Here is a 57,671-nt window from a genome sequence, read left to right as displayed (position 1 = left end):
CGGAGAGACATTACCCGCAGGATCGACAACCACGATAGTTACGTCGGTATCCCCTTCATGGACAGGGTTAGGCTGGATACTCCAGTCACCATTTTCATCAACTACAACCGTGGTGGTTTCACCGGTACTGCCATCGGAAATAACCACAGTTGAACCAGGTTCTGCTTTACCTGAGATTTGTTCATCATCATTGCTATTTATAACCGCCGCTTCTGGCGAAGAGGTGTCAGTAAACTCTTCAGTCAGGCTACCGCTATTGCCCGCACTATCAGTTACCGTAACAGTGACGGTGCCATTTGGTTGTGAAGTCGGTGCTTCCACATACCAGTTACCTTCACTGTCCGTCTGGGTCGTGATCTGGGTGCCATCAGGCAGTTGAATGACAACCTGTGAGTCAGGGCTATTCGATGTTCCGGAAAACTCTGGACGACCATCATTATCACTGTCCGCAACAGGATCAAGTGTCACCGATACACTCTTAGCGGAAGAGTCATGGCCACTGCTACCACGCCCGGACGCACCAATAGCAACGCCGCCTGCCGCGCCGCCCAGCAGCATAAAGGGCAACCAACCAAAATTGTTGTCACTGGCAGTCAGCGGATCGGCACTGGCATATCCTTCACCACCTAATACCTGTTCACCGCTCTGACCTTCAGTTAAAGCTGGCGGGTATTCAGCCACATCGCCGGAAGTCGGCACATATTCATAAAATTGACCGTTTTCGCCCAGCCCAATCAGATGAACGTTTTCATTATCATAATAATCTTCCAGCACAATATCAGGATGCTGAGAATCATCCTGGCTAAAGAAAAGCTGCAGATTATTGCCAACGCGCCTGGTTACAACCATTTGCGGAGCATGTCCTGTAGCGCTATCGATCACTTCTATATTTAATGCACCCTGATGCGGAACTTTGATCGTTGTAGGATTTTCAGATTTTGTATCAACAGTGTATGAAGAGATAATACCCTTCACACCACGCAAGTTCACTTTCAACATAACAACCTTCTTAATTAACGAGGATTGATTAAATTCAATAGAAATAAAGCTTTCACAAACCCTTAATCTCTATATTCATATACTTCGAATAACCGTGATTTTATGACGAGATAATCTGCAATCCTGACATTGCTTCCAGCACAACTCTTGATTCTGGAGTCAGTGAACGGCATTATCAGAACTGATTAATAAAAAATATGGTGCCAGATTGCATCAATGCAGTGAGTATGCAGCGCCCTGAGCTTTACTGCTTTTATCAGCTATCTTCATAGCATTGCTCTGAGCATGACTACTGTCAGAATTTAATAGTGAAGAAGCCACCGGGTGATTCAATAGTTTTGACTCGCCCGCTTCAGAACAAGAACGTTCATTTACTACACGCGATAACGTACGTGATTGTGCTTTGAGACTGGTTAAAACAGATTCAGCTTCCTTTGCAGGCACCAGACGCGCCGTGATTTTCTGCTGATCATTTACCGCTAACTGATAGTAATAGCGCTCACCTGATTTCAGCGCTGGTGTGGATACTTCAATTTTTGCTGGCTGGACAAAATCATGCTGGCTGAACATGACGTCCAGTTTTTTCTGGCCAGGGCACACACTAATTTCAGTCCCTCTATCACCTGACATTACGCTCGTATAGTATTGATTATTAATAAATACGTTAACTAGGCGTTTTGATACGGCAGGATTTTTTTCATCAATACGGTAGACAATAATGTGCGCACGCGGGTCGCGTATCTGCTCCGGCGCCTTGTCAGTGTTGACCTCTTTAAACAACGATGGCGCAGGAGCGTTCTGCGATGGCGCCGCCTCAACATAATTGCAGTACAGGTAGCCTGTAAGTAATAAAACCATACTCAGCATTGCTCCCTGCATAAATTTAAAGGGACTATTCGATGCTTTGCATGTTAAACGTGAATTATTTTCCATATAACTCTCCTTAAGGTGCTTAACCTTTATATTTAAAACACCTTATATCCGATGTTGAACAGGAGCTGACAACTCCTTAAAAAATAAAAAATGGGAAATTTAAACAGCGCAGAAGGGTGAGCCTACGCCTCTGGATAACGTTAAATCTCATTTACATTGATAACTCCTTTGTAAAGTTCAAGCAACGAGACATCATTGATAAATGCATTAAATTCTTTATCTCCTTTCAGAGCGAACTTTCTCATCACATTATATTTATGTGCATAGATTGTTTTAACTGACAAATCTAACCTTTTTGCTGTCTGGATTACACTGTATCCTTTCTTCAAAAAACTAAGCACCTGAAGTTGCACCACGGTGATACGTGCAAATTCGCACCGTAAACAGTCTGAAGGCAGATATCCCATAACTCTTCCCTGAGTGTTTAACCAGGCCTTGGTTATTTTCTCAGTGATTAAACGTACCGAATCCCTTTTTGACACTTCAAGCAAAGATTGATAACAAAATGGTAACGGGTTTTTAATTTTCTCTCCGAAATCATCGGTAAATACCAATATGATACTGCCAGGCTTTCGCTCGCGATAAGCGGGTTGACACATATAAAGACGCCATTGCGAAACATTGATCAGGATGAAGTCAGCCTGCCGCAGGTTATGACTATCAAAACCTGATAAAAATTTTACTTCTGCATCAGATAGCAGTGCCTCCTCAATTACCTTTGATATGCCCAGTCTGAAGAAGTAATTGTCATCCGTACAAACCACATTAACATCCATTTTTTCCCTTCAGCATCACAAAATTCACGATGACAAATATTATATTCAGGTGAACTTACCGTTAATCAGTACCAATTCGCCTTTCTCTTTTAGTTCCTTGAGCACTCTGCAAATGGAACTTTTTGATAAATGAGAACTATTTTCAATAAGATATAGTGCTGAAAATCGTTTCTTTAAATGAGTCGGCAGTTTTTTCCATCTTTCAATCAAAGAAAGAACTTCATCATATGAGTTACTTTTTGGTAACTGAATGTAATTCATCAGATCAGAATACTGTCCTGATAAAATAGACATTGCGTCATTAAAAAGATCTTTCTCAAAAACCAATCGCCAGAACACGTCATAGTCAATGAAACTGACTTTTCCATAATCGACTCGTTCCAGATAGACTGGCGGCTCGTCTAAAGCTGGAGTGACGCCGACAACAAACGGAGCGGATAAGATATTCAAAACCTTATTCTCGCCTTTAAGTTTAAGTAAAAAATCGCCGTCAAGAATGAACATAACGCGACGTACATTATCTTTAGTCAAATGATAACGGCGCTTGCCTCTTGAAATTTCATCTGGATTAGCAATCTGCGTAAATCCTGCTAATGCATCGATGATCCGTTCATGATTTTCAGTCACTCTATACATATTAATTAACTCAATCTAACTGACGTATTGGTCAGTGATTAGCAACAATTCGTAAAATCAGTTTTTTATAGTCTCTTTCTCTTTCGCCTGGTGTACTCGCTTACCTGAGCTCGCCTCCATAACTCGGGCAGTTAAAAATAGTCTTTATCGGTTCCACTATAATAAAACCGTCCCAACAAAATTCAAAACCGCAAATACAAACAAATAAAGACACTCAGGCTAATAAAAGAAACAATAACCAGATCTTACACCATTTAAATGCTGTTTAGTTAGCACATAAATCTACTTTGTGGCACCTTACAGGCAGTGTTATAACTTTTTTCCTAAAAAAAGAATTTCCCATTACCATTTGAAAGATGATGTTATGAGCATGCTATTTTAAAAGCCCGTATTTAAACACCTCTCTCAATTTTCCAGCATGGCTGAAAAGAAACAAATCAAATTGGCATCAATGTTAATGCTCCTTACTAAAGTTACGCTGTCAGGCAGCATTGCATGGAAGGAATTAAACCACGGCACCCATCGAACAGATACTTAAATTGATTATCTTTATATATTTAGTTTTTTATCCTGATAAATATAATTTAATTAGCTTAAAGCACCAGAAACTGGCAAATGGGATTTTTCCCTTTTTAATTCCACTTCTCAAATGACTTCACATTCAGGCAAGTGAAATCATTAACTCATGACTTTATTCACAAGCTTATTCATAGATGAATCAGTTTCACTGAACCGCGTTCATGGCATGCGCTTTCCGGATGCCAGATAATTTTAAGCATCAGGCATAAGCAGTGCTGTTAATGGTTAAATCACGCATAAGAATAATGTACGCTCAAAAAATCCCAGAATACTAACAGCAGTTAATATTATGTAAAAATATAATAGCCATATCCTTGCTTACGATAACAAAAGAAGAATTATGGATGTTTTACTATTTCATTTTTTATGACCACCCATTCTAATAGCGCCGTTCGCTAGAAGCGGCATAAATAATAATATTGAACAAATGATACATGGAGATATCGATGAGAGAGTTAACATCTTTTGAAATGCAAAACGTTTCAGGAGCAGGTTTTTTTGACTTTATTGGTGCTGTAGTTGTCGGTGCCGTTACGGGTATTAGTTCTTTTGGTCTTAAATGGGGAATGAGTGGCGGAAGCACCGGTGGCGTGTTAGGCGTTGGTATTGTCTCTGCCGGTGTAGGTCTGATTGTCGGCGCAGTCCTTGGTCTTGTTGATGGTGCTTTATATGGTGCTATGAATGGCTGGGATAGCACGGCAGGCTGGTTTAACGCGGTCGTTGAAAACCAGTTTGATCCTAATGCATCTGTAATTACAGCTTAAGGAAACAACATGCGTGAATTGAACAATAAAGAAATCGAAGGCGTTAGCGGTGGTTCATTAACTTCGGTGATCCTGGATTTCTTTAAGCAGCTAGGCGCAAGCTCAGTAGAGAAAACTGAATGGACGCGCCCAGACTCCATTCCAGCAGCGAACCCGGTTAGTGGGTCTGCCTTTGGCATGGGTATTGTTGGTGTCGCAGCAGCAGTCGTATTTGGATTGCTGATTTTCTAATTCTCTTGTGAGGAATGAATCCTCCAGGGAAGTGAACGATTATTAAATCGTTCATTAATTGATGTTATTAATTATTTTATACAAAGGAAAGTATATGAAAAAGTTATCTATGGTTGCTCTTGGTCTGATGCTGGCTGCTGCTCACGTTAATGCTGCTGAAGCTTCAGATGGCACCATTAACTTCACAGGAAATATTGCGTCTCAGACTTGTACTGTAAGCGTAAACGGCGGCGGCAGCACTGCAACCGTTACACTGCCTAAAGTAGCAAGTAGTATTTTAAGCACATCTGGTCAGACTGCAGGTAACACTCGCTTCACTATGGCGCTGAGCAATTGCTCAGCTACGACTGGTGACGTGTACGCTTACTTTGAACAAGGTGCCAACGTCAATGCTGATGGTCGTTTGACCAATACTGGTACTGCAACGAATGTTGACCTGCAGCTGCTGGATAGCGGAAATGGCGTGTTGAACGCGGGTAGCACTGAGCAGACCACCTCTCCAAAAACTGTCGCTCTGACTGCTGGTGCAGGTACTCTGACCTATTCTGCTCAGTACTATGCAACTGGTGCAGCTACTGCTGGTACCGTCTTATCAGCTGTGAACTATTCAATCAATTACCTGTAATTGATTATGGTGGGAGCATCTGTTCCCACCTCTCTTCCTCTATCATCATTTCTGTCAAAATCATGAAAAAAAAAAGTTTTAAATTTTTGATCTCCTGTCTGCTGGCTTTTACGGTGACCTCATCGGCTTTTGCCAGCGTGACGATTATCGGCACCCGGGTAATCTACCCCGCAACAGAAAAAGAAGTCACAGTCCGCTTAGATAACCATGGCAATCAACCTGCGCTGGTACAGGCCTGGATTGACAATGGAAATCCTGATGAAGCACTGGATAAAATAAACGTACCGTTTGTCTTGCTACCGCCTGTTTTCCGTATGGAGGCTAACAAAGGACAGACATTACGTATCGTTTATACCGGTTCAAACCTGCCCAAAGATAAAGAGTCGGTATTCTGGCTTAACGTACTCGACATCCCTCCTCGCGATAAAAGCCTTGCGAATCAAAATCAGTTGCAAATGGCTATTCGTAGTCGCATCAAAATTTTCTTTCGCCCAGCCCGGTTCGATGCGATGCAAGCCACAGAAGCAGCGTCGGGTCTTATCTGGCATCAAGGGGAGAAAGCGAATCAGCTGACAGCAACCAATAACTCTTCGTTTTACGTCAACGTTTCACAGATCAATGCCGAGGATAACGCGGGGCGAAAAGTAGTCAGTGAAAAGGGAGATATGCTTGCACCAGGCGAAACAAAAAGCTTCTCCCTAAAAGGGTTGAACGCAAATCAAATAAAAACAAACTTTCATTATCAATATCTGGATGATTATGGCGCTGCACGCAATGTAGACGCCAAAATTAGTCAGTAACTTTGGTAACTCATCAGGGGTAATAATGATGGCAAGGATGATTAAAAATAATAAACCAACGGGAAAAATATTTTACCGATCTTTTCTGGCGCTTTTTTTAACTGCATCAACAGGCGCCGCATTTGCAGAAAATTCGTATGATTTTGACGAATCATTTGTGAAGAATTTACCGGGCGTTAAAGTTGATGTGGCCCGCTATGCAACCGGTAACCCTATTGATCCTGGTACTTATACGCTAGATATTTTCCTGAATGGTCGTCAGATTGGTCGGGAAAATGTTCAGGTCATTCGTGAAGGGGCGGGAACCAAAGCGTGCCTTTCCTATGATCTGGTCAAAAGCTTGTCACTTAAGGACACAGTTTTTAGCCCGGGACAAGCTGAAGATTTGCGCTCTGGTAAACAGTGTATGGCGCTGGAGGAGGTAGTTAAAGAGAGTCATGCAGCTATCAATTCTGCCGATATGCAGATGGATATCTCAATTCCGCAAATTTATCTGTTGCGATCTGCGCGCGGCTACGTTGCGCCAGAATTCTGGGATAAGGGTGAAACAGCACTTACGCTAACCTATAACACTAACTATTATCGCTCTGTAAATCACGGTCAGGCATATGACTCATTTTATGGCCGTGCGCTGGCGGGCTTTAATCTTGGCGGATGGATGTTCCGTCACGATGGTTCTCTCAGCTGGCAACGTCAAAAAAACAACGAGTATCATCATTACGATGCAATTAATACCTATGTCCAGCGTGATATTCCGCAAATAAAATCACGGCTGTTATTAGGTGAAGGCAATACCAGTGGCGAAATTTTCGATACGCTTTCTTTTCGTGGTGCGCAAATATCTACAGTTGACCAGATGTGGCCAGACTCTCAGCGAGGCTATGCACCAGAAATCCGCGGCGTAGCCCGAACCAACGCTCAGGTAACTGTATCGCAAAATGGCAACAAAATTTATGAAACGACGGTCTCACCAGGCCCTTTTAATATCACCGATCTCTATCCTACAGGCTACGGTGGTGATTTAGACGTGACCGTGAAAGAAGCTGACGGCGGTGAGACCCGTTTCTCAGTTCCTTACGCAGCGATGACGCGTCTGAAACGTCCGGGCATGACTTTTTATAGTCTGACCGGCGGTGTATCCCGAAAAGACAATATGGTTTATACACCTTCGGTCTATCAGGGCACTATTCAGCATGGTTTTAGCAATAGTCTCACCGGTTACTCAGGTATTCTGGGATCAGATAACTACACCTCTGTGCTGTTGGGAGGTGCATTTGGTTTACCTGTTGGTGCGATCTCACTGGATATTACTGGCGCTCAGACAAAATATGGTGATGAGAAAAAGCAAGGTGTAAGTTATCGGGCAACTTATAGTAAGAAGGTTTCTCAGACTAACACGAATTTTACTCTGGCGGCTTACCGCTTCTCATCATCCGGTTATTACAGTTTTGATAATGCATTACAAATCAATAACTATTATAAAAAAAATCATAAAAACAGTTCGTCAAATTATCTTTCGCGCCCCAAACAACGTTTTTCTATGACGGCAAGCCAAAATTTTGGGGAGTCATATGGGAATATCTATCTTACTGGTTTCGTTCAGAATTACTGGGATTCTGCCGGAACGAATACGCAATTTCAGCTGGGTTACAATAATACAATTGGTCGGGTCTCCTATACTTTATCAGCAAACCGATTATTATATTCAACCGGCGGGCATGACACTCAACTGTCACTCGACTTCTCGGTGCCAATTGGCAGCGATAGTCAAAGTTATGTAACCGGAAGTGCGACACATAATAAACAAGGTGTGAATGCACAAACAGCAGTTAATGGTGTTCTGGGTGAACATGACCAATATAACTATAACGTTGGAATAGCGCGCGATACTGATAATGAGAAGTCCGGTTCAGTTAGTGGGCAGTACCGTTCGCCCTACAGTATGCTGACGGCGTCTTATACTAAAGGGGAAAACTATTATTCTGCCTCGGGTGGTATCAGCGGTGCGGTAGTCGCTTTACCTGATAGCATTAATTTCAGCGCTTATCAGTCTACGACTTATGCTGTTGTTACCGCAGAAGATGCAGAGGGCGCGCGTGTACTTGGATATCCCAATATTGTGTTAAACGGCAGCGGCAAAGCTATTGTGCCAAACCTTAACCCGTACCGGATAAACGAACTGGCCATCGACCCAAAAGGAATTCCACTGGATGTTGAGCTTGAATCAACTCAGCAGCGCGTTATTCCTGTTGAGGGTGCAGTCGTCAGACTTGATTATAAAACCAGCAAAGGAAAGCCACTGTTAATTCGGGCTAATCAGCCGAACGGAAATGCCTTGCCATTTGGTGCAACGGTTAATGATGAAGACGGTAACCTTATCACCACTGTTTCACAGGGTGGTCAGATTTATGTGAGGTTAAATAAAGATATCAGCCGCCTGCATATTTCCTGGGGTAAAGCAGCCAGTGATAAGTGTCTGGTTAACCTGGAGTCCGGTATTGTTAATTCCAGTGAAAACAACACCCTTGCAAGGCTCACAACAACATGCAGCAGCGATCAATCAAAACCTGTTCGCTACGTGTCTAACGGCGAAATGAACAAAGATAATCAGGGTTAATCGGGTGACATTATGATGTTTATTAACTTTAGAAGGACACTGACCAGAATAGTCAGCATCATGATTATGGTATCTGGTTTCGTCATGCTAGCACCAATTAATGCGAACGCGGCAGATGATGTCACACTGACGTGCAAAAAATCTCTTTCTGATGCGGTATTAGATTTCCGCTCACTGGGGATAAATATTTCGGCAGCTGTTCCGGTGGGCACGGTCGTTTATAGTGGCAATTTAACAGTCACGTTCAAATGTGCCCTGGATAATCTGCAACAGTTTTTTGATGGTTTAACGGGAGAAGTGTACTTAAAGCGTAAAACAATTGCTGAAGATGCACTCGGTTATGGCTTAACCATTTATACCGGTTACGGTGGTGAAATGTCCACCGACGCTGCCAATATTCCTACCGGCAACAAGATCGCTACTTACGCGTTAACCAGTGGCGGTACAGTCGGTGCTTATACTGATGTCACATTGAATGTGCCTTTTCAGATTGTGCGGACGTCAAACTCGATGGCTGGCCCCAATTTGCTTCCGGACTATGTCAACGTATTTGATGTAGGCTCATTGGTACCAGGAAATGACCTGAAACTTTATGTCAGATATATTAAAAGCGGCATCACTGTGAGGGATCAAACCTGCTCAGCAGCAGGCGATGTTAACCCGAGGGTGTCATTAGGGAGTTACACAGCGAATACCAGCAGTGGGTTGGGTTCCGGTATTGGACAAACCAGCCCATCTACCGCTTTTAATCTTCAGCTTAACTGTGAGGCACTTCTTTCAGGTACCTTTGACGTTATGATGCAGTTGGATGGGGATGCGGCTGATGGGCTATCGGATGTCGGCGTAGTTTCTCTGAACTCGACCTCAACTGCCAGCGGAGTGGGTGTTCAGATTCTGAATGAAAGTCAGCAACCTGTTGCACTGGCAGCACCATACAGAGTTGCAGCTTATCCACTGTCGTCAGCATTGATAACAGTGCCCTTATATGCACGTTATTACCAGACTGCTGCCACAATAACCCCTGGTAGTGCTAACGCAGTTGCTACCTATACCATTAGTTATCAGTAACCATATGGGCTCTTCGGAGCCCTTTACCAGACTTTATAAACTGAGAAAGGATTTTATCAGTGGATAGGCCATTAAAAGGAAGGAGGTTTAAAGTTGGTGTCTCTGATGAGAGTCCTTTTATTTTTTATTCAATACAAAAAATACTCTCAACCGGATTTCACAACCTGGACATTGCAGCATACCCGGTAGAAGCAGAAAATCTTTTTGTAAAACTGAATAGCGATCCTCCTGATATATTAATTACTGATTTTTGCTTTAACTTTGAACGTAATGATTTGAACGGCGTTAGAAAGCTAGAAGAAATTTACAACCATAATGCTAACCTTAAAATCATTATCTTTACGGCACAGAATAGCCCGGCCATTTTGAAAAGAATATTGCAAATTCCGGTAAATGCAATAGTGAGCAAACGTGATGATATACGGGATCTGGTAGAAGCTTTGCACTGGGTTTGCTCATCGAATTCTGAAATATTTTATTCAGAAAAGATGAAAGATCTGGCGCATTCTGCTTCAGAGGAGCCCGCACAGACTCTTTTATCACCCGCAGAAGTTGAAGTAATCAGACTTTTTGCTATCGGGTACAGTTTAATGGAGATAGCTAAAGCACGTAAACGTAGTATCAGTACGGTTGCAACGCAGAAATATAACGCCATGCGTAAACTTCAGCTGCAGTCTAATACTGATTTGATTAAATATGTCTTTGCCCAGCAACTCATTTAATTTCGGGCTTAATTTTTAAGAAACAGCGAGCATCATGAAATTTTATAATTTTAAAATTGCATTTATTTTACTGTCCTGCGTGCCATTTGGATCTTATGCGACCAGCTTACAACAGGCTGCCCGAGCCGCATTAACCTATGACTCTGCATTGCAATCCAGCCAGATGACCAGTGAAGCCGATCAGCAAAAATACTGGCAGGGTATGGCCGGAATGTTGCCCACATTGACGCTCGAAGGAAACTGGGATCGTCAGGAACAGCCGGATAAAAAATATCAAAGTGGTGTAACAAATCACAGTTACGATCTCAGTGTCAGACAACCCCTGTTTGATATGAGTAAATATGCTGGCTGGCGTAAAGGCGTTGCTATTGCCAATACCGCTGAAGCCCAGTCAAAAAAAGCTGAAGAAAAGTTATTAAATGCGATCAGTAATGCCTACTTTTCGGTGCTCTATCAGCAGGAAGTTTTACAGGCTGCGAAAGCTGCCAGTCACAACTTCAAACAACAGCAGCAAAAACTGCAGGCCGGTATTCTGAATGGACAAAACACTCGTACAGAGCTGGATGAAGCTAAGGCCAATTACGCTCTTGCTCAGGCCAAAGAAATAGAGGCGAGTAGTCAGTTATTGCTGGCTGGAGAAGCATTTCGTCGCTTATCGGGTGTCAGCCCGGACACTGTCGAGCCGGTAAACTTTCAGTGCCTTAACGCTTCGCCCTACGCTTCTTTAACTGATGCGATTAATGCCAGCCAGCAACGTAACACTGAAATCAAAATTGCCCTGTTTCAGAATGATCAGGCCGATGCTGATGTATTGGCTGCAGATGGCGCACATATGCCTGTCGTGTCACTTTACGCCAGATATGGCAAAAACTGGAGCCGTAACGATAACGACGATAATTTACTTTATGATGCTATTTTTGGCACTAACTCTAAAAGTAATAATCTGCAGTATGGCGTTAACGTTTCTATTCCATTATTCGCGGGTGGCAGCCAGATTTCACAATCTTATGAAGCAGCCTATCGCCGTCAGGCAGCGAAATATTCCACCATGGAAGCACAACGCAAAGCGGCTACAGATACACGTTCAGCATGGCTTAGTCTTACGAATGGAAAAGCGTTAATCAACGCGCAGAAAAATGCCGTCGAGTCTTCACGCGAAAAAGTGGTGTCTGTTCAATATGGCCGGGAAATGGGTTTCCGTACGGTAAATGATGAGCTTGATGCCCAGCAAAAATATTTTAGTGCGCTTAAAGATCAGGCTGAAGCTCGCTTCAATTACCTGAACGCCCTCATTAATCTGGCACAAAGTACCGGATCACTATCAATCGACATGCTGAATTTTTTTCAGTGCCGTTAATCCCTTACTCATGATGATTATATAAATGGAACAGTCACTATTCCGTCAGGAGGCACTTGATGCAGCCAACCGTGGAAACCTGGGCATTGTGGCACTCTATTGCCCACCTTATCGCTGGTTAGTTATTTCCGTTGTAGTGCTGATCACTGCCGCGACAGCGCTGTTTTTTATATTTGGCAGTTATACAAAATATGAATCCTCTACCGGAGAACTGCTGCCTAAAAATGGCATGCTGATCATTCCGCCCCCCGTAAGCGCTACGGTGGTCGATATTCCGGTAAAAGAGGGCCAGCATGTTGAAAAAGACGATGTGCTTATGGTGTTGTCATCAGAGGTTTCAACACAGTTAGGTCAGACTCGTCAGGTTATTGCCGAGAATCTGAAAGGCCAGCGTGAAAGGCTTCAGCAGGATCTGGTGACGCTTGAAAAGCTTCATCAGGTTGAAATGAAGGGCCTGACCGACGCTATCGCCAGTCTGAAACTGCAGCAGGAGCAGTTGAAGCTGCAACTGACACACCGTCGGAAACAGGTTTCCCTGGCGAAAATGCAGTTGGACAAGCTGGAAGCCATGCACAACGAAGGGTATGCCTCAAGCCGTCAGATGGAAGAGCAGGAGTCTAATCTGCTCGATAGCCAGGCGCGCTACCAGGAATATCAACGTCAGCTGTTGGACATCTCGCAAAAAATTGTTCAGACCGAGCAACAGCTGCATGAAAAACCGCTGGATGACGAGAAAAAGCGTAACGATATCGAGCGCCAATTGGCTGATAACCGTCAGTCGATGGCTGAAAATGAAGCGCGCCGCTCGTTTGAATTACGTGCGCCTAAAAGCGGGTATGTCGGCATGATTATGGTCAAAAATGGACAGATGCTCACCGCCGGTCAGTCAGCCATAGCAGTTTTGCCAAGCAATACTGAACTGGTCGCCCGCATCATGGTAAACACGCAGTCCATTGGTTTTATCCAACCGGGACAGCGGGTGGTGCTGCGCTATAAAGCGTTTCCTTATCAAAAGTTTGGTCAACAGTATGGAAAAGTTATCGAGGTTTCACGCACCGCTCTGTCTCCTCAGGAAGTCACTACGTTAACCGGCAAAAACAATATTCAGGAACAGCAGTACCGCGTGCTGGTCTCCCTGGACAAACAATCAATTACTGCTTATGCGCAGAATGAAAAACTCAAGCCGGGTATGGCGCTGGATGCCGATTTTATCGTCGACAAACGTCGTCTTTATGAATGGGTGCTGGAGCCAATTTTTGCGCTTGGACACAAAATCTCTCTCTGATTAAAAGGTCTGTTCTGTGTTGTTATTAGAGAAACTCAATTTTAAATGGTTTAACCGCCTGCCGATGATTCGTCAGTCACAGGCGACGGAATGTGGTCTTGCTTGTCTGGGGATGATTGCCAATTATCACGGTCATGAAATCGACATGATCACCCTGCGTCGCAGGTTCGCAACGTCGCTTAAGGGTGCAACTCTTAGTGATGTCATTGCCATGGCACAACAACTCAATATGAGTTCCCGTGCGTTACGCGTTGATATGGAAGAGCTGTCTAAATTACGCATGCCCTGCATTCTGCACTGGGAATTGAACCATTTCGTTGTGCTAAAAAAAGTGCGTGGCAATAAGATCACGCTTCACGATCCTGCACGCGGCATTCGGGAACTGACATTTAAAGAAGCATCACCGGCGTTCACCGGCGTTGCACTGGAGCTGGTTCCCTCCTCCACTTTTGAGGTCAAAAAAGAAAAAGAAAGCATCTCGATGATGAAGCTGGTGGGCAGTGTGACAGGGGTGAAATCTGCCTTTGCCCAGGTGCTTATCCTGTCCATCGCTCTGGAGCTTTTCGGCGTACTCTCCCCCTTCTTTATGCAGTGGGTGATGGATATGGTGCTGGTCTCCGCAGATTACTCGCTACTCTCCTTGCTCGGGATCGGCTTTATCATGATTGCGTTGTTTCAGACCATGATTACAGCGCTGCGCTCATGGGTGATGAGCTGGTTCTCAAGCCAGCTCAGCGTGCAGTGGACGGTCAATGTCTGTCACCATATGTTAAAGCTGCCACTTGAATGGTTCGAATCCCGTCACGTTGGTGACATTCTGTCCCGCTATGGCTCGCTAAACACCATCCAAAGTACGCTGACCAGCCGCTTCATTAGTACTGTGCTGGATGGGGTAATGTCGATCGTGACAGTAGTGATGCTGTTTATCTATAACGCTAAGCTTGCCTGGCTGGTAATTGGCCTTTTTGTCGCCTATGCACTGTTACGCTTCATGGCTTATGATCCTGTTCGCCGCGCCAATGAAGAGCAAATCATCAGTTCAGCCCGCACGCAATCTTCATTACTGGAAACGCTTCGCGGTATCCAGGCAGTAAAAACCAATAACAAGCAGGTGCCTCGTCTCTCCGCCTATATGAATTTCCTGGTGGATACGACCAACAAAGGCATTGTGATTCAGAAGCTTAACATTTTGTTTGGTTCCGCCCAGGGATTGCTCACTTCTGTAGGCAGGGTCGTACTGGTCTGGCTGGCTGCGCTGCAGGTACTGGATGGCAACTTCTCTGCAGGTATGCTTACCGCCTTTATTAGCTTCTCCGATCAGTTTATGAGCCGCGGTGCAGGTCTGATCAACGCCGTAATCGACTTCAGAATGCTGCGTATGCATGGTGAACGACTGGCCGATATCGTGTTGTCAGAAACTGAAGTCAGCTCAGAAGCCAGTCCGGTACTGGTGAGTAAAGATACGCATGATGAGACAGAAACGTCGCAGGATATCAAACTAACGGATATCCGCTTCCGCTATGCACCTACCGAACCCTGGGTAGTAAATGGTGCCAGTCTGGAAATTAAGGCTGGCGAAAGCGTTGCGATTGTCGGCCCTTCAGGTCAGGGAAAGACCACCATGGCCAAAATCATTCTGGGTCTGCTGCACCCGGAAGGTGGAACAATCACCGTGGGCGGAATGGACATTACCCAGACAGGACTTGAACACCATCGTAACCGCATCGGCTGTGTTATGCAGGATGACATCCTGTTCTCAGGCTCGATCAGTGAAAATATTAGCTTCTTTGATAATAATCCTGACCACGCAAAAATTACCCGTGTAGCACGCCTGGCGCAAATTCACGGCGATATCATGAAAATGCCGATGAACTATCAAAGCCTTGTCGGTGATATGGGATCGTTTCTCTCTGGCGGGCAGCTGCAGCGTATTCTGCTAGCTCGCGCCCTCTACCGCGAACCAAAAATACTGGTACTGGACGAAGCAACCAGTCATCTGGATATCTATAACGAAGCACAGATCAACAATGCAATAAAGCAAATGAAAATCACCCGAATCATGATTGCACATCGCCCGGAAACCATAAGAAGTGCAGATAAAATCGTCCTGTTAAATAACGGTACGCTCAGTGAAGTTACCGCAGAGCAGTTATTTGGCCAGACAGAAAAAACTAAAGAAATGGAGATTACACATGGATAAAAATATTTGCCGGTTTAGCGAAGGTATGATTACTTTACCGGAAGGCTACTGCGAGCGAACCCTGAACACGCTGGCGGATCCCCGTTCAGCGATGCCACCCGTCACTATTTCTCGTGATAAACTGGCCAATCACAACAATCCAGAAGAATATATCAGCAGTCAGCTTGCTATTCTGCAGAGACAAATGAAAGACTGGCAGCAGCAGGCAAATCAACCCGTGGTGTTGGGCGATAATCTGAGCACAGGCATCATGATTACTTATGATTTTCTGCGCCCGGATAATATCCGGCTTTATCAAAAGCAGGCGATTTTCACCTTAAACCTGGAGGATGTATTAATTTTCTCTTTGTCAAAGGCTGCCCCCCTGACCGATGAAGAAATTCAGCTGTTTAATAATATCCTGAAGAGTTTCCAGAGCTGGCCCTGATACTTTTCCTCAGCAAAGCCTGACGACATAACGTTAAAAGAAAAACCGGGCAGGATAAACCCTTCCCGGTTTCATGCATTCTGAACACCGCTAAATTAGCCGTTTACAGAGCTTAGTAACGCTGGCAGGTAAAGAGATAGGAGATCGGCCCACCGATAATATAGGTATTTTTATCAATCTTATCGACATCCAACTGCAGATGCGTTGGATCCAGCGTGATCTCTGCTAACAACTTATTAAAGATGACATCAGGGGTAGTATCAGTATTCGAAGTGACAACTTTGCTGATCTGATACCGGTAAGTATCATCGGAAATTTTAGCGCCATTGATTAATGCAACCCTTCTGTTAAGAATAGTAACACCGTCATTGCTCGTTGCCTGCCCATTCAGCAACAGATAGCCTGAATCCTTTTTATCAAAACGTAAATCCTGGGCAACAGCGAACTCAATTCGTTTATCATCATTACGACTGAGATCGTAACGGCTAAACGCTGAGCATCGAAAAGGAAAATCTTTGGCCTGATGTGTTAAGTAATAAACCCCTGCAAAAGTCACCATTAATAGCGCAGCCAGCATGAAGATAATATTAATACCAATGCTCCGCTTCATCCCATTCTCCAGTCAAGATAATAAAAATTGTCGCATGAGATGATATGACCATCGCTATTAATTTTACACGATGAAAGAATTGTTCTTCCGAAATTCTTAGTAGTAAAAGAGGTGTTTTTATCAAAAATAATCCGGTGACCCGCATCGCAGGTTTGATTATTTTCCCTTAGAATTTGCACTATTTGCTTACCCAATGCCTGTCGTTCAACCTCATCCAGACCCTGCAATAATACTGCTTCGCAGCCACCTTCAAGTTTTATTGAACTCATTGGAATAATTTGCTCGTCAGGACGCGATACCGTGAAATACCAGAGCACCATGCCCAGCACTATCAGAGCAACAGAAGCAAACCAGTATCGCCGGGTGACGTTAACGGACGTAGCTGGCAGCTGATTACCGGGCGGAGTGGCAGGCAGGACAACGTTTTCAGCAGACCCTTCAGTTATACTTCCTTCCGATATGTCATCAGTTAAAACTTCCGTCACCCCCATGACCGGGGCTGATTGACGTTCAATTTTAATATCGGTATTCAGGCGTATACCAATTTTCGGGATGGTGATAATCAGATTTTCACAGCCATAAGCCGCGAGTGCCCTGCGCACAATACTCAGATATTGATTCAGATTACTATTCGATCCACGCAGGCCATATTTATCCCAGACCTCGGTCAGCAACGTATCACGCGCCAGTATTTCTCCCCCGGAATTCAGTAACTGCTCAAAAAGCCGACCTGAAGAAATACTGAGGCTCAGCGACTCCTGAGTAGGAATGTGGCTAAGCGTGCAGTCATCAGAATTGTAAGAAACCTGATCATCGATTATGTAAATCATTAAGAAATCACTGAATTTCCGCTCATTTATCGACAGTATAATTCAGCTTATATGAAGAAGCACTACAGACGCGTTAATCAGGCGATTAAGGAAATTTTTACAGATTAGCCAGCAAAACAGGCCGGGCAGAGTGCGTCACTGCCCGGCAGCTGGCTAATAATTTAAGAAACGACGAAGAATCATAAAGTTAGCGGCAATTTTTATGGCTGATTAGCGGCAGCAAACTCCGCATAATTACTTTGAGTAATGGTTTTATAGGGGATCCAGTTCAGTGATTCGAATTTCTGTTTATCCAGTAACGCTTTCACGACTTTCACAGCGCCCGTCGCCTGCCCTTTCGCATCCTGGAAGATAGTCAGCGTCATCTTTCCATTTTTGACGAACTGCTGACCATCTGGCGTGCCATCGATCCCGGCAACCAGAATGTGGCTGTTTTTCGCCTGATTCAGCGCCATAATCGCCCCGATAGCCATTTCATCATTATTGGCGGCGATTGCATCGATCGGTCGCTGATTAAGCAGCCAGCCCGAAACTACGTCTACCGCTTCATTACGCTGCCAGCGTGCAGTCTGTTTTTCGATTACCGCCATTTGCTTATATTTAGCGATCACCGCTTCAACAGCACGCGTCCGTTCCCGCGCTTCTTCATTTGATAATGCGCCCATTAAAATGGCGACATTGCCCCGATAGTTCATCTGTTTTGCCAGCGCTTCCATCTGCATCTCACCCCCCAGGGCAGAGTCAGAACCGACATAGGCCATGCTGGACGGTAATTTCACTTCCGGTTTACGGTTAACAAACACCAGCGGAATGCCCGCCGCTTCTGCCGCTTTCACCATCGGCAGTACGCCCTGTGTATCGACCGGGTTGAGAATAATGGCATCCACGCCCTGATTGATAAAGTCTTCAACCTGCTGTACCTGAAGAGCTACATCCCCTTTGGCATCGACGAACTGCCCATCCATTTTCAGCGCTTTTATCTCACCCACCATCTGCGTCCGCAGAATCGATACGAAGTTAAGATCGAAATTAGCCAGTGCGACACCGATTTTAGGTGTTTTAGCCCAGGCGGTAACGCTGATCATCAGGCTGAGCAGCAGTGCTAACATTTTGGTTTTCATCGCGTAATCCTGTAGGGTTTATTATTGATAGAACCGCCGGGCAACAGGCAAATACCCGGCGGCAGAGCTCACAACGTAAAGTGATCGCGGAACTGTGCCAGGGCTGTTTCGCTGTCGCCTTCGGCCCAGCCCTCCAGCGCAACGACGCCGCAATAGCCGACCTGCTCCAGCGCACGGGCAATGGCGCGATAGTTAATTTCCCCGGTGCCAGGCTGCATGCGCCCCGGCACATCAGCCACCTGGATTTCACCGATAGCGGGGCCGCAGCGTCGTATCAGCTCTATCAGGTTGCCCTCTCCAATCTGGGCGTGATAGAGGTCCAGATTCATCTTCAGTGCCGGGCTGTTGACCGCTTCGACCAGCGCCAGCGTATCGGCAGCCCGTGCGAACGGCGTACCCGGATGATCAACTGCCAGATTCAGGTTTTCGAGAGTAAATACCCGCCCGGCCTGCTCGCCGAGCGCAGCGACACGCCGCAGGGTGTCGGCCGCTTTAAGCCACATCTCACCGGTAACCACCTCAACCGGACGAACCGCCTGGCCGTGAGCATCCAGCCCGGTGCCATGCAGATTCAGGCTCGGGCAGTTCAGACGATCTGCAATCGCCAGTGAGGTTTCTGCGCTATGCAGCAACTCTGCAATCTCATCATCATCAGTCAGGTTACCGTTGAGGTAGCCGGTCATGGAGGTAAAACGCGCACCTGTCGCCACCAACGCGTCGATATCTTTGTTGGCCCAGTTCCAGATCTCCACGCCAAATCCCAGCGCATGAATCCGCTCAACACGCGCGATAAAAGGCAGTTCGAGAAACACCATCTCCGCACAGACTGAAAGCTGATAACCGGCCATTAGCGTTCTCCCAACAGAATGGGTTTGCGTTGCTGCACCGATTCAATACAGGCCAGCGCAATTTCCAGCGCGTTACGCGCATCAGTGCCAGTAGCGCGCGGCGTGTCACCGTGCAGAATCGCGCGGGCGAATTCTGCCATTTCAGCAACATAGGCCTCACGCAGCAGATCGGTATCCATTCGAGACGTTGCGATGGCAATACCCTCGGCGTGATAACGCACACAGTTGTCCTGATTGATGTTGCCCGCCTGCAGCATACCTTTACTGCCAAACACCTCACCGCGAACGTCATAACCGTAAACTGCCTGGAAGTTGGCTTCCGCAGTGGCAATGGCACCGTTATCAAAGCGGATGGTCACCACCGCGGTATCAAGTAATCCCTTATCTTTAAAATCGGGACGCACCAGCGCATCAGCCAGCGCATAGACCTCAACCGGCCGGGAACCCGGATTGAAGTGCAGAAGGGTGTCGAAGTCATGGATTAAGGTTTCAAGGAAGATGGTCCACTGCGGGATCGGGGCCGGATCGCGCAGGCCAGGGTCGCGTGTCACCGAACGGCTTAGCTGGGTGGTGCCATTGGTGCCTGCTCTGACAGCTTCAATAGCTGCGGCGAAGCCTGCATTGAATCGACGATTGAAGCCGACCTGCAACACAACGCCCGCATCCTGTGCGGCCGCGATCGCCCGATCTGCCTCATCCAGCGTTACCGCCATCGGTTTTTCGCAAAACACGTGCTTGCCAGCCCGGGCTGCAGCGATCACCAGTTCGGCGTGAGTGCGAGCCGGCGTAGCAATAGCAACGGCATCGATTTCGCTGTCATTGAGTAACGCCTGGATATCGGTATAGGCTTTCTCCACCCCCAGCCGGTCTGCCAGTTTCTGCGCTGCGCCGGGTTGCAGGTCGGCGACCGCTGTCAGCCGTGCCCCAGGCACCCGCAGCGCCAGATTCTCTGCATGAAAACTGCCCATGCGGCCAGCACCGATCAATCCCACTCGTACTGTTTTAAGGTTCATAACTGCTCCTGTTTTTTGTTGTCAGCCCAGTCAGGCTGAATAGGGTGTCCGGATGTCGCCTGCGCTTTGGCGGCAAAACGACGGGATTTTGAAAGCATCAGCGGCTCGATGTGCTCCAGTGAGATGCCTCGGGTTTCAGGCAGAAAACGTTTTACAAACCAGAAGGCCACCAGGCAGCCAGCGGCGCAGAGCATCAGTGGAAAAGCACCATGGAAGTGATCCATCAGCAAACGGCTACGGTTCATCATCGGGAAAGTCTGAGTAACGATGAAATTGGCGAGATACATCGAAGAAAAGGCGTAGCCCATCGCGACGGCACGAATCCGGTTGGGAAATATTTCAGAGATCAGTAGCCAGGCACCCAGACTCCATGACATACCAAAAATCAGTACGAACGCCACCAGGCCCACAACCGGCAGCAGGCCACCGATCTGCGCTATAAAGGCCCAGGCGGTAATCAACAGGCTGACAGCGCAACCCAGCGCTCCCCAGCGCAGCAGACGCGTCCGTCCCCAGCGATCCACTGCGTTCAGACAAAACGCTACTCCGACCAGCAGCGCCAGTCCGAGGAAAATGCTGTGATAGAGGGAGGTCTGTGTATCCGGTGAGATGTTCTGCAGCAGCGACGGTGCGTAATACAGCAGGATGTTGATGCCCGAAACCTGCTGCAGAATTGCAATCGCGCAGCCGATCAACAGGATGTAACGCATTCTGGCGTCGCGGAGCAGACGGGTTCCCTGCTGACGGGTAACAGAATCCGCGTCCGGCGCACTTATTTCTGCCAGCAGACGCCGCGCATGTTCAGGCGTCGAAAGCCGGGTCAGCACTGCCAGCGCGCGTTCACGCTTGCCGTTTAACGCCAGCCAGCGTGGTGATTCCGGCATAAAGGGCACCAGTGCCAGAAACAGCAGGCAAGGCACCACACCCGACGCCAGCATCCAGCGCCAGCCTTCACTGACTATCCAGGCATGGGGCATACCGCGTGCAATCAGGTAATTCACCACATAGACCGTGACCTGACCGCCAACCATCAGCATCTGCTGCAGCCCAAGCATGCGCCCTCGCCAGTCCTTAGGTGAGACCTCTGCGATATAGAGCGGCGTAATTGCCGACGCCATCCCGACCGCCAGGCCACCCACCAGCCGGTAAATCACAAACCCGGTTAGTGAATCTGCCAGCGCAGAACCCACCGCAGACACGGCAAACAACAGCGCGGTGATCACCAGTGTAGGTTTACGCCCGATCCGATCTGAGATCGCGCCGACACAGCCAGCGCCGACGATACAGCCGAGAATGACATTTGAAACAGCCCATCCACTTTGCCACGGCGTTAGCGCAAGGTGTTCCGTTAATGGCTCAATAACGCCGGAAATCACTGAGGCGTCATAACCGAGGATCACCCCGCTCAATGAGGCGATGGAACAGATGAACAGCAACAACTTCAGATTATGTTTACGCATAACACCTTAACTTTCCCATTGTTTTTGACAGGTGAGAGTTAATGTCAGCGTTGCAAAGTGGATGCCAGTTTTAAAGCGGGCTTTTATGTGAACGCGCTCGCAGATGGCGCGTCCTGATTGAAAATAAAATTTACATGTCAACTTAACATGTCATTAAAATGGACATTCCATCGACCACGGGAGAGTGAAATGCAATCTCTGCATGATTTGCTGCCTAATAAAGAAGAGAGCGATGCCATATTCAGCCTGCCGGAAGGCGGTGATGCGGCACAGTGGGAAGCTCGGTTTGCCCGGGGCTGGCAGGCATTTAGCCAGGGTGAACAGCCGCGCTGGATCCGCCGCAGTATTTTGCAGTCATGGAACCGCTCGCACGAACATGGCATCGATCCGGTATCTTTTGAGTACAGTGCCTCCGATCCAACGGAGCTGGCCGCCGTTCTGCGTCATAACAGTGAGCTGATTACTGTGGCGCATAGCGTGATGGAGAACCTGCTGGCTTACAATCCCGATGGTCATATCAATCTCACAGATGCGCAAGGCATCGTACTGAGTTTTTGCGGCAGCGACCTGACTCCGGTCGGCAGCATCCTGCGTGAGGAGGTGCTCGGCACCAACTGCACCGCGCGCTGCCTGCGAGAGCAGCGGCTGGTCTATGTACTCAGCGGAGAAAACTGGAAAATCGCGCTGCGTGAACGTAACCGGCAGTGCGCCGCAGCTCCTATCCGTGATGCCAGCGGTCGTATGACCGGCGTACTGACGCTGACCGCCACGCCTGACAATTTCAGTGCCCATACGCTGGGCACCGTGCAGGCTGCCGCAGAGGCAATTGGCCAGCAACTCACCTTACGCCGTCTGCTGGCCGAGCAGCAGTCGATACTGGAGACCCTGAATGAGGGCGTTGTGGTCTGCGACCGCGACGGGCGCATCAAAACCCTGAACCGCTACGCTCGTCAGATCTTTGCCGGTATTGATACCGACAACGCCCTGATCGATCAGGTGCTGCAGCCCCAGTCCGGTTCATTGCTCACACTGCCCTGCTGTAATGACCGCGAGATGGTGTTCCGCCCCGATGGCAGACCCAGTGTTTCATGCCTGGTCTCGCTGATGCCGGCACCGGACGGCGGTCGCATCCTGTCGCTGCGGGAAAATCAGCGCATCCGTGCCATTACCCGTCGTGTGCTCGGCGTCAGCGCCAGCTATACCTTTGAGATGATTCGTGGTCAGGCACCCACGCTGCAGAAGGCTCTTCAGGATGCCCGCGCCAGCAGTCGCAGTGACAGTACCGTTCTGCTGACCGGTGAAAGCGGAACCGGTAAAGAGCTGTTTGCTCAGGCGATCCACAATGCCAGCAGCCGGGCGCATGAGTCCTTTGTCGCGGTTAACTGCGGCGCACTGCCGCGTGACCTGGTGCAGAGTGAGCTATTCGGCTACGTCGATGGCGCGTTCACCGGCTCACGGCGCGGCGGTTCGGCAGGTAAATTTGAGCTGGCCGACGGTGGCACGCTGTTTCTGGATGAGATTGGCGAAATGCCACTGGAGGCACAGACCAGCCTGCTACGCGTGCTGCAGGAGAGTGAGGTGCTGCGCATCGGAGCGGCGCATCCGCTGAAAGTGGATGTCCGCATCGTGGCGGCAACCCATTGCGATCTGCTCAGTGCAGTGGAACAGGGTGCTTTCCGCCGTGACCTGTTCTATCGCCTCAATGTTATCTCCCTGACCATCCCTGCCCTGCGTGAACGCCAGAGCGACATTCCTGATCTGGTGAATACCTTCATTCACGCCCTGTGTCAGCGGCTGAATAAAACGCCTCCGCAGGTGAGCATTGAAGCAATGAACGCCCTGCAGGCATGGCACTGGCCCGGCAACGTGCGCGAGCTGGAAAATCTGGTCGAGCGGATCGTTAATCTTTGCCAGAGCAGCATCATCGACCTTGCCGATTTGCCGCCAGCGATGGTGACGCGCGCAGCCGAAAACAGACCAGCGGCCAGCAGCCTGTTGCAGGATAATGAACGAGCCTGCATCCTGCAGACCCTTCGCGCGCAGGGGGGTAATCTGCGGCAGTCCGCTAAGCTGCTGGGCATTTCTCGCACGGCGCTCTATAACAAGCTCAATCACTGGAATATCTCTATAGATACGCTGCGCCAATAACCGGCTGGTGGCACTCAGCAACACCAGCATACATTCAGCCCGTTCAAAATATGGCTTTTGATCGCAACAGGGCCTAAAATGTGACCACCCTTAACAGTGGTCACTGAATTTTTTCACCCACCTTTGATCTGCCAGGTTCTGACAATGACTCAATCCGTAACGGAAAATGGCACACGCGGCCCGGCCGGGCACAATGTGCGTGACCAGATTGTCGATGCTGCCATGCAGCACTTCGCGCATTATGGTTACGAAAAAACCACCGTCTCCGATCTCGCCCGTGCTATCGGCTTTTCCAAAGCGTATATCTACAAATTTTTTGAATCAAAACAGGCGATTGGCGAAGTGATCTGCTCCACCCGGCTGGCGATGATTATGCAGCACGTCGAAGTCGCTATCGCCGATGCGCCTGGAGCATCGGAACAACTGCGGCGACTGTTCCGCACGCTTTCCGTCACCGGCACTGAACTCTTTTTTCACGAACGTAAACTCTATGATATTGCTGCCGTCGCGTCGCGTGACCGCTGGCCGTCGGCGATGGCGCATGAAGAACGACTGCTCAGCCTGATTCAGCAGATCCTGCGCCGAGGGCGTGAAGCAGGTGAGTTTGAGCGTAAAACCCCGGCTGACGAAGCGGCGGAGGCAATCTATCGGGTGATCAAACCCTACGCCAGTCCGGTACTGCTGCAGTACAGCCTTGATGACGCTGAAGAAGCCTCTGCACAACTGGCAGCGCTGGTGTTACGTAGCCTTGCGCCCTGAACAATGCGCATGAAGTGACTATTGACTTATTTAGTCACAAGAGCAACGATAGCACTCTGTCTGGTTATCGCTCAGGATTCTGATGCTGCTAAGCTTATCTCTCTCTGCTCTATTCCATCCCTGCGTTCGTCCATCGCACCATTCTACGCAGGGTCTCACCTTCCGCGCTCAAGGCGTGTATCCATTGTCTGCGGCAGCATTTCAATCACTGTCCGGACTCTCTACGGGAGTAATCCAATGAGTCACTTAGCCTCATCACAACGCATTGTCATTACCGGCGCGGGCATCGTTTCGCCACTGGGTTGTGGCGTTGAAACCGTCTGGCGGCGATTAACGGCTGGAGAATCAGGTATACGTACCCTTCCCGATACGCTTACTGCTGGCACCGGTATTTCAGTAGGTGGCAGCGTGCCGGGCATCGATGAAGATCCGCTGGCAGGTTACGACCCCGAAGCGTTCATTGCGCCGAAAGAGCGTAAAAAGATGTCGCGCTTTATAGAATTCGCGCTGCTGGCAGCAGAAGAAGCGCTGAATCAGGCAGCCTGGCATCCTGAAGATGAGGCGACGCGTGAACGTACCGCGACGATTATTGCTTCAGGCGTCGGCGGCTTTGGTGCCATTGCCGACGCGGTGCGCACCACCGATGCACGCGGGCCGCGCAGGCTCTCACCCTTTACAGCACCTTCGTTTCTGGCCAACATGGCCGCGGGTCATGTCTCGATCAAACACGGCTTCACCGGCCCGCTGGGTGCGCCCGTTACCGCCTGTGCGGCGGGAGTTCAGGCAATTGGTGATGCAGCCAGGTTGATCAGAAGCGGTGAAGCGGACATTGCTATTTGTGGCGGCACAGAAGCGGCGCTTGATCGCGTCACGCTGGGCTGTTTCGCGGCTGCACGTGCGCTATGTGTGGGCTATGAAGATCAGCCGCACCATGCCTCACGTCCGTTTGATCGTGACAGAAACGGCTTTGTGATGGCCGAAGGTGCAGGCCTGCTGGTGATTGAGTCACTGGCCCATGCCGAAGCACGCGGCGCGACACCGCTGGCGGAGATTGTCGGCTATGGCACCAGCGCCGATGCATACCATTTAACCGCGGGTCCGGAGGATGGCAGCGGGGCTGCACGGGCGATGAGAACCGCCCTGCGTCAGGCGGGCATTAGCCCGGAAGACGTGCAGCATATCAACGCACACGCAACCTCAACTCAGGTTGGCGATCACGGTGAGCTGGCGGCTATTCGTGCAGTGTTTGGCGATGATTCGCAGGTCGCGATCGCCTCAACGAAATCCGCCACCGGCCATCTGCTGGGTGCGGCAGGCGGCGTTGAGGCGATATTCACCTTGATGGCGCTGCGGCAGCAGCTTATTCCGCCGACGCTGAACCTCCATCATCCCGATGAAGCCGCAGGCAATCTGGACCTGGTGGCGCTCAATGCACGTCCCACGGCGCTGACTTATGCCATGTCGAACGGTTTTGGTTTTGGCGGCGTCAACGCCAGTCTCCTGTTGCGTAAGTGGCAATGACTGCAGTGTGACGATTAAGCCCGCGCTGCCAGACACCCTCTTAGCGCGGGTAATACATCGGACGTCCTGAAAAATCATGCACAGCTGTTCCCTGTGTGCCGGGGTTTATCAAAACACCCTCTGTACAACACTCGCTTTATAAATCTGTACCTTTCCTGACAAAATTGCCTCCGCCAGCCCTCCTGCCCTTTTTCTTTCAGCACTACAATTAATCGGATGAAAACAACCTCAGAGAACGTTAATGAAGATTGCAGCTTTCGATATTGGTGGTACCTCTTTAAAAATGGGCGTGATTGATGAGCAGGGAAATATTCTGACCAGTGAGAGTGCTGATATTTCCCATAATTCACGCGACAAAATACTTTATGAGATCCTGGCCTGGCTGGAGAAAAATCCCGGCTGTGCTGGCATCGCCGTCAGCACGCCCGGTTATATTGATGCAGAAGCTGGATATATCGCCATGGGTGGCACCATTCGGGACTTCGACCAGTTTCATCTGAGCCAGTGGCTGACGGAAAAAACCTCACTGCCTGCCACGGTCGAAAATGACGCCCACTGCGCCTTACTGGCTGAACAGTGGCTGGGCAAAGCAAAAAAACTCAGTGATTTTCTGATGTTAACTATCGGCACAGGATTAGGCGGAGCGGCCTTCTGCAACGGCGCGCTGATCCGGGGCGGTCGTAATCGCGCGGGCGAGTTTGGTTGCCTGCTGACTTCGCGCCCCACCAGCAGCAATATTGAACGCCACACCATGAGCCAGAGCTGTACCATGACGGCGCTTCGGGAGAATTACAGCCAGCTCATCGAAAAATCTTCCGACGACGTCACAGGTAAAGATGTCTTTGACGCATACGATCGCAAAGAAGAAGCCGCGCAGCAGGTGGTGAATAAATTCTACCAGGATCTTGCAGCCTGCTTATATAACCTCTTCAGCGTGTTCGATCCGCAGATGATATTTATCGGTGGTGGAATTACCGAGCGGGAACCGTTCCTCGAGGAACTGGCAGAGCAACTGGCAAAATATGATCTTGATATCCGCATTGATACCGCGACCTACGGCAACGACTCCGGCATGTTGGGCGCAACCTGGAATTTCCTGCAGCGTCAGCCAGACAAATAATGGCTTGTAGTTCAGGACGTATGCAGGTTACACCTTTCTGATAATTATGATGATTTATCTGGTGCGGTATTCAAAACGATAACCCGGTCATGACCGGGTTTACTCTTGTTTATATTAGTGTCGTATTTGCGCCAGATCGTCTGACGTCAGGCCGGTCATTTCTATGACAGTTTTACGATCAAGGCCGTTTTGTAGCATAGTGCGCGCAATTTTCAGGGTAGCTTCACGCTGCCCTTCAGTACGACCTTTCTCAATACCACGCCGTTCACCAAGCTCGATACCTTCTGCGCGACCTTTTTCGATCCCTTTTTGTTCAAGCTGCTGTGCGATGGTCATCAGTGCGTCTCCGTGTTGTGGCACCCGCTGTGCCAGTTCGCGAACGAAAGCTTCGTAGTCAGCTGACTCACCAGCCTGCAGTAAATAGTGTATCAGCGTCATCACCTGGGGTGAAGAAAGATAATCGGCCATGAGTAGCGTGACCAGATGGTCAGTCAGGCTTGCAATGTCGCGTTGATGAATATGTTTCTGCAAAAGCGTCAGGGCGGCCATACTGCGATGAGTCATGATCTCATCATCCGGGATGACCGTAATGTCCACCAGCGGGAAGGCGCCTCTATAAAGGCTTTCCGCCACTACCGGATCATCAAATTCGTCGAACCAGCGGGTCGACCACGGATAGGGAGTGCGCTTACCGGTATAGAACAGTACAGGTATGACTAAAGGCAGCTTTTTATGGCCAGCTTCAAGGTGGCGCTGCATAGCGGCTACCGCATAACGTATCAGGCGGAATGCCATATGCCTGTAAGGGGTGGATTGGTGTTCAATCAGAACATGAATATATCCGTCACCGGTTGAGGTTCTGAGACTATACAAAACGTCACTGAAGTATTGACGCAAATCGTCTTCAACAAATGATCCGGACTCAAGCTTCAGTGTGGTGAGATCGCAGATTTTAAGCAATTTCTCCGGAAGGTGGATCTGCATAAAATCTCTGGCAACATCCGGATGCTTAAGAAACTGTCGAAAAGTAGCATCATGAGGTGTAGCACTTTTTTTATTTTTCATCAGTTCAGCCCCTGTAAATTCCATGCGCTGCTACCACAGCGAAGAGGCTATCTTAATGGAACAGATTTTAATTTATAATATTTAAACCTTGCCCAGTCCATATAGATTAACCACACCAATGCTCTTTTAAAAAATTTATTAGCAAGATGCATTATGACGCAATCTAAATTAACCACCTTAATCAATTTATATAGCGATAATTAAAACCTCCGGATGTACCCGAAACTTCTAACGCTGACCATTAATGTCTGAACCGCTTTACGAAAAGTTAATTTTCTATTTAAGTCACGGCATAACCAGCCCGATCACGCTGTTTATACCGCTCGCTCCCTATCCCCGTCCCGGCGCATCCAACAGGCTAAGCGCCACGCCTGTCAGGGTATAGACCACTACATACAACAGAATCAGTGCCGCAAGCAAAAGACGGTGGCTGCGCATCTCACTTTTCTTCATGGTGCCATTCAGAAGGTGTAGCTCAATGCCAGGGTGGCCGATGCGCCGTTGTGCCGTGCAACGATGGGGCTATCTGAAGCATGCTTATCCAGCCAGCTGTAGTCACCGATCACACTGGCCGCCCAGGCGGGTGTGAACTGATGGCTCCAGGTCAGGCTGGTGTCGGTGCCATAAAATCCACCCGCGGCGTCATAGCGTTCAAAACCACTGCGCGCACTTTGCTTGCGGTTAACGCCATACCAGGTATTCATATAACGCCCGTCGCCAAACAGTCCCGCCACCTGCAGTGCCACGGTATCGTCACTGGTCTGCCAGGGGATCAGGGTTACGGAAGTCCGGTACTGCACACCCTGACTATCACTTAATGGCAGCGTCGCTTTGCCCTCCAGCACCAGCCACGGCGTTACCGACCATCCCAGCGCCAGCGCGGTGTTCATCGTTGCGTCGATGTTCCCCATGCCTCTGAGCCGGTCATCCCCGTCACGCCAGGATGAATTCTGGTCAGAACGGCCCAGCCCGTAGCACAGCGTATGTTCCAGATACAGTCCATTATCTGCCTGCAGGTCATAGCCAATGCCTTTCTGTGAGTCTAAAAAGAAGGCCCCGTCGCGTGCCTGGATCACCGGCATCAGCTGCCAGTGCTGCTTATCTGCGCCGCTATAGCGTGGTGCATTGATACCTGCAATGCCCAGCGTGACGCTGGGCGGCGGCGTGGTACTCTCATCAGCCATGGCAGTCGCGGCACTGAATCCCAGCGAAAAACAGACCATGTGCAGCGTTATTTTTCCGGTTATCATCACGTTTCCTCATTATCACATCAGGTGCGGAGCTGAGGGGTTCAGAGCCGCGTCAATGGCCGGAGTATGCGAGGCGAGTGTCAATTAACGACCAGGGATTTATGAAGAAACAGTCAAGGTGATCCGAAAATGCAGTCAAAACGTGTACTGATAATTGAAGATGATGCTGATGCGGCGGGCGTACTTGAGGCCTACCTGAAACGTGAAAATTATGAGGTCATGATTGCCGGTGATGGGCCAGGCGGGCTGGATGCCGCCAGACGCTGGCAGCCCGATCTGATCCTGCTGGATATCATGCTGCCCGGCATGAACGGCACTGAAGTGCTGGCAGCGCTGCGACGTCGTGACGATACCCCGGTGATCATGGTAACCGCGATGGGTGATGCGCCGGACCGCATCGGCGCACTGCGCTATGGCGCGGATGACTACGTGGTCAAACCCTATCATCCGGGCGAAGTGGTGGCGCGCGTTCAGGCAGTACTGCGCCGTAGCCAGCAGAGTCAGGTACCCGCTGCAGAAACCCTGCGCTGGGCAGGTTTAGTGGTGGACCCGGTGGCACTCACCGCAGTGGTCGATAGTGACAGTGCTTCACCGCGCCGCCTCGATCTGACACCGACCGAATTTTCCCTGCTGGTCACCCTGATGCGCGCTCCGACGCGTCCGTTTACCCGCCTGTTTCTGCTGGAGCACTGTCTGCCGGAAAGCGATGCGCTTGAGCGGGTGGTCGATACCCACGTCTATAACCTGCGTCGCAAACTGGAAGCCGCGGGCATCTCTGATGTCTTACCGGCAGTGCGCAGCGTCGGTTACCGGTTCAGACAGCCATGAAGAACGATACGCATACCTCACTGTGGCGCTGGATCTGCATCCGGGTGCTGTTTCTGGCGATTGGCAGCGTGGTGCTCATTGCCATCTGTATGTGGCTGCGCTTCGCAGTGCAAGCGTACTGGGTCTATTACCGGATGCCGCCCGCGCTGCTGGATGAGTTCACCCGGTTGCGCCACCACCCTGCCAGCGATCCTGTGCGCTTTCATCAGATTATGGACCAGTGGTGGGGCATCAACTTCTCCGATCCGTCGCTGGCCTCGTCGGACTGGCTTACCGTGATCGTGCTGGTCGTGGTAACGATTCCGTTTATGGTGCTGATGGCGCTGCGTTTCGCCCGTCCGCTGTCGGCGCAGTTCAGCCAGCTGGCTACCGCGGCGCGAGCGGTTTCAAAAGGCGAATTTGGCCGATCGGCGGTAATCGTAAAAGAAGCCCCACAGGAGCTGGTGCGCTTTACCGAAGATTTTAATCAGATGACGCAGCAGCTGGCGCGTTACGAGCGTGAGCTGCGCACCTCGCATGTGGCGATGGCGCATGAGCTTCGCTCGCCACTGACGGCCGCAATGGGCCGCCTGCAGGGCATTCTGGATGGCGTCTTTCCTGCCGAACCGCAACAGCTGGCGATGATCATGAAGCAACTGACGCAGCTCAATCGCCTGACAGACGAACTGCATCTCTTGTCACTGGCGGATGCCGGGCAGCTTACCCTGAACCGCGAGTGGTTTAATCTCAGCGAGTTACTGCGCGAGCGCTCCGGCTGGCTTCTGCCGCAGGCAGAACAGGCGGGGATTGCCATCAGCGTGACATCACCCAACGATCTGCGGCTGTATGCCGATACCTTCCGGCTGGGCCAGGTAGTGACCATCATCTGTGAGAATGCAATGCGCTACGCTGCCGACGGTGGCGCGTTGCTGATCACGGCCAGCCAGAACGATCAGGCGATCATAATGACCTTCCGCGATTATGGTCAGGGTGTGGAGCCGGACTTCCTGCCGCAATTGTTTGACCGCTTTACCCGCGCTGACTCCTCACGCGCCCGCCACTCCGGCGGCAGCGGTCTGGGACTGTCGATTGCCAAAGCGATTGTCGAGGCGCACGGCGGGTCGCTTCACGCCACACTGCCCGCCGACGGCGGTCTGCTGATCGGGATAACGCTGCCGACGAGATAAATTGTTCTGGCTTGACCATTTCTTGATGGTTCATGGAACGTTTCTGGACACATGCCGGGTTCAATGAGCACAACTCATTAAAGGAACCCGGTTATGACAGACTTCTTATCGGATGCTGCCCGCCAGGTGTGGCGTCATCTCTTCGGTATTCACATCTTTGCGCCGATCATCTTCGTGCTGCTCGGGGTATTCATCATGACCGGTTGCCGGGACAATAGTTCTGCTCCGCCTGCCGCCCCGCTCCGCCCGGTTAAATCGGTGATTGCTCCACCGCTCAGCAGTGATGCATCGCTGGTGCTGACTGGCGAAATCCGCGCTCATGAAGAGGTCGCGCTAGCCTTCAGACTGGATGGCCGGGTGGTGAGCCGTGCGGTTGAGCTGGGCGATCGCGTCAGCGCCGGGCAATCGCTGGCAGCGCTGGAAAATGATCAGTCACGCAATCAGCTAAGCAGCGCACGGGCCGATCTCGACAGCGCACGCGCCGCCGAACGGGTCGCCGCGCTTAACCTGCATCGGATGCGGCTGCTGATGCCCGGAGGGGCCATCGCCCGCAGCCAGCTGGACAGCGCCCAGGCGGACTGGCAGAGCGCACAGTCCCGCCGTCTCAGCAGCGAAGCGGCTCTGAAAAATGCCCAGGATAACCTCAGCTGGACTCAGCTGACTGCGCCTGCAGCAGGCCGGATCACCGCCATCACGGTTCAGCCAGGTCAGGTGGTCAGCGCCGGACAAAATGTGATGACGCTGGCAGCAGGGGATGCACGCGATGCGGTGTTTGACCTGACAACGCCTGCGCTGCTGCATCCTGATGATCGGACACCGCTGAAAGTGACGCTGCTCGCCGATCCCGGCGTGCAGGCCAGTGGCACAGTGCGTGACATCAGCCCGCAGGCCGATCCACAGACCCGCACATGGCGGCTGCGCATCTCACTGAATCAGCCGCCTGAGGCGATGGCACCCGGTGCCACAGTCATTGTCACCCTTCCCGATGCGCAGCCGCCGGTCATCGCCCTGCCCGCCAGCGCCCTGACCCGCTCCGCAGACAAACCCGCGCTGCTGGTCGTTGATGCGGCGTCACGCCTGCAGCTTCGTCCGGTAGTGCTGGCCCGCTTTAACGCGCAGCAAATCTTCGTCACTGCCGGGATCAAGCCGGGAGAGCGCGTCGTCACCGCCGGAGTCAGCACCCTGCAACCTGGCGAAAAAGTGGCGCTTTCGCAGGAGGCTCCATGAAAAAAACGTCTGGCTTTAACCTCTCCGGCTGGGCGCTGGCGCATCAGCAACTGGTGATCTTTTTCATGCTGCTGGTCATGGCGGCGGGTGTGCTGAGCTATGAACATCTGTCACGCAATGAAGACCCGGCGTTTACTATCAAAACCGCCGTAATATCAGCCCAATGGCCAGGCGCTGATGTGAACACCACGGTGCAACTGCTCACTGACGTACTGGAACAGAAAGTGCAGGAGATCCCGTCGCTGGATGCGGTTGAGAGCGAAACCCGCGCCGGACAAACCGTCATCTATGTCAACCTGCGCGATGACACGCCGCCCTCTCAGGTGGCCGGCATCTGGTACCAGCTGCGTAAAAAGATGCAGGATGTTGCCCCTTCACTGCCGCAAGGCGTGCAGGGTCCGGCCGTTAACGACGAATTTGATGACACCTTCGGCACCATTTATGGCTTCACGGCGGAGGGTTTTACCGCCAGAGAGCTACGCGACCGGGTCGATAACCTGCGTCGCAATCTGGCCAGTCTGCCCGACATCGGTAAAACCAGCCTGCTAGGTGTACAGGAGCAGCAGGTGGTTATCGCCTTTTCGCCGCGCAAGCTGAACGGCATGGGGCTCGATTTACAGCAGGTCAGCGACGCCATTAAAGCTCAGAACGATGTCGTCCCGGCGGGCAGCCTGCGTACCGACCGCGAGAATATTGCGCTGCGGGTCAGCGGCACCCTGACTTCGGTTGAAAATCTGCGGGCGATTACCCTGCATATCGGTGAGCGTTTTATTCCGCTGACCGATCTGGCCACCATCAGCCTGCAACCTGCCGAACCACCAGTCCCGACGTTTCGGGTTAACGGCGTTCCGGCTATCGGGCTGGCGATCTCCATGGCCGGCAGCGGCAACATGCTCGATTTCGGTCAGCAACTCAGTCAGCGCATGCAGATGCTGGCCAGTCAGTTACCGCACGGTATTACTATGACCCGCGTGGCCGACCAGTCTTCCGTGGTGAAAAACGCGGTCAGCGGCTTTGTCCGGATACTGGGCGAAGCAGTCGTCATCGTGTTAGCCGTCTCCTTTGTCTCACTGGGACTGCGTGCCGGTCTGGTCGTTGCGGCGGCGATCCCGCTGGTACTGGCAATGACCTTTACCGGCATGTTAATGGCAGGCATCGGACTCCAGCGCATCTCGCTTGGCGCACTAATCATCGCGCTGGGGCTGCTGGTGGATGATGCCATGATCACCGTCGAGGCAATGGTGGCGCGACTGGAAGCGGGCGACAGCAAGTGGCAGGCCGCCACCTATGCGTTTAAAACCACCGCATTTCCGATGCTGACCGGTACGCTGGTAATGATCGCCGGGTTCATTCCGGTCGGGTTCGCCGCCTCCAGTGCCGGAGAATATTGCTACTCATTGTTTGTGGTGATTACCCTGGCGCTGCTCTGCTCGTGGGTCGTCGCGGTCATCTTCTCTCCGCTCACCGGCTGCTGGCTGCTGTCGGCCAGGCACATCAAGGCCGATAAGCCGCCGGGCGTGCTGACGCGCAGCTATCACCGGCTGCTGGAGATGATTCTGCGTCACCGGCTGGTGACGATTGGCACAGCGATGGCGGTGCTGCTGGTCAGCCTTTACGCCACCACTTTTATGCAGGGTGAGTTTTTCCCTGCGTCGGATCGGCCCGAGCTGCTGGTCAGCCTGACGCTTCCCGCCAGTGCAGCCCAGGCTGAAACCACCCGCCGAACCGCACAGCTGGAACAGATGCTGCGCAACGATCGGGATGTGGCGAACTACACCAGCTACGTTGGCTCGGGCGCGATACGCTTTTATCTGCCGATGGATGTGCTGCTGGATAATGAAAACATCGCGCAGCTGGTGGTGGTGGCGAAAGATCTGGCGGCACGCGATCGGCTGCGCAGCAGGCTGGAGCAGAAGCTGGCGGTGGATTTCAGTGATATCACTACCCGGGTATCGCCGCTGGAGCTGGGGCCACCGGTCGGCTGGCCGCTGAAATATCGCATCACCGGCCCGGATAATGCCAGGGTGCGGCAGGCGGCCGATCGGCTGGCGGCGCTGATCGCCCGCTCACCGCTGACTCGCGAGGTCAATCTTACCGCCGGAGAGCCAGAACGGGTCATGACGCTGGCGGTGAACCAGACCGCAGCCCGCGCAGCCGGACTCTCTTCCGAGACGATAGCCACCGCACTGAATACTCTGATGTCCGGCAGCGTGGTGACCACCCTGCGCGATCGTAACCGTCTGATCGACGTCGTGCTGCGCAGCAATGACCCGGAGCGGCAGGACACTGACACACTGGCAGGATTGATGATCACCAATGCCAGCGGACAGAAAATCCCATTGCGACAGGTAGCAACCCTGAACTGGGGAGTGGATGACCCGGTAATATGGCGACGTCAGCGGCTGGCTTACATCACCGTACAGACCGATATTGCGCCCGGTCAGCGGGCTGAACAGGTCTCGCAGCAGCTCGCACCAGCCGTCGCCGCCCTGCGCGCCTCGCTGCCGGCCGGATACGGTATTGAAGAAGGTGGCGTGGCAGCCGAATCGGATAAAGGCAACGGTTCAGTGTTTGCTCTGCTGCCGGTGACGATCTGCGTCATGCTGGTCTTGCTGATGATTCAGCTGCAACGTTTCTCCGGCATGCTGCTGGCACTGAGCATGGCACCGTTTGGCCTGCCCGGCATCGTATCCGCAATGCTGCCGGCTGTCACACCGCTGGGGTTCGTGGCGCTGCTGGGGATTATTGCCCTGGCGGGGATCATCATCCGCAACGCGGTGATCATGATCAGTGAAGTCGATGCGAATAGCCGGGCCGGACTGTCCGCGGGTGAGGCAATCCGGCAGGCTGCCCATCACCGTGCACGTCCCATTCTGCTGACCGCCTGTGCGGCAATACTCGGCATGATCCCCATCGCCCATCAGGTTTTCTGGGGGCCCATGGCACTGGCGATTATTGGCGGTCTGATCAGCGGTACGCTGGTAACGCTCACGGTGCTGCCCGCCGCGTTAAGTCTGTTGATGCAGCGCGGCTCACGTTAAAACAACACCCGGCGATCCCGTGCTGAGAACGGCGGGATCGCCGGAAAGGATCAGTTCATCACCTCGACCAGAATCAGCGGGCACTTTCTGACTTTGCAGGCCTGACTGTAGGCTAGCGAGCAGACCGAGCAGAGATCGCGCACGTCAGACTGGTACTCATACTCCATGAAATAGCGGAACTGGCCGCCCGCAGAATCTGTTCTCCAGAATCGCTGCGGCTCCAGAATTTCATCCAGTTGCCTGAATGTCAGGGCTGACGGGTTGTGAAACCCGACTCTTACGCGGTATGTAGTCATGCACCGATTATTGGCATCCCGGTCCCTGGCCGCCAGTTGGTTATTGTTTTCAGTTCAATAGCTGGCGCTTATCAACCCGCTTCGCCTGGTGCGGCAGGCTGTTCTGCCAGCAGCGCCAGCAGGTGCAGTACTGCTTTTGACGGGTGAAGCCGACGCCAGGCAAAGGCAACATCCGTAAATAGCGTGTTGTTTTCGATATCGCAGAAGCTGACCCCGGGGTTATCGACGCAGCGCATCGACTCCGGCACCAGCGCAATCCCGCAGCCCGCCGCCACCATGCCCAGCGACGTAGTGATCTGCGGAGCCTGCTGAAAAGTGTGGCGCGACAAGCCCGCCCGCAGACAGGCAGTGACAATCAACTCATACAGGCTGGGCGAGACGTCGCGCGGGAAGATCACCAGGGTTTCTCCCGCCAGCGCGGATAGTGCCACGGTGGGTGTGCCGCTGAGGGGATGGCAGCGCGGCAGCGCAATCAGCATCTTTTCGGTGGAGATGACACGCAGATTAAACGCCTTGCTGCTTTCACACGGCAGCCGGATAAAAGCGGCATCCAGCAATCCTTCCTGTAAATCCTGCATCAGCAAAGACATATTCTCTTCGCGGGTCAGCAGCTCCATCGCCGGATAACGTTCTTTAAACTGGCGGATCAGGGTGAAGATGCGTGGATTAAACGCCACCGAGCTGGCAAAGCCCAGCGACAGCTGACCACTGATCCCCCGCGCAATACCGCGTGCGTTCTCCAGCGCCTGATCGGCCAGTTGCACAATCTGCCGGGCATCCGCCAGAAACGCTTCGCCCGCTTCGGTGAGTTCCACTCCGCGCGTCAGGCGCTTCAGCAACGGTGTGCCAATTTCCTGCTCCAGCCGCAGTATCTGCTGACTCAGCGGCGGCTGCGATATGCCCAGTATCTCGGCGGCACGAGTGAAGTGAAGCGTCTCGGCTACGGCAACAAAATAACGCAGGTGGCGAAGTTCCATATCAAAAACGTCTCAAAGTTAACAGGTTTCGCTATTGGACCCACCGACTGAATCGGTTCACCATTAGGTTAACACGGCTTAACGGTTAATCGATGAGGCATCAAATGAGCAATTGTGTAACTGATTGTTCCTGTGAGGATCAACTAAAACATACTGTCCTGACGCTTTCACAGGATGCACCAGAAAGCGTTATCTATCAGACCTCTTTAATGAGTGCGCTGCTGAGCGGCGTTTACGACGGCAATGTCCGTATTGCCGACCTGCTGCGTAAAGGGGATTTCGGCCTGGGTACCTTTAACCGGCTGGATGGCGAAATGATCGCGTTTGATAGCAAGGTCTATCAGCTGCACGCCGACGGCAGCGCGCACCCGGCCGATCCGGCGCAGAAAACTCCGTTCGCCGTGATGACCTTTTTTAAACCGCAGCATCTGTATGAATTTGACCGGCCGATGTCGCGTGAGGCGATCCATCAGGTGATCGACAACGAAATCACCTCCGATAACCAGTTCTGCGCGCTGCGCATCAGCGGTCGTTTCAGTCGCGTCGAGACCCGCACCGTGCCATGCCAGTGTCGTCCCTATCGCTCAATGCCGGAAGTGCTGGGCGATCAGCCGACCTTTGCCTTCAGCCAGCGCGCGGGCGAACTGATCGGATTCCGTACACCGCAATATATGCAGGGCATTAACGTTGCGGGCTATCACGAACATTTTATTACCGACGACCGCGAAGGCGGCGGCCACATTCTCGATTATGCGCTGGAACAGGGCACCCTGACCTTTGGTGCCATCAGCAAGCTGGTCGTAGATTTGCCGCAGGACAGCGATTTTCTCAATGCCGACCTGAACCCCGCCAATCTTGACGCCGCGATTCGTGCGGTAGAAAGCTAATCAGAGGAATGACGATGAAAACTCCAACCGATACCACACTCTGGACTTGTGGCGCTGACCTGGTGGTGGCGCAACTTGAGGCACAGGGCGTCCGCCACGTCTTTGGCATTCCTGGCGCAAAAATTGATAAAGTCTTCGACTCACTGCTGGATTCCTCCATCCAGACCATCCCGGTTCGCCACGAAGCTAACGCCGCATTTATGGCCGCCGCAGTGGGCCGCCTTACCGGCAATGCGGGCGTGGCGCTGGTCACCTCCGGGCCGGGCTGCTCCAACCTGATCACCGGCATGGCCACCGCCACCAGCGAAGGCGATCCGGTGGTGGCTATCGGCGGTCAGGTGAAGCGCTCCGACAGCGCCAAGCAGGTTCATCAGAGCATGGACACGGTTTCAATGTTTCGCCCAATCACTAAATATGCGGTTGAGGTCACCGACCCCGCTGCACTTTCTGAATGCCTGTCGAATGCGTTTCGCCACGCCGAACATGGCCGGGGCGGCGGTGCCTTTATCAGCCTGCCACAGGATATTGTCGATCAGCCGGTTACCGGCAAAGCGTTGAGCAGCAAAGGCCGCCCGGTACTGGGCGCCGCACCTGACTCAATGATCGACGCCGTCAGCGAGGCCATCGCCGGGGCTAAAAATCCGGTCATCCTGCTGGGATTAATGGCGAGCCAGACAGAGAACAGCGAAGCGATTCATGAGCTGCTGACACGCAGTCACATTCCGGTTACCAGCACCTATCAGGCAGCAGGAGCGGTCAGACAGGATCACTTCTCACGCTTCGCCGGGCGCGTCGGGCTGTTTAACAACCAGGCGGGCGACAGGCTGCTGCAACAGGCTGACCTGATCGTCACCATCGGCTACAGCCCGGTGGAATATGAACCGGCGATGTGGAACAGCGGTAACGCCACCCTGATTCATATCGACGTAATACCCGCTGAGACCGACAACCGCTATCTGCCGGATGCAGAACTGGTGGGTGATATCGCCGCCACGGTGCGTAAACTCGCCGCGCGCATCACTGCCCCACTCCAGCTGACCCCGGAAGCCGCCACCATCCTTGAGGATCGTCAGCAGCAGCGCAAATTGCTGGCGATGCAGGGTGCCAGCCTCAATCAGTTTGCTCTGCATCCGCTGCGCATTGTGCGCGCCATGCAGGACATCATTAACAGTGACGTCAGCCTTACCGTCGATATGGGCAGCTTCCACATCTGGATCGCCCGCTATCTCTACAGCTTCCGGGCCCGTCAGATCATGATCTCCAACGGTCAGCAGACGATGGGTGTGGCCCTGCCGTGGGCGATTGGTGCCTGGCTGGTCGAGCCACAGCGCAAAGTGGTTTCAGTTTCCGGCGATGGTGGTTTCCTGCAATCCAGCATGGAGCTGGAAACTGCCGTTCGCTTAAAAGCCAACATTCTGCACATCGTCTGGGTCGATAACGCCTACAACATGGTGGCGATGCAGGAAGAGAAAAAATATCACCGCGTCTCGGGCGTCAATTTTGGGCCGGTCGATTTCAAAGCCTACGCCGAAGCGTTTGGGGCAGCGGGCTTTGCGGTGACCAGTGCGGCAGAGCTGGAGCCGACGCTGCGTAAAGCGATGGATGTTCAGGGACCCGCCGTGGTCGCGGTGCCGGTCGATTACACCGACAACCCGCTGCTGATGGGTCAGCTGCATCTGAGCCAGCTTCTTTAATTTCTCAAAAAGGAAATCATGATGAAAAACAGAGTGGCATTTGTGACCGGCGCAGGCCAGGGCATTGGTGAAGCGATCGCCCTGCGTCTGGCGAAAGATGGACTGGCGGTTGCAGTAGCCGATTTTAATCAGGAGACCGCACGCCAGGTCGCGGAGAAGATCATTAAGCAGGGTGGCAAAGCGATTGCGCTGAAAGTCGATGTCTCGCAGCGTGATCAGGTGATGGAAGCGGTAGAAGAGGCGCGCCGCACGCTGGGCGGCTTTGACGTCATCGTCAATAATGCCGGTATTGCGCCCTCCACGCCGATTGCTGAGATCACCGAAGCGGTGGTCGACAAGGTCTACAACGTCAATGTCAAAGGGGTGATCTGGGGCATGCAGGCCGCGATTAAAGCGTTTGCTGCAGAAGGTCACGGCGGCAAAATCATCAACGCCTGTTCTCAGGCGGGTCATGTCGGTAATCCGGAGCTGGCGGTTTACAGTTCCAGTAAGTTTGCCGTGCGCGGCCTGACGCAGACCGCCGCGCGTGATCTGGCACCTGCCGGCATCACGGTTAACGCCTTCTGCCCTGGCATTGTCAGAACACCGATGTGGGAAGAGATCGACCGCCAGATCTCTGAAGCAGCCGGCAAGCCCGCCGGCTACGGCACCGAGGAATTTGCGAAACGCATTACGCTGGGACGTCTTTCTGAACCGGAAGATGTGGCTGCCTGCGTCGCCTACCTGGCCAGTCCCGATTCCGATTACATGACCGGTCAGTCGCTGTTGATTGATGGCGGCATGGTGTTTAACTGATCTTCGTTCGCCTGCTGCGTCATCGCGTGGCAGGCGTTTTTCCTGACCGGGTTGAACCGTTAATTTTTTTTATCTGAAAAGCGGTTAACCATCAGCCTCTTGACCGTCTGCCCCCGTATTTCCTGCCTTTTTGTCGCCACAGAGATTAAAGCTGCTTATCACCCTGCCGATAAAACAGAGACTCCTCTCCCTGTTCGAAGCGACCATGTTAACGATCAACCATAACGAAACCGCCGCGATTACGAACAAAACGCGGTACAGCACTGACTCTGTTCTGGGACGAACGGTTGAACGGTTATCATCAGGGATGAGAATTAACAGTGCCAAAGATGACGCGGCAGGTCAGGCGATTGCCAACCGCATGACGGCCAATATCAACGCCGATGCGGTGGTAGCGCGTGGCCTCAATGACGCCATCAGCTATTCCCAGACCGCCAGTGGCGGCCTTGGCAGTATCGTCGATCTGCTGATCCAGGCGCGCACCCTGTCGGTCCAGGCAGCCAACGGCACGCTGTCGGACGCCGATCGACAGAGCATCAACGGCCAGTATCAGCAGATTATGGCAGGCATCAATGAAGTGGCAAACCACACCGAGATTTTTGGCCGCTATCCACTGGCGACGAATAATCCCGATCTTCCCCCTGCGAAACTGGGTAACGTTGACCCTATCAACACGAAGTTTCCGGTGCCGGGCAAGAATTACTCCTTCACCTCGGGCGTGATTCCGCTGGCCTATATCCCGGCAGGCTCGACGGCGATAAGCATCACCATCGACTCACTGGGTATGGATGACGATCTCCAGCTCTTTACCCGCGACGGTAAACACCTGGTCGGTACACCACTGGACGGCAGTGCGCCTGATTACACCTGGGCCAGCAAAAGCATCACTAATTCGGCTACCGCGGATAGTCGCCTGCTGACCAGCAGTAACGGATTTGCCAGCGGTGCGGCTTATGACAGCTCGCAGTTGCTGGAGGGCGGCCCGAGCTGGACGCTGGCGGGCAGTAACAGCAGCACCTACAACGGTATGAACATCACTTACAGCGGTGACGGCGATCGCTATGAGGATGTCGCCAGCGGCGATTTCAACAACGGCACCATCACCAGTAACCGGCTTGAGCGCATCACGCTGGATACCGTCAGCGAGGATTTGATTGTGGTGGTGGTGGGCAATGGCTCCTTCACCGGTAATCTGACCTGGGGAAATCTGCCGGAACCCAAAGGTGTGCCTGCGACGCCGCCGAAGAAGAGCGAACCTATGGAGGTGGTCACCAGCGCCGATTACGGTCAGCCGATCCAGTCGGATACTATTCCGGCAACGCCATCGGATACCAAAACGCTGGGGCTGAACAACACAACGCTGCTTACAGAGGGCGATATCTCAACCACCATGAAGGCACTGGATAGCGCGCTCGAGAAGATCAGCGGTTATCAGTCGATCTATGGCGCAAAGATCAACCGTTACGAGTCCAACCGTAATGTGTTATCGCAGCAGGGTGTGGATACCTCAGCGGCTCGCAGCCGCATACAGGATGCGGACTATGCTGAAGAAGCAAGCCAGCTGGCACGCAGCCAGATTATTCAGCAGGGTCAGACTGCCGTCAGCAAAATGGCGAATAAAACCCCTGAAATGATTATTCAGCTGTTAGGCAGCTAATAACGTTAACCGGCTGAGCATCAAGGCTCAGCCGGTTACCCTGTTTCTCCACCACTCTACTACCCGCCTGATTCAGCCCCCAGCTGGCCCGAAACCCCGGTTACACTTCGACACCCTTTGATCTCAGTCACACAATCTCGTTTAAGAACCGTTTAAAGATGATCATGATCACCCTTCTTTGTTAAAGAAATGCTAAATACTGACAACTATTTATTATCATCTTTGAATGCAGGGTTAATTAAAACAACAGGTTAATCATTACCACGCTAAGTAATTACCTGAATTTTCCTGCCGGTATGTAACTTTTTCATTACTTTTCCGCCATTGCGAGGGCTGTTAATTTGCTGACGATACTGGGTTTTTCCATGGTTGTTTGCTTCATGTATCTGATCATGACCAAACGCATGTCAGCCTTGATTGCGCTGATCCTGATACCAACCATATTTGCGCTGATTGGCGGTTTTTACGCAGGTCTGGGTGCCATGATGCTGGACGGCGTCAAAAAGCTGGCCCCTACCGGCGTGATGCTGACCTTCTCCATTCTCTATTTCGGTCTGATGATCGATGCCGGATTGTTTGACCCACTGGTGCGCTTTATTCTTCGGATGGTGCGCGGTGACCCCCTGAAAGTGCTGGTCGGAACGGCGGTACTAACGCTGCTGGTTTCTCTGGATGGTGACAGCTCTACCACTTACATGATTGCCATTGCCGCATTCCTGCCGCTCTATCACCGGCTGGGCATGAACGTGCTGATGATGACCTGCCTGGTGAACCTTGCCAGCGGCATCATGAACCTCTCACCCTGGGGAGGTCCGACAGCCCGTGCCGCGGCGGCACTGCGCATTGACGCCCTTGATATCTTTATTCCGATGCTGCCAGCCATGCTGCTGGCCTGTGCCAGCCTGGTGGCAATGGCGGTGCTGTTTGGCCTGCGTGAGCGTAAGCGTCTTGGCGTGATGACCATGAAAGATCATCATCTCGACAACATTGAACTGGGGCTGGGCGATGCCGAAGAGTGCGCAGCCAATCGCCGTCCGAAAATGTTCTGGCCTAACTTCATCCTGACCACCGTGCTGCTGGTGCTGCTGGTGATTGGTTTAATGCCGATTCAGATCCTGTTTATGCTGGCGTTTGCGATTGCGGTGATGCTCAACTATCCCACGCTGGAGGAGCAGAAAGCCCGCATCAGCTCTCATGCCGGTAACGTGCTGGCGGTGACCGCATTAATTTTTGCCGCCGGTATTTTCACCGGCATCCTCTCCGGCACCGGCATGGTTGACGCCATGGCGAAGAGCCTGCTGGCTGTGATCCCGCCCAGCTTCGGACCTTACCTGGCGGTGTTCACCGCGCTGGTCAGTCTGCCGTTTACCTTCTTTATGTCGAATGATGCCTTTTACTTCGGCATTCTGCCGGTTATCGCCCAGACGGCGGCCAGCTACGGCATTACCGCAGAAGAGATTGCCCGCGCTTCTATTGTCGGCCAGCCATTCCACCTGCTGAGTCCGCTGGTGCCGTCAGTCTACCTGCTGGTGGGTCTGGCGAAAGTCGACATCGGCGACCACCAGCGCTTTGCAATTAAGTGGGGGATTCTGGTCAGTCTGGTGCTGATGGCAGGCGGTCTGCTGACCGGTGCTTTCCCGCTGTTCCACACCTGATAATCCTCTGCTTTCTGGCGGATAACCGGCAATTTTGCCCGGTTATCCGCTTCACCGCTCCGCCTGCTGCGTCATCCCTCTCTACACTCTATAGCCAGGCTGATGTGCTACGCGCCGGACAGGCCGTAGCCTCTCAGAGATATCCCCATTGCCCCTATGGAGGCCCGATGAAAATTCACCACCTTAACTGTGGCTGTATGTGTCCGCTGGGCGGCGCGTTCTATGATGGATTCAGTAAAGGCCTGAAAGCACATCTGGTCTGTCACTGTCTGTTGATTGAGACGGATCGCGACGGGCTGGTGCTGGTGGATACCGGCTTTGGTCGTCAGGATATCCATGCGCCCGGCAGCCGCCTGTCCGGCTTTTTCCGCGCATTAAACAATATTCAGCGCCGCGATGAACTGACCGCACTGTCACAGTTTACGTCACTGGGTTTCCGGGCTGAGGATGTGCGGCATATTATTCTGACCCATCTCGACTTCGATCATGCTGGCGGACTAACCGATTTTCCGCAGGCGCGAATCCATCTGTTGCAGCAGGAGGTTGATACTGCGCATCAGCGCCATAGCTGGCTGTCACGGGAACGTTACCGGCCCGGACAATGGGGTGGGATCAGCAACTGGGAAACCTATCAGCCGCAGGGAGAAAAGTGGTTTGGTTTTGAGGCGGTTAATCGCCTGCGTGACTTACCGCCGGAGATCTTGTTAGTTCCGCTGGCGGGCCATACGCCGGGTCACGCGGGTATCGCGATTCAGCAACCCGATGGCTGGCTGCTGCACGGCGGCGATGCCTGGTTTTACCGCGGCGAAATGCGGCAGCAGACGCGACACTGCACGCCGGGACTGCGCTTTTACCAGTGGATGATGGGCATGGATAACGTGGCCAGACGACACAATCAGCAGCGACTGCGTGAGCTCTCCTGCCAGCGCGGCGGCGAAATCACCTTTTTTTGCAGTCATGATGCCCGTGAGCTGGATGCATTACAGGTTAATGCGCCGCTGCGCTGATGAGATAAAAGGTTTGTTTTGGCGATGAGGAAAGCCGCTTCGGGGCGAGAACTATACCGTCTCGTCCCGCAATAATGATGCTACGATCCCTGGATGCAGAGGAACGCCGGAAACATCTGTAGTTTCTCGCGCCTTATGCAGATCACATGCGGCCTGCATGGATAACCAGAGCCGTGCCGCATACCCAGGCCCGCCTCCAGCCGTACAGCCATTTCCGGGCTGACGGAGGCTTTACCGCTAGCCACTTTGCTAAGCGAAGCTGCGGAAACGCCCAGCTGTTTAGCCAGACTGCGCAGGCTGATGTCGTTATCTTCGAGATATTCCGCTATCAGGCCACCAGGGTGTGGCGGATTAAACATTGCCATCAGTGATAATCCTCAAGGTTGAGATTTGACGGGCTTTGAAGCCAGCCCCTGAGCCCTCAGACTACATCACCTTCAGCGGAAGATATCTCTACCGCCCGCTTACTCCGGATCGCCCGCCCTCTTTTTCAGCTGTGCGGAAAGCCAGGGTGCAGTCAGACTCTCTTCAGATGCGCTGACCTCTTCCGGTGAGCCGCAGGAGACAACCCTTCCTCCTTTAAGACCCGAGCCGGGACCCAGATCAATCACCCAGTCCGCCTCTGCCACTATGCGCATGTTGTGTTCCGCCATAATTACGGTATGACCACGCTTCACCAGTTCATCCAGCACTACCAGCAGCTTATCCATGTCAGACGGGTGCAATCCTGTCGATGGTTCATCAAGCAGATAAAGCGTGGGCGTACGCTGGACCCGCTGCAGCTCCCAGGCAAGCTTGATACGCTGGCACTCGCCGCCAGAGAGTTCAGTGGCGGGCTGACCCAGGGTCAGATATCCCAGCCCCAGCGACGTCAGTGCCTTAAGCGAACGCTGGATCCCGTCATGCCCATGAAACACCTCAGTGGCGTCGTCCACGGTCAGATCAAGCACATCCGCTATCGTCAGGTTGTTCCACTTTACCTCCAGCGTTTCGGGGTTATAACGGCTACCCGCGCAGACGGAACAGGTTGCGGTAGCGCTCGGCATGAAGAGCAGCTCAATCGAAATCTGTCCCTGCCCTTCACAGGCAGGACAGCGTCCGGCTGGCAGATTAAAGGAAAACCGGCTGGCGCTAAAGCCTTTGGCTTTCGCCGCGTCGGTGTCTGCAAACAGCCTGCGAACGATATCGAAAAATCCGGTGTAAGTGGCCAGATTTGAGCGTGGTGTCCGGCCGATAGGACGCTGATCGATTCTGACCAATCGGCCGATGGCGTCACTTCCGCTGACAACCTGACCCTTAACGTCCGGCACCAGATCCTCTTCCTCGCCCTCCTCGATGTCAGGCGTTTTGTCAAAACGTCCGAGCATTTCCGGAAGCACGCGATTCAGCAACGTCGATTTTCCGGAGCCGGACACGCCGGTGACGGCCGTCATTCTCCCCAGAGGGATGGCGATATCCACTCCGGCAATATTGTTGCAATAGACCTGTTCAAAGCAGAGCCAGCTCTCTGCGGGCCGACGCTGGCGCAGCCCGGTATAGCTTCGTGAGAAAAGATAGCCCGAGGTGGGTGACGCACTGACTTCTTCAAGTCCTGCTGGTTCGCCGTTATAGACGATCTCGCCGCCATGCGTTCCCGGGCCGGGGCCGACCTCGATAAGCCAGTCTGCCTCGGCGATGAGGTCAATATTATGTTCGACGACCACCAGCGAATTACCGGCACGCACCAGGTTCTTCAGGGATGCGAGCAGCGATTTGACATCATCGGGATGCAGCCCGGCTGACGGCTCATCCAGCACATAAAGCACGCCAAACAGCCGCGATATCAGCTGAGTGGCCAGACGCACGCGCTGCAGCTCGCCGGATGAGAGTACGGTGGTACGGCGTCCCGTCGCCAGATGACCCAGACCCAGCGTTTCCAGCTGCTCAAGCCGCATACAGATATCCGACGCCATCCGGATGACCGCCTCACGCAGTGCCGCCTCTGCCGGCAGGTCCGGTGATGCGCCACGCGCATAAGGCTTCAGCAGTTCAGCGAGCTCAGAGACCGACAGCTCACTCAGGCTGGCAATGTCATGACCGGCAAAGGTCACGGACAGCGCATCCCGGTTTAGCCTTTTACCGTGGCATTCAGAACAGGGAGTGACCGTCACAAAGCGCGCCAGCCGTTTCTTCGTCGTCTCGCTGCCACCCGAATAACTCTGCAGCACGATTTTTGCTGCACTGGTGTACGTGCCGGTATAAGCCGGCTCTTCGCCCGCCGCCAGCGCGTTTTCGCGCTGCTCAGCATTCAGACCGACAAAAATCGGCACCGATGGCTGTTCGTCAGTCAGCAGTATCCACTGCTGGTCGCGGGCTGAAAGCGTATTCCAGGGCGCATCGACATCGTAGCCGAGCGTCTCAAGGATGCTGCGCAGATTTTTGTTATGCCAGCCTCTGGGCCAGGAAGCGATAGCCCCCTGGCGGATGCTCAGTGAGCTATCCGGCACCATCGACTCGGTTTTAACGGTGTGCACTCTTCCCAGTCCCTGGCAATGCGGACAGGCACCTTCAGGATTGTTAGGCGAGAAATAATCGGCGGTCATAAAGGGAACGCATTCAGGCCTTACGCCCGCACGGGAAAACAGCAGGCGCAGCGTGACAGAAATTCGGGTGAGGCTGCCCACCGTTGAACGCTCCTGCGCGCCAGCCCGGCTCTGCTGAAGCGCCACCGCGGGTGGAAGTCCGTCAATATTATCCACATCCGGTGCAGCAGCCTGATCGATCAGACGACGCGCATGTGGCGACACCGACTCGATAAACCGGCGCTGGGCTTCCGCATAGAGAGTATCAAAGGCGAGGGACGATTTACCGGAGCCTGAAACCCCGGTGAACACCACCATGGCGTTGCGGGGAAATCGCAGCGAAACATCTTTGAGATTATGTGTTCTTGCACCCTGTACCGAGATATAAGGATCAATGTGCTCATCAGCGCGGTAATGATCGGCGTTGCGTTGTTCTGTCATGATTTCCCTGATTGATAATGCACGGCAGATTCACGATCGCCTGCCGTTAATGACTAAAAATTGCAGATGCTAATCCGGCGTTCAGGCTATCCGGCCCGCTTTGGGAATAAAAACAACAGCAAGGGTAGTCAGGGATCGCGATCTGCACAACGCGAGGGGGGTTCATCGCTTCGTGGCAGCACAGACTGGTAACCAGCGTGTACAGGAAGCCTTCTTATCTCTTAAGAAAACCCTGGAGCAAACTCAGGCAAAGGCACACTGACGCCACCGGACACCGTTCAGGACTTGCCGGACTGGGGTGTTGTGGCTGATGCCGTCACGGACCTGGGTGAGCCAGGATTCAATACTGCACAGCAGGAATAAAAAAGCCCGCACATGGCGTAATGCTGGTCAGTTAAGATTCGATTTGTAAAGGCTGTCACGGTCAAACGTGGCAGCTTTTTTTCTCGGTAAACGAGCCGGAGTGCGGGCCAGAAGCTTCAGAGCAGGCCGGTGGCGATCAGGAGCAGGCAATCCGCAGCGCTCAACAGAATGAGTCTGCCAGGAGAGTCCGCAGTACGCGGGCGAAAGGCGGGGCGGCACAGGATGTGCCATCCCCGACGGTCCGTCAGGCAGGCGAATGAAGTGAAGGAACCGCGCAGCGGCGCGAGGACCGCCAGCCCCTGAGCGGCACCAGACTGCGTTATCACTTGTCGCTTAACTGACTGGCATTACGCACATGGCGGGCTTCAGTTACTGGACTCATATCCTTTTGGATTCGGCTGCGCCTACAAGTGATGCAAGCGGTATATTGAACATTTCATGCAGGTTGCGGATCATTGGCAGCGTCAGCGCACGCTTATGATTCAATACCTCATAGACGCGGTTCGGGCGTCCAATCGCCGGCACCAGGTCTTTTGCTGTCAGCCCCATCTGCTCCATGCGGAATTTAATCGCTTCTACCGGATCGGGTGCCTCAATCGGATAATGTTCCTGCTCGTATTTTTCAATAAGCAGGATCATGACGTCCAGAAAGTCCCCGGCTTCACTTCCCGGTTCTGGCTCGTTGTCGAACAGGGGAGACACGGCGGCCAGAGCGGCTTCATAATCTGCTTCACAGTGAATCGGTTTGATTTTATAACTCATCACATTTCCACCGTATTTGCGTTTATCTTGTCGTATTCAGCGTGCGTACCTACAAACTTTATGTAGACCGCCTGAAACCTATAAGCCACTGCAACGATCAGACGGTAATGATTGCCTTTAATATCAAACACCACCCGATTGTTGTTCAGGAAATCTGCCGTTCTGTACTTATCCTTGATGTCCTGTGGTGTTTTCCACTGAGCCTTGCTGACTTCATCTACCCATGCTCTTAACGGCTGCTCCGCCTGATTATGAGCCTCCCAGAATCGTTTGAGAGACGCGATCGATATAATTCGCACTGATTTTCCCTGTGGTCCCACTATGGGACTAACTTAACAGTCCCATAGTGGGACTTCAAGGTTTAAGGCGCATCTTTTTTTTCAGGTAAGTAGTCTGGGTAAACAGTGATGAATCAGAGATATTGCCAGGTTCGCGCTGGATGACGCTAATAATTTTTAAGCATCCTTAACGCAAAAAAACCCGTCTGCGACGGGTTTTCAGGCATAGAAGGCGACAATCACCGCTCCGGTATTACGGCTTTTTAAACTTGTCTTCGACTTTCTCTTTCGCTTCTGCGATTTTATCACCAGCTTTCTCAGCAAAACCCTCTTTATGCGCTGGCTCGCTGCCTGGCGTTACCGGACGAGTGTCGTGGTCAGCGCGGGCCTGACGTGTGCTTTCAAGCAACGGATCGGCCACAGTACGATTCCCGGTCAGCCGATCTGCGCCGAGAGGATCTGTACTGGCATGGTCAATATCCACTTCCTGACGGCGTACCGAATCGTTGATAGTTTCAACCCGATCGCTTGTCTCTTTGCGTAACACCACCTCTTCAATGATCTCCGCGGTCTTATTAATCACGGGCTGCTCATGCGTCTCTTCCACTTCGACAGTTTTTTCAGACCAGTCAACATGGGTGGGTGAACCTGATTCATTCACCGGACGACGGAAGATTGCGGCGTGCTGCTCATGCAGCGAGACATTTTCTGAGACCTGATCGGTGACAGTGTAGCGGCGAACGCGGGTTGAACCTTCACTTACCAGACGTTTACCCACTTCCAGTCGCTCCTCGGCCAGACGCAGTACATCCTCGTCGCTTTCGTCACCGGTCAGGGCGGTACGGGCAGCGCCACGATGGGCAGGATCGTTAGAGAGCGGATCGACGGCGGCATTATCCTGAAGCGTTCCACTGGCAGGTGCAGTCAGACCATCACTGGTCGCGTAACCGGGCGCGTAATCATCGGGCAGCGCCGCACTGCGCTCGGTAAGTTCTTCATGTGCATCAAGGATGCCCAGGGCGCGAGGTAACTCATCTTCATCGGCCCGCAGCGACAGCACTACTCCGCCGGTTCGCATCGCGTCTTCATACACTTCGGCCTGATCCTCCTCCAGCGTATTGCCGAACAGGCGTTGCCAGAAGCCAGGGTGACGGGCCTCCTGACCTTCGGTACGCAAACGATCACCGGAGATGATATCAATGTCATCATCCAGGAACCCGGCCTTGATCAGGTTACGCTTTGCACCCTCTGCCAGTGAGATATTGCTGAACATTGTTACGATTGTTTCACGCGCCATGTTGTGTTCCTCGGTGATGGATTCGGACGGCTCTGAATAGGGTGTACGGGTCAGGTGAGCGTGCTGTTTGCGCAGGGAGACGACCTGTTCTGTCGCTTCCTCACTGACAACTTTGCGGATATGCCACTCCTCTTTCAGCACCAGATGACGAACGATCTCGATTTCCTCTTCAACGACAGGAATGATCAGAACGCCATTTTCTTCACGGATCTCCGGCATCTCAGCCAGCCGTTCCGATTTAGGAATGCGTTCTATTTCCGCCGTCTGGTGCCGGAGCATCAGCGCAATCTTCTGCTGATGCTCAGTGACCTGTCGGGTAACCCTGACATGACCGTCGATGACCCGCTGTTTTGAGACCTCAACGGTTTCCTCCGCCAGGCTTAGCACCTGGTCGCTACCCTCTGACCCTGGTTTTTCAGGAGGTTGATTGTTCATGTTTAACCTGCCTGTAATACAGAGCGATCATTTGTACTTTTCTTTACCTTGAGCATAAGTCACTGCTTTTCGGTTAGTTAAAGCCTGGCACAAACAATGACAAAAGATAGGAAAAAGCAGAAAAACGCCATTATATGAAGATAACGTGGTGCTAAAATCAATTAAGCGGTGCGGCAGATAAAAAACAGCTAACGAAGCGGCAGACAGTGAAATCTCTTTTATCCAGTGCGCGAAAAGAGGATCAATCAGGCGTTAACCCGACCTGAAGTGAATCAGGCATATCGGGTCAGGGGTTGAGCCATTCGCTTTCCTGCAACTCGCCGTTAGCCGAATAGCGAAACAGGGCGCGCTGATTTTCGTTTCGATGAAGCTGATAGGCGTCCAGCACACTGGCCTGCAAAATCACCACGCCAAAACGGGATTCCCCGGTTTCCGCTGCCGTCGCATCAGACGTCTCGTTAGCCGTTGTCCGCGCTTCCCCAGGAGGTCCGCCGATGTAAGTCTGCCGCGTGTGCTGCGGTAACGCACGCCAGGCTGCCCGAGCAACATCACTTCCCGCCGCATAACACGCAACCCGCCCTGCCAGCCGCAACTGCAGGCGACGCTGATGGCAATATCCCACCACGGTGACCTGCGGATTCGCCGCCATCTCCTGCCACTTCGGGCTGCGAACATCCGTATGAAATGTCAACATCCGGCGTTCGTCGGCACACTGGCGCAGAACCACGGTGCGCGCCTGAGGTTGCAACAGAGCATCGACCGTACAGAGCATCAGATAACGAAATCCGGCCTGCGGATCGGTCGCAGATTCCTGCAGCCCAGCCCAGGCTGCTGCTTCAAACGTTTTCAATTCCATGGGGATTACTCTCATCAGGATCAATTTTCAGCCATCTGGCTAAAAGCGTAGCAATGAAGTGGACAGAAGGCCTGACAGCGCAGCGATAAGAGCAAATGTGGCAAGCGGGAGCTGGACAATGCACGAGAGCAGGAGCTGGTGAAATAGCGTCGGGATTGCGGGATACCTCGCAGAGCGGCAAAAGCGCGTCCCGCCAGTCAGCCACTCTGTGTTATTTTGCGCCATCGCCACAGAGATCCGATCCACAGGGAGTTGCATGATGACAACTGAAGAGCCAGCTAAAGTACCGGCTGAAATACCGCTGAAAGTCACCTCGCCACGCCTGACTTATCGGTCACTTCGGCAGGAAGACTGGCCCTTCTATCTGGCAGTCAGTCAGGATAGATCGGTGATGCAGTACATCAGCGATCCGCGCAGCGCTGAAGAGATCAGAACCCACTCATTTGATGTCCGCCTGCCCGCCTGGTACAAGGGCTGCAGGCACTGGCTCTGTCTGGTTATCGGAGAAAAAACATCCGGTGCTCCGGCTGGCTTTTGCGGGTTTATCGATCGTGGAGAGGGTATTGCGGAGTTTGGCTTTATTCTGGCCGCAGATGCGCAGGGCAAAGGCTACGGCAGCGAGTCTCTGCATGCCATTATCACGTTCTGCTTTGAGCAACAGGAATACCGCAAACTGATCGCGACGGTGACAGCAGGCAATGCGGCCTCACGCCGGACCCTGATTTCAGCGGGCTTTGTGCAGGAGGGGACGTTGCGGCAGAACTTCTTCCTCAACGGCCAGTGGCAGGATGACTGGATCTTCGGCTTGCTGAAACAGGAATACCAGCCCGCACACTCACCCTGAGGCGCAGACTATCAGCGTCGGGCATCCTCCGCTACGCTCGCCACAATCAGACCGATTAGCGTGGCGTAACGTCATAACCGCTGGCGATAGCGATAGCGGGCGCACAGTGCTCCTCTCCGCACAGCATCGCCTCAAAGTCCGCCGGCGTCAGTGGCTGGCACAGGCCATTGCCCTGCATAATGTCGCATCCGGCGGCCGTAACAAAAGCGATCTGCTCTTTGTCTTCCACCCCTTCGGCGGCCACCCGGATACCCAGGCTTTTGCCGAGCGCGGTAATGGCCCGGAACATCATACGCACCCGCATGCTGGAACCCAGCTCGTGCGTCATCGACTTATCGATTTTAAAACCCGTCACAACGCTATAGCGCAGCAGGTTAATCGCCCCTAGCGTACGCCCGTAATGATCGATAACGAACGAGGCTCCCGTTCGGCGTACGGCGTCAACCTGAACCGGCATATCCTGCATCAGCACGGCCAGCAGTGGCTCATCCACTTCCAGCTCAACAAAACCGGCATCGCCTCCGGCACTCTCACGTATTACCGTCTCCAGGCTGTTCCCTGCAAGCTGGCGCGGAAACAGGTTAATGCTGACGCGAAGCTGAGGAGAGCGAACCTGCCACTGCCGGACCTGTGCCAGAGCACTGCGGATGATCCATTCACCCAGCGTGACTGAAAGCGGACTTTTAACCAGCATGCCGATAAATTCAGCCGGCAACAGCAGCCCGCGCGTCGGATGCTGCCAGCGCACCAGTGTCTCGCAGCCAATAAGCTTTCCGCTTTCAACGTCGTAGCGGGGCTGATAGTAAAGAGTGAACTGCTGCTGCCGCACCGCCGTTTCCAGTTCGCGCTCAAAACGGCGCCGCTGCTGCTCCGCTTCACGAAACGCGGGCATAAACAGCATGCTGCAGCCTTTACCCGACGCTTTGGCGCGATAGAGCGCCAGATCAGCGGCGGACATCACCGAAGAGGGATCCCTGCCGTGCTCCGGATAGGAGGCGATGCCGGTGCTGGCACCGACCACCACCGGTGAGTCGTGATAGCGGAACGGCGTCTGAACGGCCGCAATCAGTTTCTCCGCCGTGATCGCCGCCTCTGCGCTGCCGCCCGCTAACAGGATCACAAATTCATCACCGCCCAGGCGCGCAGCCGTCACGGCACTGGCGCACACGGCACGAATCTGTTCGGCAACGTGGCACAGCAACGCATCGCCTGCAGCATGCCCCAGCGTATCGTTAACCTCTTTAAAACCATCGAGATCGGTCATCAGTAACGTATAGGGGACGCCCGCCCTGGTCAGCTGGCCGACCTGATCCATAAACGCGCTGCGGCTGGCGAGACGTGTCAGCATATCCAGTGAGGCCAGCTCACAGAGCCGCGCCTCACTCTCATAGCGGGCCGTGACATCGCGGATGATCATGCCCACCAGCCGTTCGCCCTCTTCACGCCAGCCCGAAAAAGAGACCTCTGCCGGAAATTCACGACCTTCACGCGTGACACCCCATATCTGCAAAGAGCGAGGGTGCGAGATAGCCGCTTCGTCAGAGGTAATCCGGACCAGTTCATTACGGTAGTCAGCCTGGCAGCGAGCAGGGATCAGCTCGCTGATATACTGGCCGCGCATCTCCTCTGCGCTGTAGCCGAACAGCGCGGTGGCGGCCGGGTTCCAGAAGGTTATGCCACGCCGAAGGTCGGTGCAGACAATGGCGTCAGGCGAAGTGGATGAGATCGCCTCGAGTCGCTGCTGGCTGGTGTAGCGCAATAACTCCAGACGATGCATCTCCATGCGATCCATCACCAGTGCAGCAATATCGTTCAGATGCTTTCGATCCTCTGCAGTTAACGGCTCACGAGGATGGCTGTCGGTCAGGCAGACCGTGCCAATATGATGCCCATCAGGGGTCGAGAGCGGGATTCCCGCGTAAAAGCGGATAAAGGGGTAGCCGTGAACCAGCGGACTGTCGCGGAAGCGCGGATCTTTCAGCGTATCGGGCACGCAGAGGATATCGCCCTGCGCCAGCGTATGGTGGCAGAAGGCGACGTTGCGTGCCGTACCTGAAATATTTAAACCGTACCGGGAGGCGAAGAACTGCCGCTTTTCGTCGATAAGCGAGACAAAAGCGACCGGCACCCGAAACAGCCGCGCGGCAAGCGTAGTGAGGCGATCCAGCGCATCGGTCGGCGGTGAATCCATCAGATGATACTGCTTAAGTGCGTCGAGGCGAGCCGCCTCGGCATCATGATAAACTGGACGTTTCAGCGTAACTCTCCTCTGATGTTATCTGCTGTGGCTGGCCTGACACAGCATAAAGAGGACACGTTCAATCAGACAGAACGCGCAGAGTTCGCTGCCGATCCGTTGCCGGAAGAAAGGCCCGTCAGTAAACCCGGCAGCAACAGGTTGCCGCGCTGAGTCCGATAAAGCTGACACCGCAGACAGCGAGGCATCAGTTAATACGTTATGCCTGCCAGAGAGAGTGCGGCGGACCGCCCAGGATTATCTGGCCAGAGCATATCAGACAGGCGGTAATGCGCCTCGCTTAGCTCTCTATATCGGCCCGACATGACTTTACTTAAGAGAAAACAGAGGATGAACACCTTACTTTTTCAGCTTTGGTACCAGTTGATAGTGCGGATGCTCTCCGGCGAGCAGCATCAGCAGTTCATACTCTCCCTGACTGAGCAGCGCAGGATTTTTCGATGCTTCTTTCGTCTGCCAGACACGCTGGCTAAGATCGAAACGCTCGGCTGCAATCTCCTGAGAGAGACCGGCCGCAAGGCGCAGCTCACGCACGTTGTGCTGGACGGCGACAGGCCGCTGTAAAATCTGATTTCCCATATAAACGCTCCGCATACGGTGCCCCGGCGAGATGGCCGGGCGGAAGTACACGCCTGCGGCCAAAACATAAATTTGAGTTAAGTTTTAACAGCCCGGCGTTTTACACTTATCAGGAAAGCGTAACGCACCAGTAAAAACAGAGAAAATAACCTGAATTATATTTAAATCGCTGCCCGGATAATTTTTGCACCGCTGAGAAGAGTAATTGCCATTCTGAATGGTGGCGTTGATCGAATGATGATCAACGTCAATCACAGTCACAAAAAATGACCGTTTCATCCCTCTTTTAAAAAGAGTGAATATTAATCGTTATTCCGTGCCGGACAGACATTATCTACAGTTCAGAAAAAATACGTTCAGGCTATGCCCGCGCAAACGTTGCCCAGCCGCCTTTTTCATCAGGCGTGACGCGTTTAGGCTCTACGGCAAGAGGGTGATGCGGCAGGGTAAAGCGCGTAATCACGCTGCCCAGCGTTTCAGTCTGTCCACTGAGACTGTCTGCTGTCGCCGAAACCTGCTGAACCAGCGTCGCATTCTGCTGCGTTACGCGGTCAAGTTCTGCAACGGCGACCGTGACCTGGGCAATCCCTTTACTCTGTTCATCCGAAGCCAGCGCAATCTGTCCGATCAGTTCATTCACGCCGCCGACGCCGTGCAGCACGGCCTCCATGGTGGTTCCTGCGCTCTCAGCCGCCCGCCGGCCATCGTCAACGCGTGCCACGGTATCGGCAATCAGCTCTTCGATCTCTCTAGAGGCAGCAGCACTTCGCTGTGCCAGTGAACGTACCTCACTGGCGACTACCGCGAAGCCGCGGCCCTGCTCACCCGCACGGGCAGCTTCTACAGCGGCGTTTAACGCCAGAATGTTGGTCTGAAACGCAATACCATTAATAGTGGTGGTGAACTGCCGGATTTTTTCTGATCCCTGAGCGATGCTGGTGATGGCTGCCGATACCAACTGAACCAGTTCCACGCCCTGCTGAGTCGTATCCGTGGTGCTGGCAGCCAGTTCACGTGCCTCGCGGGCATTCTGTGCATTGTGACGCACGGTGACGGTAATCTCCTCCATGCTGGCTGCGGTCTGCTCCAGCGCAGCAGCCTGAGTGGATGTCCGGTCGGAGAGATCGGCGTTACCCGCTGCGATGTCCCCCGCTTCACGATGAAGAATGGCTGCGTTGTCTCGGATAGCGCTGACCGTCTGCAACAGACTGTGCTGCATCTCTTTGACCAGCGGCACCAGTTGCCCGACACAGTTGCGCCCCAGATCTTCCGGCTCGCGCGTCAGATCGCCATCGGCGATAATTTTTAAATGACCGCGAATTTTACCTACTGGACGCACCAGATGGACGACCAGATAGCGGTCGCAAAACAGCAGCAACGCCACTGCCGCCAGCAGTGCTGCCAGCAATACGCCCTCAAGCCGATGCCGGTCAGCCTTCAGGGGTGCCTGATTCCGTGCCAGCTGCTGCGTCACCTTGTCCAGCTGCGCACGTGCAACCGTTGCGTATTCTGAGGGGGTTGTCGTAAGTGCCGCGCGGACGTTATCCCAGTCAGCATCGGCCGGGGTTGAGGCGACGAGCGCGTTTTTATCGGCTGACGTACCGCTCTGCATGACGATAGCGCTGTGCGCCAGAAAGCTCAGTTGCTGCGTCAGAACGGCTGAACGATCGATTTGACGAAAGATATCGCGCACGACCTGGCTGCTGTAGCCACCGGCCAGCACGACGATGCCCAGTGAGACGATCATCATCCACAGCACAACGCGGCGGATAGTGAAATGCCTGAGTGAATTCATGAGGTTTCCCCGATGTTGTCATTGGTGTAGTTAAAATTAAACAAAAATAAGTTATGTCATCTACTTTAGTGCGTTATTATATAGTGCACTATGTTTATACTCTGTATACTGGCAGGATATTTAAGAAATTAAAAGTTTTTAACGACAAAATAATAGAATCGTGATTACTAAAATATTTCGTTAAAGAAAAGTGATTTGCTATTCTGACC

The 57,671-nt window shown here is 52.7% G+C and carries 49 protein-coding genes and 1 pseudogene (1 of these 50 only partly in view); 26 read left to right on the top strand and 24 right to left on the bottom strand.

Annotated features, from left to right (window positions below; all coding sequences use genetic code 11):
- The 4 genes from HFD87_RS19370 to HFD87_RS19355 form a co-directional block, all read right to left on the bottom strand.
- Positions 1–849 carry part of the coding region annotated (locus HFD87_RS19370) for an Ig-like domain-containing protein (RefSeq protein ID WP_243207492.1) on the bottom strand (this coding region is incomplete at its 3' end). The annotated region extends 893 nt beyond the left edge of the window, so 849 of the 1,742 annotated nt are shown.
- A gap of 363 nt (positions 850–1,212) precedes the next feature.
- Positions 1,213–1,932 carry a hypothetical protein gene (locus tag HFD87_RS19365; protein WP_167423817.1) on the bottom strand — a complete coding sequence of 240 codons (720 nt, stop codon included), beginning with the start codon at positions 1,930–1,932 and terminating at the stop codon, positions 1,213–1,215.
- Between the two features lie 140 nt (positions 1,933–2,072).
- Positions 2,073–2,708 carry a LuxR family transcriptional regulator gene (locus HFD87_RS19360; protein WP_010256756.1) on the bottom strand — a complete coding sequence of 212 codons (636 nt, stop codon included), beginning with the start codon at positions 2,706–2,708 and terminating at the stop codon, positions 2,073–2,075.
- A gap of 45 nt (positions 2,709–2,753) precedes the next feature.
- Positions 2,754–3,344, bottom strand: a complete 591-nt coding sequence (locus tag HFD87_RS19355; RefSeq protein ID WP_010256759.1) for a helix-turn-helix domain-containing protein — start codon at positions 3,342–3,344, stop codon at positions 2,754–2,756.
- 1,025 nt (positions 3,345–4,369) lie between these two features.
- Between HFD87_RS19355 and HFD87_RS19350 the strand changes: the two genes are divergently transcribed.
- The 11 genes from HFD87_RS19350 to HFD87_RS19300 all read left to right on the top strand — a co-directional run bounded on the left by HFD87_RS19350 (position 4,370) and on the right by HFD87_RS19300 (position 16,019).
- The gene (locus tag HFD87_RS19350; RefSeq protein ID WP_010256762.1) at positions 4,370–4,687 is read left to right on the top strand and encodes a hypothetical protein; all 318 of its coding nucleotides are present in this window, start codon (positions 4,370–4,372) and stop codon (positions 4,685–4,687) included.
- A 9-nt stretch (positions 4,688–4,696) separates the two neighbouring features.
- Positions 4,697–4,918 carry a hypothetical protein gene (locus tag HFD87_RS19345; protein WP_122889924.1) on the top strand — a complete coding sequence of 74 codons (222 nt, stop codon included), beginning with the start codon at positions 4,697–4,699 and terminating at the stop codon, positions 4,916–4,918.
- 94 nt (positions 4,919–5,012) lie between these two features.
- Positions 5,013–5,543: a fimbrial protein gene (locus HFD87_RS19340; RefSeq protein WP_010256772.1), complete on the top strand. Its 531-nt coding sequence runs from the start codon at positions 5,013–5,015 to the stop codon at positions 5,541–5,543.
- 62 nt (positions 5,544–5,605) lie between these two features.
- Positions 5,606–6,343, top strand: coding sequence for a molecular chaperone (locus HFD87_RS19335; RefSeq protein WP_033759838.1), 738 nt, complete (start codon positions 5,606–5,608; stop codon positions 6,341–6,343).
- A 25-nt stretch (positions 6,344–6,368) separates the two neighbouring features.
- Positions 6,369–8,960 (top strand): fimbria/pilus outer membrane usher protein, encoded by a 2,592-nt coding sequence (locus HFD87_RS19330; protein WP_167423816.1) that lies wholly within the window; start codon positions 6,369–6,371, stop codon positions 8,958–8,960.
- 12 nt (positions 8,961–8,972) lie between these two features.
- Positions 8,973–10,028: a fimbrial protein gene (locus tag HFD87_RS19325; protein WP_010256778.1), complete on the top strand. Its 1,056-nt coding sequence runs from the start codon at positions 8,973–8,975 to the stop codon at positions 10,026–10,028.
- Positions 10,029–10,087: 59 nt separating this feature from the next.
- A complete protein-coding gene (locus HFD87_RS19320; RefSeq protein ID WP_010256781.1) occupies positions 10,088–10,750 on the top strand; it encodes a response regulator transcription factor in 663 nt (220 codons plus the stop codon).
- Between the two features lie 34 nt (positions 10,751–10,784).
- Positions 10,785–12,107: a TolC family outer membrane protein gene (locus tag HFD87_RS19315; RefSeq protein ID WP_167423815.1), complete on the top strand. Its 1,323-nt coding sequence runs from the start codon at positions 10,785–10,787 to the stop codon at positions 12,105–12,107.
- Between the two features lie 25 nt (positions 12,108–12,132).
- Positions 12,133–13,392, top strand: a complete 1,260-nt coding sequence (locus tag HFD87_RS19310; protein ID WP_010256789.1) for an HlyD family secretion protein — start codon at positions 12,133–12,135, stop codon at positions 13,390–13,392.
- Positions 13,393–13,408: 16 nt separating this feature from the next.
- Complete coding sequence (locus tag HFD87_RS19305) at positions 13,409–15,592, top strand: peptidase domain-containing ABC transporter (protein ID WP_072123950.1); 2,184 nt, start codon at positions 13,409–13,411, stop codon at positions 15,590–15,592.
- Positions 15,585–16,019, top strand: coding sequence for a DcrB-related protein (locus tag HFD87_RS19300; RefSeq protein WP_010256796.1), 435 nt, complete (start codon positions 15,585–15,587; stop codon positions 16,017–16,019). Before HFD87_RS19305 ends, HFD87_RS19300 begins: the two co-directional genes overlap by 8 nt.
- Before the next feature lie 112 nt (positions 16,020–16,131).
- Here HFD87_RS19300 and HFD87_RS19295 read toward each other — a convergent pair whose 3' ends face one another.
- From HFD87_RS19295 to HFD87_RS19270, 6 genes are all read right to left on the bottom strand, one after another.
- Positions 16,132–16,629, bottom strand: a complete 498-nt coding sequence (locus tag HFD87_RS19295; RefSeq protein WP_022624196.1) for a FidL-like protein — start codon at positions 16,627–16,629, stop codon at positions 16,132–16,134.
- Positions 16,626–17,459, bottom strand: coding sequence for a winged helix-turn-helix domain-containing protein (locus HFD87_RS19290; protein WP_010256802.1), 834 nt, complete (start codon positions 17,457–17,459; stop codon positions 16,626–16,628). Before HFD87_RS19290 ends, HFD87_RS19295 begins: the two co-directional genes overlap by 4 nt.
- 200 nt (positions 17,460–17,659) lie before the next feature.
- Positions 17,660–18,580 (bottom strand): substrate-binding domain-containing protein, encoded by a 921-nt coding sequence (locus HFD87_RS19285; RefSeq protein WP_167423814.1) that lies wholly within the window; start codon positions 18,578–18,580, stop codon positions 17,660–17,662.
- 68 nt (positions 18,581–18,648) lie between these two features.
- Positions 18,649–19,428, bottom strand: coding sequence for a TIM barrel protein (locus HFD87_RS19280; protein ID WP_010256807.1), 780 nt, complete (start codon positions 19,426–19,428; stop codon positions 18,649–18,651).
- A complete protein-coding gene (locus HFD87_RS19275) occupies positions 19,428–20,441 on the bottom strand; it encodes a Gfo/Idh/MocA family oxidoreductase (protein ID WP_052271910.1) in 1,014 nt (337 codons plus the stop codon). Before HFD87_RS19275 ends, HFD87_RS19280 begins: the two co-directional genes overlap by 1 nt.
- On the bottom strand, positions 20,438–21,901 hold the full coding sequence (locus tag HFD87_RS19270) for a sugar porter family MFS transporter (RefSeq protein WP_167423813.1): 1,464 nt from the start codon (positions 21,899–21,901) through the stop codon (positions 20,438–20,440). The genes HFD87_RS19275 and HFD87_RS19270 overlap by 4 nt, the downstream gene beginning before the upstream one ends.
- 189 nt (positions 21,902–22,090) lie before the next feature.
- On the opposite strand from HFD87_RS19270, the gene HFD87_RS19265 reads away from it, so the two are divergent.
- From HFD87_RS19265 to HFD87_RS19250, 4 genes are all read left to right on the top strand, one after another.
- Positions 22,091–24,049: a sigma-54-dependent Fis family transcriptional regulator gene (locus HFD87_RS19265; protein WP_033786420.1), complete on the top strand. Its 1,959-nt coding sequence runs from the start codon at positions 22,091–22,093 to the stop codon at positions 24,047–24,049.
- A 144-nt stretch (positions 24,050–24,193) separates the two neighbouring features.
- Positions 24,194–24,808: a TetR/AcrR family transcriptional regulator gene (locus tag HFD87_RS19260; protein ID WP_010671991.1), complete on the top strand. Its 615-nt coding sequence runs from the start codon at positions 24,194–24,196 to the stop codon at positions 24,806–24,808.
- A gap of 237 nt (positions 24,809–25,045) precedes the next feature.
- Positions 25,046–26,329: a beta-ketoacyl-ACP synthase II gene (gene fabF, locus HFD87_RS19255; protein WP_033759862.1), complete on the top strand. Its 1,284-nt coding sequence runs from the start codon at positions 25,046–25,048 to the stop codon at positions 26,327–26,329.
- Between the two features lie 241 nt (positions 26,330–26,570).
- Positions 26,571–27,449 carry an ROK family protein gene (locus tag HFD87_RS19250; protein ID WP_167423812.1) on the top strand — a complete coding sequence of 293 codons (879 nt, stop codon included), beginning with the start codon at positions 26,571–26,573 and terminating at the stop codon, positions 27,447–27,449.
- Positions 27,450–27,563: 114 nt separating this feature from the next.
- On the opposite strand, the gene HFD87_RS19245 is transcribed toward HFD87_RS19250, so the two are convergent.
- The 3 genes from HFD87_RS19245 to HFD87_RS19240 all read right to left on the bottom strand — a co-directional run bounded on the left by HFD87_RS19245 (position 27,564) and on the right by HFD87_RS19240 (position 29,764).
- On the bottom strand, positions 27,564–28,514 hold the full coding sequence (locus HFD87_RS19245) for an Rpn family recombination-promoting nuclease/putative transposase (RefSeq protein WP_167423811.1): 951 nt from the start codon (positions 28,512–28,514) through the stop codon (positions 27,564–27,566).
- 330 nt (positions 28,515–28,844) lie between these two features.
- Positions 28,845–28,967: a hypothetical protein gene (locus HFD87_RS23095; RefSeq protein WP_254920079.1), complete on the bottom strand. Its 123-nt coding sequence runs from the start codon at positions 28,965–28,967 to the stop codon at positions 28,845–28,847.
- A gap of 8 nt (positions 28,968–28,975) precedes the next feature.
- Positions 28,976–29,764 (bottom strand): MipA/OmpV family protein, encoded by a 789-nt coding sequence (locus tag HFD87_RS19240; protein ID WP_167423810.1) that lies wholly within the window; start codon positions 29,762–29,764, stop codon positions 28,976–28,978.
- Positions 29,765–29,893: 129 nt separating this feature from the next.
- On the opposite strand from HFD87_RS19240, the gene HFD87_RS19235 reads away from it, so the two are divergent.
- The 4 genes from HFD87_RS19235 to HFD87_RS19220 all read left to right on the top strand — a co-directional run bounded on the left by HFD87_RS19235 (position 29,894) and on the right by HFD87_RS19220 (position 36,026).
- On the top strand, positions 29,894–30,592 hold the full coding sequence (locus HFD87_RS19235; protein ID WP_010256840.1) for a response regulator: 699 nt from the start codon (positions 29,894–29,896) through the stop codon (positions 30,590–30,592).
- Positions 30,589–31,758, top strand: coding sequence for a cell wall metabolism sensor histidine kinase WalK (locus HFD87_RS19230; protein WP_167423809.1), 1,170 nt, complete (start codon positions 30,589–30,591; stop codon positions 31,756–31,758). Before HFD87_RS19235 ends, HFD87_RS19230 begins: the two co-directional genes overlap by 4 nt.
- Positions 31,759–31,851: 93 nt before the next feature.
- Positions 31,852–32,985 (top strand): efflux RND transporter periplasmic adaptor subunit, encoded by a 1,134-nt coding sequence (locus HFD87_RS19225; protein WP_010256842.1) that lies wholly within the window; start codon positions 31,852–31,854, stop codon positions 32,983–32,985.
- Positions 32,982–36,026, top strand: a complete 3,045-nt coding sequence (locus HFD87_RS19220; protein ID WP_167423808.1) for an efflux RND transporter permease subunit — start codon at positions 32,982–32,984, stop codon at positions 36,024–36,026. The genes HFD87_RS19225 and HFD87_RS19220 overlap by 4 nt, the downstream gene beginning before the upstream one ends.
- A 50-nt stretch (positions 36,027–36,076) precedes the next feature.
- Here the strand turns inward: HFD87_RS19220 and HFD87_RS19215 are convergent, their stop codons facing one another.
- Both HFD87_RS19215 and HFD87_RS19210 read right to left on the bottom strand, forming a co-directional pair.
- Positions 36,077–36,322: a hypothetical protein gene (locus tag HFD87_RS19215; protein ID WP_010256845.1), complete on the bottom strand. Its 246-nt coding sequence runs from the start codon at positions 36,320–36,322 to the stop codon at positions 36,077–36,079.
- A gap of 71 nt (positions 36,323–36,393) precedes the next feature.
- Positions 36,394–37,299: a LysR family transcriptional regulator gene (locus tag HFD87_RS19210; RefSeq protein WP_167423807.1), complete on the bottom strand. Its 906-nt coding sequence runs from the start codon at positions 37,297–37,299 to the stop codon at positions 36,394–36,396.
- A gap of 104 nt (positions 37,300–37,403) precedes the next feature.
- Here HFD87_RS19210 and budA point away from each other — a divergent pair, with 104 nt between their 5' ends.
- From budA to HFD87_RS19180, 6 genes are all read left to right on the top strand, one after another.
- Positions 37,404–38,186: an acetolactate decarboxylase gene (gene budA, locus HFD87_RS19205; protein WP_033781025.1), complete on the top strand. Its 783-nt coding sequence runs from the start codon at positions 37,404–37,406 to the stop codon at positions 38,184–38,186.
- Positions 38,187–38,200: 14 nt separating this feature from the next.
- A complete protein-coding gene (alsS, locus tag HFD87_RS19200) occupies positions 38,201–39,880 on the top strand; it encodes an acetolactate synthase AlsS (RefSeq protein WP_010256852.1) in 1,680 nt (559 codons plus the stop codon).
- A 21-nt stretch (positions 39,881–39,901) separates the two neighbouring features.
- Entirely contained in the window at positions 39,902–40,675 is a 774-nt protein-coding gene (locus tag HFD87_RS19195) for a (S)-acetoin forming diacetyl reductase (RefSeq protein WP_033781028.1), read from the top strand.
- Positions 40,676–40,880: 205 nt separating this feature from the next.
- Positions 40,881–42,332 carry a flagellin gene (locus HFD87_RS19190; RefSeq protein ID WP_167423806.1) on the top strand — a complete coding sequence of 484 codons (1,452 nt, stop codon included), beginning with the start codon at positions 40,881–40,883 and terminating at the stop codon, positions 42,330–42,332.
- 341 nt (positions 42,333–42,673) lie between these two features.
- The gene (locus HFD87_RS19185; protein ID WP_010256858.1) at positions 42,674–43,987 is read left to right on the top strand and encodes a CitMHS family transporter; all 1,314 of its coding nucleotides are present in this window, start codon (positions 42,674–42,676) and stop codon (positions 43,985–43,987) included.
- 167 nt (positions 43,988–44,154) lie between these two features.
- The gene (locus HFD87_RS19180; protein WP_045139830.1) at positions 44,155–44,994 is read left to right on the top strand and encodes an MBL fold metallo-hydrolase; all 840 of its coding nucleotides are present in this window, start codon (positions 44,155–44,157) and stop codon (positions 44,992–44,994) included.
- Between the two features lie 51 nt (positions 44,995–45,045).
- Here HFD87_RS19180 and HFD87_RS19175 read toward each other — a convergent pair.
- The 6 genes and pseudogenes from HFD87_RS19175 to HFD87_RS19150 form a co-directional block, all read right to left on the bottom strand.
- Positions 45,046–45,359: pseudogene (locus HFD87_RS19175) on the bottom strand (HigA family addiction module antitoxin).
- Positions 45,360–45,458: 99 nt separating this feature from the next.
- The gene (locus HFD87_RS19170; RefSeq protein WP_167423805.1) at positions 45,459–47,996 is read right to left on the bottom strand and encodes an excinuclease ABC subunit UvrA; all 2,538 of its coding nucleotides are present in this window, start codon (positions 47,994–47,996) and stop codon (positions 45,459–45,461) included.
- Positions 47,997–48,737: 741 nt separating this feature from the next.
- Entirely contained in the window at positions 48,738–49,121 is a 384-nt protein-coding gene (locus tag HFD87_RS19165; protein WP_010256870.1) for a type II toxin-antitoxin system HigA family antitoxin, read from the bottom strand.
- The gene (locus HFD87_RS19160; RefSeq protein ID WP_010256874.1) at positions 49,121–49,420 is read right to left on the bottom strand and encodes a type II toxin-antitoxin system HigB family toxin; all 300 of its coding nucleotides are present in this window, start codon (positions 49,418–49,420) and stop codon (positions 49,121–49,123) included. The genes HFD87_RS19165 and HFD87_RS19160 overlap by 1 nt, the downstream gene beginning before the upstream one ends.
- Before the next feature lie 232 nt (positions 49,421–49,652).
- Positions 49,653–51,131: a YsnF/AvaK domain-containing protein gene (locus HFD87_RS19155; RefSeq protein WP_061902429.1), complete on the bottom strand. Its 1,479-nt coding sequence runs from the start codon at positions 51,129–51,131 to the stop codon at positions 49,653–49,655.
- Between the two features lie 286 nt (positions 51,132–51,417).
- On the bottom strand, positions 51,418–51,987 hold the full coding sequence (locus tag HFD87_RS19150) for a pyridoxamine 5'-phosphate oxidase family protein (RefSeq protein WP_010256882.1): 570 nt from the start codon (positions 51,985–51,987) through the stop codon (positions 51,418–51,420).
- Between the two features lie 259 nt (positions 51,988–52,246).
- Here HFD87_RS19150 and HFD87_RS19145 point away from each other — a divergent pair, with 259 nt between their 5' ends.
- Positions 52,247–52,831: a GNAT family N-acetyltransferase gene (locus tag HFD87_RS19145; RefSeq protein ID WP_064689885.1), complete on the top strand. Its 585-nt coding sequence runs from the start codon at positions 52,247–52,249 to the stop codon at positions 52,829–52,831.
- A 55-nt stretch (positions 52,832–52,886) separates the two neighbouring features.
- Here HFD87_RS19145 and HFD87_RS19140 read toward each other — a convergent pair whose 3' ends face one another.
- The 3 genes from HFD87_RS19140 to HFD87_RS19130 form a co-directional block, all read right to left on the bottom strand.
- Positions 52,887–55,022: a bifunctional diguanylate cyclase/phosphodiesterase gene (locus HFD87_RS19140; RefSeq protein ID WP_033759888.1), complete on the bottom strand. Its 2,136-nt coding sequence runs from the start codon at positions 55,020–55,022 to the stop codon at positions 52,887–52,889.
- A gap of 405 nt (positions 55,023–55,427) precedes the next feature.
- The gene (locus tag HFD87_RS19135; protein WP_010256895.1) at positions 55,428–55,667 is read right to left on the bottom strand and encodes a hypothetical protein; all 240 of its coding nucleotides are present in this window, start codon (positions 55,665–55,667) and stop codon (positions 55,428–55,430) included.
- Positions 55,668–56,028: 361 nt separating this feature from the next.
- Positions 56,029–57,462, bottom strand: coding sequence for a methyl-accepting chemotaxis protein (locus HFD87_RS19130; protein WP_167423804.1), 1,434 nt, complete (start codon positions 57,460–57,462; stop codon positions 56,029–56,031).
- Between the last annotated feature and the right edge of the window lie 209 nt (positions 57,463–57,671).

The sequence above is a fragment of the Pantoea sp. EKM21T genome, assembly GCF_011800405.1.
Lineage (GTDB): Bacteria > Pseudomonadota > Gammaproteobacteria > Enterobacterales > Enterobacteriaceae > Pantoea > Pantoea agglomerans.
Note: the sequence above shows the minus strand (reverse complement) of the source record. Positions and strands in the feature narration are given on the sequence as shown.

Excerpts from the sequence above, each read along its gene's own strand:
- HFD87_RS19365 (WP_167423817.1), bottom strand. The coding sequence starts at position 1,932 with ATGGAAAATAATTCACGTTTAACATGCAAAGCATCGAATAGTCCCTTT.
- HFD87_RS19360 (WP_010256756.1), bottom strand. The coding sequence starts at position 2,708 with ATGGATGTTAATGTGGTTTGTACGGATGACAATTACTTCTTCAGACTG.
- HFD87_RS19355 (WP_010256759.1), bottom strand. The coding sequence starts at position 3,344 with ATGTATAGAGTGACTGAAAATCATGAACGGATCATCGATGCATTAGCA.
- HFD87_RS19350 (WP_010256762.1), top strand. The coding sequence starts at position 4,370 with ATGAGAGAGTTAACATCTTTTGAAATGCAAAACGTTTCAGGAGCAGGT.
- HFD87_RS19345 (WP_122889924.1), top strand. The coding sequence starts at position 4,697 with ATGCGTGAATTGAACAATAAAGAAATCGAAGGCGTTAGCGGTGGTTCA.
- HFD87_RS19340 (WP_010256772.1), top strand. The coding sequence starts at position 5,013 with ATGAAAAAGTTATCTATGGTTGCTCTTGGTCTGATGCTGGCTGCTGCT.
- HFD87_RS19335 (WP_033759838.1), top strand. The coding sequence starts at position 5,606 with ATGAAAAAAAAAAGTTTTAAATTTTTGATCTCCTGTCTGCTGGCTTTT.
- HFD87_RS19330 (WP_167423816.1), top strand. The coding sequence starts at position 6,369 with ATGATGGCAAGGATGATTAAAAATAATAAACCAACGGGAAAAATATTT.
- HFD87_RS19325 (WP_010256778.1), top strand. The coding sequence starts at position 8,973 with ATGATGTTTATTAACTTTAGAAGGACACTGACCAGAATAGTCAGCATC.
- HFD87_RS19315 (WP_167423815.1), top strand. The coding sequence starts at position 10,785 with ATGAAATTTTATAATTTTAAAATTGCATTTATTTTACTGTCCTGCGTG.
- HFD87_RS19310 (WP_010256789.1), top strand. The coding sequence starts at position 12,133 with ATGGAACAGTCACTATTCCGTCAGGAGGCACTTGATGCAGCCAACCGT.
- HFD87_RS19300 (WP_010256796.1), top strand. The coding sequence starts at position 15,585 with ATGGATAAAAATATTTGCCGGTTTAGCGAAGGTATGATTACTTTACCG.
- HFD87_RS19295 (WP_022624196.1), bottom strand. The coding sequence starts at position 16,629 with ATGAAGCGGAGCATTGGTATTAATATTATCTTCATGCTGGCTGCGCTA.
- HFD87_RS19290 (WP_010256802.1), bottom strand. The coding sequence starts at position 17,459 with ATGATTTACATAATCGATGATCAGGTTTCTTACAATTCTGATGACTGC.
- HFD87_RS19285 (WP_167423814.1), bottom strand. The coding sequence starts at position 18,580 with ATGAAAACCAAAATGTTAGCACTGCTGCTCAGCCTGATGATCAGCGTT.
- HFD87_RS19280 (WP_010256807.1), bottom strand. The coding sequence starts at position 19,428 with ATGGCCGGTTATCAGCTTTCAGTCTGTGCGGAGATGGTGTTTCTCGAA.
- HFD87_RS19275 (WP_052271910.1), bottom strand. The coding sequence starts at position 20,441 with ATGAACCTTAAAACAGTACGAGTGGGATTGATCGGTGCTGGCCGCATG.
- HFD87_RS19270 (WP_167423813.1), bottom strand. The coding sequence starts at position 21,901 with ATGCGTAAACATAATCTGAAGTTGTTGCTGTTCATCTGTTCCATCGCC.
- HFD87_RS19265 (WP_033786420.1), top strand. The coding sequence starts at position 22,091 with ATGCAATCTCTGCATGATTTGCTGCCTAATAAAGAAGAGAGCGATGCC.
- HFD87_RS19260 (WP_010671991.1), top strand. The coding sequence starts at position 24,194 with ATGACTCAATCCGTAACGGAAAATGGCACACGCGGCCCGGCCGGGCAC.
- fabF (WP_033759862.1), top strand. The coding sequence starts at position 25,046 with ATGAGTCACTTAGCCTCATCACAACGCATTGTCATTACCGGCGCGGGC.
- HFD87_RS19250 (WP_167423812.1), top strand. The coding sequence starts at position 26,571 with ATGAAGATTGCAGCTTTCGATATTGGTGGTACCTCTTTAAAAATGGGC.
- HFD87_RS19245 (WP_167423811.1), bottom strand. The coding sequence starts at position 28,514 with ATGAAAAATAAAAAAAGTGCTACACCTCATGATGCTACTTTTCGACAG.
- HFD87_RS23095 (WP_254920079.1), bottom strand. The coding sequence starts at position 28,967 with ATGAAGAAAAGTGAGATGCGCAGCCACCGTCTTTTGCTTGCGGCACTG.
- HFD87_RS19240 (WP_167423810.1), bottom strand. The coding sequence starts at position 29,764 with ATGATAACCGGAAAAATAACGCTGCACATGGTCTGTTTTTCGCTGGGA.
- HFD87_RS19235 (WP_010256840.1), top strand. The coding sequence starts at position 29,894 with ATGCAGTCAAAACGTGTACTGATAATTGAAGATGATGCTGATGCGGCG.
- HFD87_RS19230 (WP_167423809.1), top strand. The coding sequence starts at position 30,589 with ATGAAGAACGATACGCATACCTCACTGTGGCGCTGGATCTGCATCCGG.
- HFD87_RS19225 (WP_010256842.1), top strand. The coding sequence starts at position 31,852 with ATGACAGACTTCTTATCGGATGCTGCCCGCCAGGTGTGGCGTCATCTC.
- HFD87_RS19220 (WP_167423808.1), top strand. The coding sequence starts at position 32,982 with ATGAAAAAAACGTCTGGCTTTAACCTCTCCGGCTGGGCGCTGGCGCAT.
- HFD87_RS19215 (WP_010256845.1), bottom strand. The coding sequence starts at position 36,322 with ATGACTACATACCGCGTAAGAGTCGGGTTTCACAACCCGTCAGCCCTG.
- HFD87_RS19210 (WP_167423807.1), bottom strand. The coding sequence starts at position 37,299 with ATGGAACTTCGCCACCTGCGTTATTTTGTTGCCGTAGCCGAGACGCTT.
- budA (WP_033781025.1), top strand. The coding sequence starts at position 37,404 with ATGAGCAATTGTGTAACTGATTGTTCCTGTGAGGATCAACTAAAACAT.
- alsS (WP_010256852.1), top strand. The coding sequence starts at position 38,201 with ATGAAAACTCCAACCGATACCACACTCTGGACTTGTGGCGCTGACCTG.
- HFD87_RS19195 (WP_033781028.1), top strand. The coding sequence starts at position 39,902 with ATGAAAAACAGAGTGGCATTTGTGACCGGCGCAGGCCAGGGCATTGGT.
- HFD87_RS19190 (WP_167423806.1), top strand. The coding sequence starts at position 40,881 with ATGTTAACGATCAACCATAACGAAACCGCCGCGATTACGAACAAAACG.
- HFD87_RS19180 (WP_045139830.1), top strand. The coding sequence starts at position 44,155 with ATGAAAATTCACCACCTTAACTGTGGCTGTATGTGTCCGCTGGGCGGC.
- HFD87_RS19170 (WP_167423805.1), bottom strand. The coding sequence starts at position 47,996 with ATGACAGAACAACGCAACGCCGATCATTACCGCGCTGATGAGCACATT.
- HFD87_RS19165 (WP_010256870.1), bottom strand. The coding sequence starts at position 49,121 with ATGAGTTATAAAATCAAACCGATTCACTGTGAAGCAGATTATGAAGCC.
- HFD87_RS19155 (WP_061902429.1), bottom strand. The coding sequence starts at position 51,131 with ATGAACAATCAACCTCCTGAAAAACCAGGGTCAGAGGGTAGCGACCAG.
- HFD87_RS19150 (WP_010256882.1), bottom strand. The coding sequence starts at position 51,987 with ATGGAATTGAAAACGTTTGAAGCAGCAGCCTGGGCTGGGCTGCAGGAA.
- HFD87_RS19145 (WP_064689885.1), top strand. The coding sequence starts at position 52,247 with ATGACAACTGAAGAGCCAGCTAAAGTACCGGCTGAAATACCGCTGAAA.
- HFD87_RS19140 (WP_033759888.1), bottom strand. The coding sequence starts at position 55,022 with ATGGATTCACCGCCGACCGATGCGCTGGATCGCCTCACTACGCTTGCC.
- HFD87_RS19135 (WP_010256895.1), bottom strand. The coding sequence starts at position 55,667 with ATGGGAAATCAGATTTTACAGCGGCCTGTCGCCGTCCAGCACAACGTG.
- HFD87_RS19130 (WP_167423804.1), bottom strand. The coding sequence starts at position 57,462 with ATGAATTCACTCAGGCATTTCACTATCCGCCGCGTTGTGCTGTGGATG.